Annotated in this window: 52 protein-coding genes (2 of these 52 running past the window's edge); 24 read left to right on the top strand and 28 right to left on the bottom strand. The window is 68.6% G+C overall.

Features of this window, described 5'->3' with window-relative positions:
- The 3 genes from EIK80_RS05550 to EIK80_RS05540 form a co-directional block, all read right to left on the bottom strand.
- A protein-coding gene (locus tag EIK80_RS05550) for an AraC family transcriptional regulator (protein WP_125155992.1) crosses the window boundary here: on the bottom strand, nt 1-569 show its 5' portion. Its footprint begins 163 nt before the window's first position; 569 of the gene's 732 nt are visible here — the first part of the coding sequence; the start codon lies at nt 567-569; its stop codon lies off the left edge, out of view.
- An 18-nt stretch (nt 570-587) separates the two neighbouring features.
- Nucleotides 588-1,052 carry a hypothetical protein gene (locus EIK80_RS05545; protein ID WP_125155991.1) on the bottom strand — a complete coding sequence of 155 codons (465 nt, stop codon included), beginning with the start codon at nt 1,050-1,052 and terminating at the stop codon, nt 588-590.
- 186 nt (nt 1,053-1,238) lie between these two features.
- A complete protein-coding gene (locus EIK80_RS05540; protein ID WP_125155990.1) occupies nt 1,239-2,486 on the bottom strand; it encodes an aspartate kinase in 1,248 nt (415 codons plus the stop codon).
- 168 nt (nt 2,487-2,654) lie between these two features.
- Between EIK80_RS05540 and ubiG the strand changes: the two genes are divergently transcribed.
- The 3 genes from ubiG to EIK80_RS05525 all read left to right on the top strand — a co-directional run bounded on the left by ubiG (nt 2,655) and on the right by EIK80_RS05525 (nt 5,031).
- A complete protein-coding gene (gene ubiG, locus EIK80_RS05535; RefSeq protein WP_125155989.1) occupies nt 2,655-3,413 on the top strand; it encodes a bifunctional 2-polyprenyl-6-hydroxyphenol methylase/3-demethylubiquinol 3-O-methyltransferase UbiG in 759 nt (252 codons plus the stop codon).
- Nucleotides 3,414-3,598: 185 nt separating this feature from the next.
- Nucleotides 3,599-4,612, top strand: a complete 1,014-nt coding sequence (locus tag EIK80_RS05530; protein ID WP_125155988.1) for a glycine zipper domain-containing protein — start codon at nt 3,599-3,601, stop codon at nt 4,610-4,612.
- A gap of 119 nt (nt 4,613-4,731) precedes the next feature.
- Nucleotides 4,732-5,031: a glycine zipper 2TM domain-containing protein gene (locus tag EIK80_RS05525; protein WP_125155987.1), complete on the top strand. Its 300-nt coding sequence runs from the start codon at nt 4,732-4,734 to the stop codon at nt 5,029-5,031.
- A 67-nt stretch (nt 5,032-5,098) separates the two neighbouring features.
- On the opposite strand, the gene EIK80_RS05520 is transcribed toward EIK80_RS05525, so the two are convergent.
- From EIK80_RS05520 to EIK80_RS05505, 4 genes are read right to left on the bottom strand one after another with little or no spacing between them, the layout of a single operon-like run.
- A complete protein-coding gene (locus EIK80_RS05520) occupies nt 5,099-5,533 on the bottom strand; it encodes a DUF1178 family protein (protein ID WP_125155986.1) in 435 nt (144 codons plus the stop codon).
- A 19-nt stretch (nt 5,534-5,552) separates the two neighbouring features.
- Complete coding sequence (locus EIK80_RS05515; RefSeq protein WP_125155985.1) at nt 5,553-6,386, bottom strand: carbon-nitrogen hydrolase family protein; 834 nt, start codon at nt 6,384-6,386, stop codon at nt 5,553-5,555.
- Nucleotides 6,383-6,637: a glutaredoxin 3 gene (grxC, locus tag EIK80_RS05510; protein ID WP_125155984.1), complete on the bottom strand. Its 255-nt coding sequence runs from the start codon at nt 6,635-6,637 to the stop codon at nt 6,383-6,385. Before grxC ends, EIK80_RS05515 begins: the two co-directional genes overlap by 4 nt.
- Nucleotides 6,638-6,668: 31 nt before the next feature.
- Entirely contained in the window at nt 6,669-7,451 is a 783-nt protein-coding gene (locus EIK80_RS05505; protein ID WP_125155983.1) for a ComF family protein, read from the bottom strand.
- On the opposite strand from EIK80_RS05505, the gene EIK80_RS05500 reads away from it, so the two are divergent.
- Entirely contained in the window at nt 7,451-8,365 is a 915-nt protein-coding gene (locus EIK80_RS05500; RefSeq protein ID WP_125155982.1) for a methyltransferase domain-containing protein, read from the top strand. The genes EIK80_RS05505 and EIK80_RS05500 overlap by 1 nt on opposite strands.
- Here EIK80_RS05500 and EIK80_RS26885 read toward each other — a convergent pair whose 3' ends face one another.
- A complete protein-coding gene (locus tag EIK80_RS26885) occupies nt 8,366-8,602 on the bottom strand; it encodes a Flp family type IVb pilin (protein WP_125155981.1) in 237 nt (78 codons plus the stop codon).
- Nucleotides 8,518-8,922, bottom strand: coding sequence for an 8-oxo-dGTP diphosphatase MutT (mutT, locus tag EIK80_RS05490; protein WP_125155980.1), 405 nt, complete (start codon nt 8,920-8,922; stop codon nt 8,518-8,520). The genes EIK80_RS26885 and mutT overlap by 85 nt, the downstream gene beginning before the upstream one ends.
- Nucleotides 8,923-9,257: 335 nt before the next feature.
- On the opposite strand from mutT, the gene EIK80_RS05485 reads away from it, so the two are divergent.
- Together EIK80_RS05485 and EIK80_RS05480 are read left to right on the top strand one after the other, a co-directional pair.
- Entirely contained in the window at nt 9,258-10,700 is a 1,443-nt protein-coding gene (locus EIK80_RS05485; protein ID WP_125155979.1) for a DEAD/DEAH box helicase, read from the top strand.
- A gap of 153 nt (nt 10,701-10,853) precedes the next feature.
- Nucleotides 10,854-13,118 (top strand): PAS domain-containing protein, encoded by a 2,265-nt coding sequence (locus EIK80_RS05480; protein WP_125155978.1) that lies wholly within the window; start codon nt 10,854-10,856, stop codon nt 13,116-13,118.
- A gap of 55 nt (nt 13,119-13,173) precedes the next feature.
- Here EIK80_RS05480 and EIK80_RS05475 read toward each other — a convergent pair whose 3' ends face one another.
- The 4 genes from EIK80_RS05475 to EIK80_RS05460 form a co-directional block, all read right to left on the bottom strand.
- The gene (locus EIK80_RS05475) at nt 13,174-14,724 is read right to left on the bottom strand and encodes a hypothetical protein (protein WP_125155977.1); all 1,551 of its coding nucleotides are present in this window, start codon (nt 14,722-14,724) and stop codon (nt 13,174-13,176) included.
- Nucleotides 14,721-15,476 carry an ABC transporter ATP-binding protein gene (locus tag EIK80_RS05470; protein ID WP_125155976.1) on the bottom strand — a complete coding sequence of 252 codons (756 nt, stop codon included), beginning with the start codon at nt 15,474-15,476 and terminating at the stop codon, nt 14,721-14,723. Before EIK80_RS05470 ends, EIK80_RS05475 begins: the two co-directional genes overlap by 4 nt.
- A 64-nt stretch (nt 15,477-15,540) precedes the next feature.
- On the bottom strand, nt 15,541-16,236 hold the full coding sequence (locus EIK80_RS05465) for a hypothetical protein (RefSeq protein WP_125155975.1): 696 nt from the start codon (nt 16,234-16,236) through the stop codon (nt 15,541-15,543).
- Nucleotides 16,237-16,290: 54 nt separating this feature from the next.
- Nucleotides 16,291-17,211, bottom strand: coding sequence for an AraC family transcriptional regulator (locus tag EIK80_RS05460; RefSeq protein WP_125155974.1), 921 nt, complete (start codon nt 17,209-17,211; stop codon nt 16,291-16,293).
- A 195-nt stretch (nt 17,212-17,406) separates the two neighbouring features.
- Here EIK80_RS05460 and EIK80_RS05455 point away from each other — a divergent pair, with 195 nt between their 5' ends.
- Nucleotides 17,407-18,450 (top strand): NAD(P)-dependent alcohol dehydrogenase, encoded by a 1,044-nt coding sequence (locus EIK80_RS05455; RefSeq protein WP_125155973.1) that lies wholly within the window; start codon nt 17,407-17,409, stop codon nt 18,448-18,450.
- A gap of 40 nt (nt 18,451-18,490) precedes the next feature.
- Here the strand turns inward: EIK80_RS05455 and EIK80_RS05450 are convergent, their stop codons facing one another.
- The 5 genes from EIK80_RS05450 to EIK80_RS05430 form a co-directional block, all read right to left on the bottom strand.
- Nucleotides 18,491-18,943, bottom strand: a complete 453-nt coding sequence (locus EIK80_RS05450; RefSeq protein ID WP_370450209.1) for a hypothetical protein — start codon at nt 18,941-18,943, stop codon at nt 18,491-18,493.
- A gap of 175 nt (nt 18,944-19,118) precedes the next feature.
- Entirely contained in the window at nt 19,119-20,564 is a 1,446-nt protein-coding gene (locus EIK80_RS26325) for a putative Ig domain-containing protein (protein ID WP_199743394.1), read from the bottom strand.
- A 204-nt stretch (nt 20,565-20,768) separates the two neighbouring features.
- On the bottom strand, nt 20,769-21,248 hold the full coding sequence (locus tag EIK80_RS05440; protein ID WP_125155972.1) for a hypothetical protein: 480 nt from the start codon (nt 21,246-21,248) through the stop codon (nt 20,769-20,771).
- 128 nt (nt 21,249-21,376) lie between these two features.
- On the bottom strand, nt 21,377-22,882 hold the full coding sequence (argJ, locus tag EIK80_RS05435; RefSeq protein WP_199743393.1) for a bifunctional glutamate N-acetyltransferase/amino-acid acetyltransferase ArgJ: 1,506 nt from the start codon (nt 22,880-22,882) through the stop codon (nt 21,377-21,379).
- Nucleotides 22,883-22,893: 11 nt separating this feature from the next.
- Entirely contained in the window at nt 22,894-23,835 is a 942-nt protein-coding gene (locus tag EIK80_RS05430; RefSeq protein ID WP_370450208.1) for a peptidyl-prolyl cis-trans isomerase, read from the bottom strand.
- Nucleotides 23,836-24,166: 331 nt separating this feature from the next.
- Between EIK80_RS05430 and secA the strand changes: the two genes are divergently transcribed.
- Nucleotides 24,167-26,935, top strand: coding sequence for a preprotein translocase subunit SecA (gene secA / locus EIK80_RS05425; RefSeq protein WP_125155970.1), 2,769 nt, complete (start codon nt 24,167-24,169; stop codon nt 26,933-26,935).
- A 129-nt stretch (nt 26,936-27,064) separates the two neighbouring features.
- On the opposite strand, the gene EIK80_RS05420 is transcribed toward secA, so the two are convergent.
- Complete coding sequence (locus tag EIK80_RS05420) at nt 27,065-28,423, bottom strand: MFS transporter (RefSeq protein WP_125156615.1); 1,359 nt, start codon at nt 28,421-28,423, stop codon at nt 27,065-27,067.
- Nucleotides 28,424-28,496: 73 nt separating this feature from the next.
- Here EIK80_RS05420 and EIK80_RS05415 point away from each other — a divergent pair, with 73 nt between their 5' ends.
- A complete protein-coding gene (locus tag EIK80_RS05415; protein ID WP_125155969.1) occupies nt 28,497-29,201 on the top strand; it encodes a helix-turn-helix transcriptional regulator in 705 nt (234 codons plus the stop codon).
- On the top strand, nt 29,198-29,365 hold the full coding sequence (locus EIK80_RS26620) for a hypothetical protein (RefSeq protein ID WP_233586501.1): 168 nt from the start codon (nt 29,198-29,200) through the stop codon (nt 29,363-29,365). Before EIK80_RS05415 ends, EIK80_RS26620 begins: the two co-directional genes overlap by 4 nt.
- On the opposite strand, the gene EIK80_RS05410 is transcribed toward EIK80_RS26620, so the two are convergent.
- Nucleotides 29,362-30,429, bottom strand: coding sequence for a DUF2855 family protein (locus EIK80_RS05410; protein ID WP_125155968.1), 1,068 nt, complete (start codon nt 30,427-30,429; stop codon nt 29,362-29,364). The genes EIK80_RS26620 and EIK80_RS05410 overlap by 4 nt on opposite strands.
- A 148-nt stretch (nt 30,430-30,577) precedes the next feature.
- On the opposite strand from EIK80_RS05410, the gene EIK80_RS05405 reads away from it, so the two are divergent.
- From EIK80_RS05405 to EIK80_RS05390, 4 genes are all read left to right on the top strand, one after another.
- Nucleotides 30,578-31,540 carry an EamA family transporter gene (locus tag EIK80_RS05405; protein ID WP_199743392.1) on the top strand — a complete coding sequence of 321 codons (963 nt, stop codon included), beginning with the start codon at nt 30,578-30,580 and terminating at the stop codon, nt 31,538-31,540.
- 61 nt (nt 31,541-31,601) lie between these two features.
- Nucleotides 31,602-32,738, top strand: coding sequence for an epoxide hydrolase family protein (locus tag EIK80_RS05400; RefSeq protein ID WP_125155966.1), 1,137 nt, complete (start codon nt 31,602-31,604; stop codon nt 32,736-32,738).
- 104 nt (nt 32,739-32,842) lie between these two features.
- Nucleotides 32,843-34,138: an O-acetylhomoserine aminocarboxypropyltransferase/cysteine synthase family protein gene (locus EIK80_RS05395; protein WP_125155965.1), complete on the top strand. Its 1,296-nt coding sequence runs from the start codon at nt 32,843-32,845 to the stop codon at nt 34,136-34,138.
- A gap of 60 nt (nt 34,139-34,198) precedes the next feature.
- Nucleotides 34,199-35,224: a low specificity L-threonine aldolase gene (locus EIK80_RS05390; protein ID WP_125155964.1), complete on the top strand. Its 1,026-nt coding sequence runs from the start codon at nt 34,199-34,201 to the stop codon at nt 35,222-35,224.
- A gap of 71 nt (nt 35,225-35,295) precedes the next feature.
- Here EIK80_RS05390 and EIK80_RS05385 read toward each other — a convergent pair whose 3' ends face one another.
- Together EIK80_RS05385 and EIK80_RS05380 are read right to left on the bottom strand one after the other, a co-directional pair.
- The gene (locus EIK80_RS05385) at nt 35,296-37,512 is read right to left on the bottom strand and encodes an EAL domain-containing protein (RefSeq protein WP_199743391.1); all 2,217 of its coding nucleotides are present in this window, start codon (nt 37,510-37,512) and stop codon (nt 35,296-35,298) included.
- A gap of 149 nt (nt 37,513-37,661) precedes the next feature.
- On the bottom strand, nt 37,662-38,015 hold the full coding sequence (locus tag EIK80_RS05380; protein ID WP_125155963.1) for a phage holin family protein: 354 nt from the start codon (nt 38,013-38,015) through the stop codon (nt 37,662-37,664).
- Between the two features lie 106 nt (nt 38,016-38,121).
- Here EIK80_RS05380 and EIK80_RS05375 point away from each other — a divergent pair, with 106 nt between their 5' ends.
- The 5 genes from EIK80_RS05375 (at nt 38,122) to EIK80_RS05355 (ending at nt 42,872) form a co-directional block, all read left to right on the top strand.
- Entirely contained in the window at nt 38,122-38,226 is a 105-nt protein-coding gene (locus EIK80_RS05375) for a hypothetical protein (RefSeq protein WP_125155962.1), read from the top strand.
- On the top strand, nt 38,223-39,119 hold the full coding sequence (rpoH, locus tag EIK80_RS05370) for an RNA polymerase sigma factor RpoH (protein WP_125155961.1): 897 nt from the start codon (nt 38,223-38,225) through the stop codon (nt 39,117-39,119). The genes EIK80_RS05375 and rpoH overlap by 4 nt, the downstream gene beginning before the upstream one ends.
- 184 nt (nt 39,120-39,303) lie before the next feature.
- The gene (locus tag EIK80_RS05365) at nt 39,304-39,552 is read left to right on the top strand and encodes a hypothetical protein (protein ID WP_125155960.1); all 249 of its coding nucleotides are present in this window, start codon (nt 39,304-39,306) and stop codon (nt 39,550-39,552) included.
- 171 nt (nt 39,553-39,723) lie between these two features.
- On the top strand, nt 39,724-40,449 hold the full coding sequence (locus EIK80_RS05360) for an alpha/beta fold hydrolase (protein ID WP_125155959.1): 726 nt from the start codon (nt 39,724-39,726) through the stop codon (nt 40,447-40,449).
- 131 nt (nt 40,450-40,580) lie between these two features.
- Nucleotides 40,581-42,872: a TonB-dependent siderophore receptor gene (locus EIK80_RS05355; RefSeq protein WP_233586448.1), complete on the top strand. Its 2,292-nt coding sequence runs from the start codon at nt 40,581-40,583 to the stop codon at nt 42,870-42,872.
- Between the two features lie 90 nt (nt 42,873-42,962).
- Here the strand turns inward: EIK80_RS05355 and EIK80_RS05350 are convergent, their stop codons facing one another.
- From EIK80_RS05350 to EIK80_RS05330, 5 genes are all read right to left on the bottom strand, one after another.
- On the bottom strand, nt 42,963-43,709 hold the full coding sequence (locus EIK80_RS05350) for a response regulator (RefSeq protein WP_125156613.1): 747 nt from the start codon (nt 43,707-43,709) through the stop codon (nt 42,963-42,965).
- A gap of 174 nt (nt 43,710-43,883) precedes the next feature.
- Nucleotides 43,884-44,978: a hypothetical protein gene (locus EIK80_RS05345; RefSeq protein WP_125156612.1), complete on the bottom strand. Its 1,095-nt coding sequence runs from the start codon at nt 44,976-44,978 to the stop codon at nt 43,884-43,886.
- 301 nt (nt 44,979-45,279) lie between these two features.
- Entirely contained in the window at nt 45,280-46,962 is a 1,683-nt protein-coding gene (locus EIK80_RS26995) for an ATP-binding protein (RefSeq protein WP_370450196.1), read from the bottom strand.
- 217 nt (nt 46,963-47,179) lie between these two features.
- Complete coding sequence (locus EIK80_RS05335) at nt 47,180-48,466, bottom strand: adenylosuccinate synthase (RefSeq protein WP_125155957.1); 1,287 nt, start codon at nt 48,464-48,466, stop codon at nt 47,180-47,182.
- Nucleotides 48,467-48,589: 123 nt separating this feature from the next.
- Entirely contained in the window at nt 48,590-49,213 is a 624-nt protein-coding gene (locus tag EIK80_RS05330) for an acyloxyacyl hydrolase (RefSeq protein ID WP_125155956.1), read from the bottom strand.
- Between the two features lie 146 nt (nt 49,214-49,359).
- Here EIK80_RS05330 and EIK80_RS05325 point away from each other — a divergent pair, with 146 nt between their 5' ends.
- The 5 genes from EIK80_RS05325 (at nt 49,360) to EIK80_RS05305 (ending at nt 55,822) form a co-directional block, all read left to right on the top strand.
- Entirely contained in the window at nt 49,360-50,337 is a 978-nt protein-coding gene (locus tag EIK80_RS05325; protein WP_125155955.1) for a threonine/serine dehydratase, read from the top strand.
- A 92-nt stretch (nt 50,338-50,429) separates the two neighbouring features.
- On the top strand, nt 50,430-51,623 hold the full coding sequence (locus EIK80_RS05320) for a DSD1 family PLP-dependent enzyme (RefSeq protein WP_125155954.1): 1,194 nt from the start codon (nt 50,430-50,432) through the stop codon (nt 51,621-51,623).
- 43 nt (nt 51,624-51,666) lie between these two features.
- Complete coding sequence (locus EIK80_RS05315; RefSeq protein WP_125155953.1) at nt 51,667-53,322, top strand: M28 family metallopeptidase; 1,656 nt, start codon at nt 51,667-51,669, stop codon at nt 53,320-53,322.
- A gap of 152 nt (nt 53,323-53,474) precedes the next feature.
- Complete coding sequence (locus tag EIK80_RS05310) at nt 53,475-54,863, top strand: L-serine ammonia-lyase (protein ID WP_125155952.1); 1,389 nt, start codon at nt 53,475-53,477, stop codon at nt 54,861-54,863.
- Nucleotides 54,864-55,072: 209 nt separating this feature from the next.
- Nucleotides 55,073-55,822: a DUF72 domain-containing protein gene (locus EIK80_RS05305; RefSeq protein WP_233586445.1), complete on the top strand. Its 750-nt coding sequence runs from the start codon at nt 55,073-55,075 to the stop codon at nt 55,820-55,822.
- 30 nt (nt 55,823-55,852) lie between these two features.
- Here EIK80_RS05305 and EIK80_RS05300 read toward each other — a convergent pair whose 3' ends face one another.
- Nucleotides 55,853-55,858, bottom strand: partial view of a DUF1295 domain-containing protein gene (locus tag EIK80_RS05300; RefSeq protein WP_125155950.1) — the 3' portion only. The gene runs 780 nt beyond the window's last position; only the last 6 of its 786 coding nucleotides appear in the window; its start codon lies beyond the right edge, outside the window — the gene reads right to left on this strand; it ends in the stop codon at nt 55,853-55,855.

The raw sequence follows: 55,858 nt of genomic DNA, 5'->3' as shown, positions 1-55,858 counted from the left end.
AGCGCACCGTGCGGCGTCGTCCCGTAGGCGTCGGCGAACCGCGCGAAGAACCGGCTCTGGCTCATGCCGGCCTCGGCGGCGAGGTCGCGGACGGTCAGCGGCTGATCGTAGCGGGCCTCGATCAGGGCGGCGGCGCGGGCCAGGCGAGGGTCGATATTGACCGGCGCGGCCGAGAGTCCGCGCAGCAGCAGCGGCGTCCACAGGCTGGCGACGCCCACTTCGATCACGCCGGGCGCCTCGCCGGCCAGGTAGTCGAGAAGGCCGCGCACCGCGCCGGTGACCGGAGCGAAGGGCCGCTCGCGCAGGCGCTCGAAGGGCCTCATCAGCGCCCCGCCGATGTCGGCGACCACGAACAGGTTCTCGCCCGAGGCGGCGAAGGCGTGGCGCGCGCCGGGCGGGACCACGGCCGCGCGGCCCGGATCGACCCGACCGCCCCGGCCGTCGATCTCCATCTCCAGCACGCCCCGACGCGGCAGGACGATCTGGTCAAAGGCGTGGACATGCGGCGGCGCGTCCTCGCCATAGCGGCGGAACGACAGTTCGGCGGGGGCGGTCAGGTCGTGACCCATGACCTTGGTATAGCGGGATCAGCCGTGTCCCGGGAGGGCCAGCGGCTCGTCGGCGTCGGCCACCAGCCGGCGGGCCTGGGCCAGGGCCGCGTCGATGTCGTTCTCGATGAACTCGACCTCGAGGTCGGTCAGCGGGTGCGGGGCGGCGATGACGTTGCGCAGATAGGCGCGCTTCTCGACCTCGGTCATGGTCCACCAGCCGACCGTGTGGCCTTCCTCGATGACCGCGTCACCCATGGCCAGGAGGTCGTCGGTGTCGAAGATCGGCTGGCCGGGCTTTTCCGGGAACCACTGGCCGTCGTCGGGCAGGGCCTGGTCCAGCTGGTTCAGCAACGCCGCCAGCCACGGGCTGATCAGCAGCGGCTTCTCGTAGCCGTCGCCGAACTTGGCGCGCAGCAGCAGGTCGTAGAGCAGGTCCAGGCCGGCGTCGCCGTGAAAGGTGACGGTCTTGGCGTCGGGATCGAACTTGAAGACGTCGGACATGGCGATTCTCGGAGGCTGCGGCGTCTTCTTAACGTCACAACACGACGTTTCGGCAACGGCGAATGCTGGCGAGGCCCCCTCAGTCGGCTTTGCCGACAGCTTCCCCATAAAGGGGGAGCAGGATCCGAGGCGTCCTCCCCCGCTACGGGGGAGGTGGCCCGAAGGGCCGGAGGGGGCTGCTCAGCCTTACAGCTGGTCCAGCCCGTAGACCGCGTGCAGCGCCCGCACGGCCAGTTCGGTATAGGCCGCGTCGATCAGGACCGAGATCTTGATCTCCGAGGTCGAGATGACCTGGATGTTGATGTTCTTCTCGGCCAGGGCCGCGAACATCGACTGGGCGACGCCGGCGTGGCTGCGCATGCCCACGCCGATCACCGACACCTTGGCGACGTCCTCGTTGACCGCGACGTCCTCGAAGCCGATCTCGTCGCGAGCGGCCCGGACGATCTCGACCGCGCGGGCGGCGTCACGCTTGCCGACCGTGAACTCCATGTTGGCGGTCGCGGCGCTGCGGGCGCGCGACTGCACGATCATGTCGACATTGACGTTGGCGTCGGCCAGCCGGCCGAAGATCTGCGAGGACACGCCCGGGTGATCGGGCAGGCCCAGCAGGGTGATCTTGGCTTCGTCGCGGCTGTAGGCGACGCCCGAGACGATGCGCTTTTCCATGATTTCTTCCTCGTCGCAGACGATCGTACCTTGGCCGGGAGCTTCCCCCGGTTCGACGAAACTCGACAGCACCCGCACCGGGACGCGATGGGCCATGGCCATCTCGACCGAACGGGTCTGCAGCACCTTGGCCCCCAGCGAGGCCATTTCCAGCATCTCTTCGTAGCTGATCTTGGCCAGGCGCTTGGCCTTGCTCTCGATCCGCGGGTCGGTCGTGTAGACGCCGTCGACGTCCGTATAGATGTCGCAGGCGCCCTTGACGGCGGCGGCGATGGCCACAGCGGAGGTGTCCGAGCCGCCCCGGCCCAGGGTGGTGATGCGCTGGTTCGGGGTCACGCCCTGGAAGCCGGCGATCACGGCGATCTCGCCATTGGCGAAGCAGGCTTCCAGATTGGCGGGCGGAATGTCCTCGATGCGGGCGCGGCCGTGGGCCTCGTCCGTGATGATCGGCACCTGCCAGCCCAGGAACGAGCGGGCCCTGTGGCCCATGTTGCGCAGGGTCATGGCCAGGAGACCGGCGGTCACCTGCTCGCCCGAGGCGACGACGGCGTCATACTCGTCATCCGACTCCGGAAGCCCTTGCGCGGCGCGGCCGGCGCCGTCGGTCCAGGCGACCAGCTCATTGGTCTTGCCCGACATGGCCGAGACGACCACCGCCACCTGCTTGCCCGTCGCCACCTCGGCCGCGACCAGACGCGCCACCCGACGGATGCGCTCCAGGTCGGCCACCGACGTGCCGCCGAACTTCATCACCAGACGTGACACGTCCTTGGTACCTCGACACTTGGTTATTTCTTGCGCCCGCGCGGCCGGATCGCTCCCCCTCGCGCAAGCCCGCGCCTTCTAGCGGGGCGATGGCGCAACGGCAATGTCGCGGAGGTGTCTTTTTTCCGTGATCGTGGCGAGCGCCGGCGTCCGTGCTAGACAGGCCGCATGACGCAAGCCGCCTCCTCCGCCCCCTCCTGGAGCATCGACCCCGCCGACGTGGCGCGGTTCTCGGCCATCGCCGCCGAATGGTGGGACCCCACGGGCAAGTTCGCGCCGCTGCACGTGTTCAATCCCTGCCGCCTGGCCTTCATCCGCGAGGAAGCCCTGGCGCGATTTGGCCGCGACGGAACGCTGCGCCAGCCCTTCGAGGGTCTTTCCCTGCTGGACATCGGCTGCGGCGGCGGCCTGCTGTCCGAGCCCATGTCGCGGCTGGGCTTTGACGTCACCGCCATCGACGCCTCCGAGAAGAACATCAAGACCGCCGCCACCCACGCGGCCGAGCAGGGGCTGACGATCGGCTACCGTCCCGCCACCGCCGAACAGCTGCTGGCCGAGGGCGCGGGTCCGTTCGACGTCGTCCTGACCATGGAGGTCATCGAGCACGTCGCCGATCCGGGCGAGTTCCTGCGCACCTGCGCCAAGCTGCTCAAGCCCGGCGGCATCATGATCGTCGCCACCCTGAACCGCACGCTGAAGGCCCTGGCCCTGGCCAAGATCGGCGCCGAATACGTGCTGCGCTGGGTCCCGCCGGGCACCCATGAGTGGAAGCAGTTCCTCAAGCCTGAAGAGCTGCGGGCCTTCATGGCCGGCGAACCAGTCGAGATGCAGGGCCCGTTCGGCGTCAGCTACAATCCGCTGACCGGCCGCTGGAGCCGCTCGGCCGATGTCGACATCAACTACATGATGACGGTCACCAGGGGTTGAAACGAAGCTTCTTTGCTACGCGCGCTCTTGTCGCGAAACCGGCTTCCACTTTCGCGGATCGCACGCCAACCGGGAACTTCAGCCCGAGGCGGGACTTCTCTCCGCGCAGGGACTTGAACTCGGATTGGCGACTCAACTTTCGGGGGTCGGCCGTCGATCCGTTCTAGAGGGAACGGAGACTTCTCATGACTTCCAAAACTTTGGCCGCCGTGCTGGCCGCCACCGTGGCGTGCGGCGCGATCGCCCCCGCCTTCGCGCAGGATTCGGCGTATCAGCGCAGCCTTCAGAACTACGACGCCCAGCGCTCCAGCTACTATGACAAGGTCGCCGAGTATCAGGAGCGCCAGGACGCTTACGAGCGCGATCGCGCCAACTACGTCCAGGCTCGCGAGGACTACGACCGTCGCTATGGCCGCGGCGCCTATGACCGTCGCTATCCCACCTACGCGACGCGGTACAGCACCGCCCAGTATCGCGAGAGCGCCGCCTACTATTCCGAACAGGCCGAGTTCGAACGGGCCCGCGCCAACTATGAGCGCGCCCGCTACGACTATGACCGCCGCAATGGCGGCGGCGCCTATGACCGCCGCCATCCCCGCGACGCCGCCCGCTTCCGCACCAGCGGCGTGAGCTACGCCTCGGGCTCGAACTACGATCCGGGCCGTCAGCAGTGGGAGCGTGATCGCGACCGCTACATCTCGGCCCGCGACGCCTATGACCGCCGCTATGGCGTCGGCGCCTATGACCGCCGTCATCCGGGCGAGGGCTCGCGCTTCGCCGCGTCCTATGCCGGCGCCTACAGCATCGACACCAACGCCAACGTCTCGTACCCGAACGACTGCCGTCAGGACGCCAAGCGCAACGCCACCGTTGGCGGCGTGATCGGCGCTCTGGCTGGCGCGGCTCTGGGCTCCAACGTGGCCGCCCGCAACGCCCGTCCGGAAGGCACGGTGCTGGGCGCCCTGGTCGGCGCCGGCGTCGGCGCGGCCGTGGGTAACGCCTCGGCCAAGTGCGACACGCGCGGCAACTACTGGACCTACGAAGAGACGCAGCCCTACCGCTACAGCGACGGCCGCTACGCCAGCACTGGCGAACGCTGCCGCCTGGCGCCCGCCCCGACCGAGTACAATGGCCGGGTCGAGACCCGTTATATCCGCGTCTGCCCCGACGCCGAGGGCCGCTATCGCGTCGAGGGCTGATCTCTCGAAACGTAAGACCCGGGCTGACAGTCGGCTTTCCGACAAATTGGAAACCGACCGTCAGCTTGGGCGTTTACGCACCGAGGGATCTTACAAAAACAATTATCGGAGAGCCCGCCATGCGCGCCCGCCTGAAGACCATCGTCCTGGCCACCGTTGTCGGTTTCACCGTCAGCTCCGTCGCCATCACCGCCGCCGAGGCCCAGCAACGCCGTGAACGCGTCCTGGTCTGCAACAAGTCCAAGGCCAAGAACGGCGCCATCATCGGCGGCCTGTCGGGCGCCCTGCTCGGCAACACCGTCGCCGGCCGCGGCAACAAGACCGAAGGCGCCCTGCTGGGCGCCGGCGTCGGCGCCGTCGCCGGTCACGAGATCGGCAAGAGCAAGAAGAAGTGCCACTACGAGTACCGCTACCGCTAAGGCATGACGCTTCGTAGGAAGCACAGGGGCGCCGGACGAAAGTTCGGCGCCCTTTGCCTTGGCGGCTTCAGTTCACGTCGGTCTTCTTCGGGGCGGGCGGCGGCAGCGGGGCCACGCGCACGCCGTCCTCGACCAGCGCCTTGACCTCGGTGGGCGAGGCCTCGCCGTAGATGCCGCGCTCTTCGGACTTGCCCTCGTGGATGGCGCGCGCCTCCTTGGCGAAGGCGTCGCCGACATAGTCGAAATTGTCCTCGACGTGCCGACGGACCTCGCCCATGGCCGTCATCATCATCTCGCGCATCTTCGGATCGACAGCGGGCGCCGACCTCTGGGCCTTCGTGCCCGCCACGGCCGGGGCCATGATCTGCTTGGAGACGCCGCGCGAACCGCACAGCGGACATTCGACCAGACCGCGCGCGGCCTGGCCGTCATAGTCGGCCGAAGAGCCGAACCAGCCTTCGAACTCGTGGGCCGCGTCGCACTGAAGCGCGTACTTGATCATGGGCTATAGATGGCGAGCTTTACGGCCAGACGAAAGGCCGGGCGTTCTGAAGGACCGGAATCGCCGCCCGCGCCGACAGGGCGGCGGGCAGATCGAGCTCGGCCATCAGCACGCCGGGCTCATCGTGGTCAAGCTTGGCGATCACCTCGCCCCAGGGGCCGACGACGATCGAGCGGCCCCAGGTGCCGCGGCCGTCCTCGTGGAAGCCGCCCTGGGCCGCGGCGATGACGAACGAGCCGGTCTCGATGGCCCGGGCCCGCAGCAGCACGTCCCAGTGCGCCTCGCCCGTCGGACGGGTGAAGGCGGCCGGCGCGGTGATCACCGTCGCCCCGGCCAGGGCCAGGGCGCGGTGCAGGGCCGGGAAGCGCATGTCGTAGCAGATGGTCAGGCCGAACTTGCCGATCGGCGTCTCGACCACCACGGCCTTTTCGCCGGGCGTGTAGGTCGCCGACTCCCGCGCCGTCTCGCCGGTCGGGAGATCCACGTCGAACATGTGCAGCTTGTCGTAGGTGGCGACAATCGCGCCGGTCGGATCGATGACGATCTGGCGATTGGCCGCCTTTCCGTCCTCGCGCCGGACCAGGGCCGAGCCGACGTCAATCCAGGTCCCGGTCTCGGCCGCGATCTCGCGCAGGCCGTTAACGACCGGGTCGTCGGCCAGCGCCGTCAGGGTCGGCAGCAGCTTGCTCCGGTCCTTCTGCAGGACGTTGGTGCATTCGGGCGTCAGCACGAACCGGGCGCCCTGCCCGATCGCCTCGCGCACCAGCGGCGCGACATGATCCAGGGCCGCCGCGTGGGTCGCGGGCGTCCGGGTCTGGATCAGACCGACTCGCAAGGACGCGGACGGGCTCATGCGGCGAGAAGAGCGTCCAGCTTGCCCTCGCGTTCGAGGGCCATCATGTCGTCACAGCCGCCGATGTGCCGATCGCCGACGAAGATCTGCGGGAAGGTGGTGCGGCCCGAACGGTCCATCATCTCCTGGCGCAGCTTGGGATCCATGCCGGCCTCGACCTCGGTGAAGTCGGCGCCCTTGTCGGTCAGCAGGGCGAGGGCGCGGGCGCAGTAGCCGCAGAACGGGCGGGTGTAGATGGTGACGTGAGCCATGGAACGGTCGATACCCTGGTGTTGTGCGTCCTCATATAGGACGCGCCTGCATTTCTGTAACGCGGGCGACGACGGAAAGCGTCACCGACGCCGCGCCGGCGGCCAGAAGCGCTCGCGCGCACCCTTCGGCCGTGGCGCCTGTGGTCAACACGTCATCAATCAGAACGATCCGCCGGCCGACAACCCGGTGTCGCCTCCCTTCGGGGACGGCGAAGGCGGCCGCCACGTTGCGCCGCCGGCCCGAGGCCGACTTGCCGCCCTGGCTGTCGGTGTCGCGCCTTCGGATCAGTGCGTCGGGCAGGTAGGCCAGACCGGTCATGCGGGCCAAGGGCCGCGCGATCTCGGCGGCCTGGTTGTAGCGCCGACGGAGCATCCGCGCGCGGTGGACCGGCACCGGGACCACCGCCTCGGCTTCGGCCAGCAGGTCGACGCCGGCGCGGGACAGCCAGCGCGCGAACAGGCCGGCCAGATCCGTGCGGTCGGCGTGCTTCAGCTTCAGGATCAGCTCGCGGGAGTGCTCGTCATAGACGCAGGCGGCGCGGCAGCGCTGGAACGCCTTGGGCTTGGCCTGGCAGGCGGGGCAGCGCTCCAGCGCCGCCTCGGCATAGGGCATGGCCAGGCCGCAGCCGTCACAGACCGGATCGTCCAGGAAGGTGAGTTTCGAAAAGGCGCTGGCGGTCAGCCCGCCGCTGAGCGCCGCCGCGCCGTCCAGGCTGGACGGCGGCAGCAACAGGTCGAGCACCGAGCGCCCGAGTCCAAAGATCAGAGGTCCGGCTTTCCAGAACGGTTCGGAATCGCCATGTTCCGCGCGCAATGACCGTCTCCCCCCTGCTCTTCGACCGCGCCCTGCATCGCGTCCGCCTCGACCGCGCCGCGCCGGGCTACGCGTCCGCCGACTTTCTCAAGGCCCGCGTGGCCCAGGACGTGGTCATGCGGCTGGAGACGATCCTGCGACGCTTTCCGGTCGCCGTCGACCTCGGCGCGAGAAACGGCCATTTTTTCAAAGCCTTGAGCGACAGCGACGCCCGCGCCAACATCGATACGCTGATCGAAACCGACCTCTCGGCGCGGATGCTGGACGGTCGCCAGACCCTTCGCGTCGCCGCCGACGAGGAGCGCCTGCCGTTCGGCGACGCGACGCTCGACCTGGTGGTCTCCGCCCTGTCGCTGCACTGGACCAATGATCTGGTCGGGGCGCTGATCCAGATCCGCCGCGCCCTGCGCCCCGACGGCCTGTTCCTGGGCGCGATGTTCGGCGGCGCCACCCTGACCGAGCTGCGCCAGTGCCTGCTGGCCGCCGAGGCCGAGATATCGGACGGGGCGTCGATGCGGGTCTCGCCGTTCGCCGACGCCATCGACGCGGCCGGCCTGCTGCAGCGCGCCGGCTTCGCCCTGCCCGTCGCCGATGTCGATCGCGTGAAGGTCCGCTACGCCCACCCGATCAAGCTGCTGCGGGACCTGCGGGCCATGGGCGAGACCAGCGTGCTGCTGGACCGTTCGCGCAAGCCGCTGACCCGCAAGGTGCTGTTCCGGGCGATGGAGCTCTATGTCGAACGGTTCGCCGAGGCCGACGGCCGCGTGCCGGCGACGTTCGAGATCGTCTCGGTGACGGGGTGGGCTCCGCACGAGAGCCAGCAGAAGCCGCTGCGGCCGGGCTCGGCCAAGATGCGCCTGGCCGACGCCCTGGGTGTTCAGGAACAGCCGGCGGGCGAGAAGCCCAGGCCCTGATCAGGCGCCGAGGGCGGCCTTGGCCTTGTCGAAGACCCCGTTGAGAGCCCCGCTCAGACCCGTCAGCACACCGACGAGGGCCAGGGCCAACAGTCCGACCAGCAGGGCGTATTCGATCGCGGTCGCGCCGGACTCGTCGGTCCAGAAACGCTTCAGAGCACGTCGCGCAGCCAGGCCACCAGCGGCTCGTCGGCGGGCGGCATCGGATAGTCCGCAAGCTTGTCCGGTTTCACCCATGCCAGGCCCTCATGCTCCCTGCGCGTCACCTGGCCTTCCCAGCGGCGCAGCAGATAGAGTGGCATCAGGAGGTGAAAAGACTCGTAACTGTGCGAGGCGAACACGAACGGCGCGAGGCAGGCCTGGGCGACCTTGATGCCCAACTCCTCGTCCAGCTCGCGGATCAGGCATTCCTCGGGCGTCTCGCCCGGCTCGACCTTGCCGCCCGGGAACTCCCACAGGCCGGCCAGTTGCTTGCCCTGGGGCCGCTGGCAGATCAGCACCCGCCCGTCGACATCGATCAGGGCGGCGGCGGCGACGAGGACGATCGGCTTGCTCATGGGCCGGGTTTGGCGCGGCGTTCCGACGCTGGCAAGGGGTCGGGCCCTTACCTTCCTTGACTTTTGCACTGCAACAAGCGATATCCGCTTCGCGCCCCCCTTGGCGCTATCGGTGCTCCAGCCGCGTGACGGTCCGTTTCCGGACCAGCCTGTCGAGCGCCCTGAAGAGATTCTCATTAGATCGCCCGTGCACGCGGGGCGCTCCCCCGACGAAGAGCCTTGAGGGCTCCTAAGTCTAAACCTTGAGCATTTCGCCGCTGGCGAAGGCTCAGGCCGAGGAGCCAGCCGTGCGAGGACGCATGGGCTGTCTTTCGGCGCACGAAAGACTGAATCACTTGACTCAATTCGCTGACCTTGGCCTGGCCAAGCCGCTGCTGAAGGCCCTCGCCGAGAAGGGCTACAAGGAGCCGACCCCGATCCAGGCCCAGGCCATTCCGGTGGTGCTGCAAGGCAAGGACCTGCTGGGCATCGCCCAGACCGGCACCGGCAAGACCGCCGCCTTCGCCCTGCCCATCCTGCAACGCCTGGCCGAGAACCGCATGCCGGCGCCCCGCCGCGGCTTCCGCTGCCTGGTGCTGTCGCCGACCCGCGAACTGGCCACCCAGATCGCCGAGAACTTCAAGGCCTACGCCGTCCATATGGGCCTGTCGGTCCACACCATCTATGGCGGCGTGAAATACGGCCCGCAGATGAAGGCCCTGGCCGGCGGCATCGACGTGCTGGTCGCCACCCCCGGCCGCCTGATGGACCACATGGCCGAGAAGTCGGCCAGCGTCTCGGGCGTCGAGATCTTCGTTCTGGACGAGGCCGACCAGATGCTGGACCTCGGCTTCGTGGTGCCGATCCGCAAGATCGCCGCCCAGATGTCCAAGAACCGCCAGAACCTGTTCTTCTCGGCCACCATGCCGACCGAGATCGGCAAGCTGGCCGGCGAGCTGTTGAAGGATCCGGTGCAGGTCTCGGTGGCCCCGCAGGCCACCACGGTCGAGCGCATCGACCAGCGCGTGCTGTTCATCGAGGCCCAGCGCAAGCGTCCGCTGCTGGCCGAGCTGTTCGCCGACAGCAACTTCAGCCGCACCATCGTCTTCACCCGCACCAAGCGCGGCGCCGACCGGGTCGCCAAATATCTGAACGCGGCGGGCATCGAGGCCGCCTCGATCCACGGCGACAAGACCCAGGGCCAGCGCGAGCGCGCCCTGGCGGCCTTCAAGGCCGGCGAGATGCGGGCCCTGGTGGCGACCGACATCGCCGCGCGCGGCATCGACGTCAACGACGTCAGCCACGTCATCAACTACGAGCTGCCCAACGTGCCGGAGGCCTATGTCCACCGGATCGGCCGCACCGCCCGCAAGGGCAAGGACGGCATCGCCATCAGCTTCTGCGCCGATGACGAACGCAACCTGCTGAAGGACATCCAGAAGGCCACCCGCCAGACGATCCCGTCTTTCGACCGCCGCAACGACAAGCAGCTGGCCGCCGCCGCGGCCGTCGCCGACAAGCTGGTCCCGGCCGAGAAGTACGTCGATCCGCGCAAGGCCGATCCGCGCAACGACGTGCCGTCCGAGCTGCGCCGCAAGCGTCCGCGCAACCGCAACGGCGGCCAAGGCGCCAATGGCGGCGGCGGTCGCAACGAGGGCGGACAGAAGGCCCAGGGCCGCGGTCCCGGCCAAGGCAAGGGTCCGGGCCAGGGCCGCAAGCCTGGCGGTCCCCAGAACGAGTTCCGGGGGCCCAAGCGCCAGGCCGCCCCGGCCGCCAAATCCTGGTCGCCGATCGACTGATCCTCCATTTCGAACAACCAGTTGCGCCCGGAGAACCATTCGCGTTCTCCGGGCGTTTTCGTGCGTGCGTTCACCAAGGCCCCGCTTGAATCCGGGGGGACTATGGGTTCACCTTGTTCAGGGCCGGTCGTCTGATCGGATGGGGGACCACACATGGGCGAGGGCAGGCCACGCGCCGCGCCTGTACTGAGCAGGATCGCCGGCGGCGAAATGGCCGAGCGCGTGCGGGCGTTCGACTGGTCCCAGACGCCCGTCGGCCCGCGCGACGCCTGGTCGCCCAGCCTGCGCCTGGCCGTGGACATGATCCTGGCCACCAACTTCCCGATGGCCCTGCGCTGGGGTCCGGAGCTGGTCCTGATCTACAACGACGCCTATACGCCCGCCCTGCACGAGCGACACCCCGAAGCGCTGGGCGCGCGGCTGGACCAGACCTCGCCCGACTTCCAGGCCTCGATCCGCGCCTTCCACGAGGACATCCTGAACGGAACCAGCGGCGGCTTCGCGTTCGAGAAGCTGCCCCTGAAGGTGACCCGCGGCGGAGCCCAGGAGACCGGCTACTTCACCATCAGCTACAGCCCCGTCCCGGACGCCAGCGCGCCGAACGGCGTCGGCGGGGTGCTGGTCACCGCGGTCGAGGTCTCGCAGTCGGTGGCCGACCAGAAGACCCTGAAGACCACCCAGGAGCGCTACGAGATGGCGCGCGACGCGTCCGGGGTGGTCGGAGCCTGGGAGTGGGACATCAAGGCCAACAAGGTCTATGCCGACGCCCGCTACGCCGAGCTGCACAACGTCTCGCCCGAATTCGCCGCGGCCGGCCTGCCGGTGCAGAGCTATACGCCCGCCGTTCATCCCGACGACCGCGAACGCGTCCGCGACAGCGCCTTGAAAGCGACCCAGGAGGGCGGCGACTTCTCGCACGAGTATCGCCTGGTGCAGGCCGACGGCTCGATCCGCTGGGTCTATACGCGCGGCCGGGCCTATCTGGACGAGGATGGGCAGCCGGCCCGCAACACCGGCGTCGTCGTCGACATCACCGAACGCAAGCAGGTCGAGGCCGAACTGGCGGCGGCGCGCATCGACCTCGACCTCGCCGCCCAGGCCGCCGGCATGGGTCGCTGGGACCACAAGCCCCATATCGGCCAGCGCTTCTGGGACGCCCGCGCCCGCTCGATCTTCGGCCTGTCGCCCGACGAGAAGCCCACGCAGGAGGCCTTCGAGCGCCTGCTGCATCCGGACGATCTGTCCCGAGTGCGCGCGGCCGTGGCCGCCGCCATGGATCCCTCCGGCGACGGCGCGATCAATCTCGAATATCGCATCCGCCGCGGCGGCGACGGCGCCCTGCGCTGGGTCGAGGTCTTCGGCCGGGCCTTCTTCGACGGCGGCCAGTGCGTGCGCTTCGTCGGCGTCGCGTCGGACGTCACCGAGCGCCGGGAAGCGGTCGACCGCCTGCTGCGTCAGGAACAGACCCTGCGCCTGGCCATGGACGCCGCCGATGTCGGCACCTGGCAGCTGGACCTCGACACCGGCGACCTGACCTGGTCGGATCGCTGCTATCAGCTGTTCGGCCTCCAGCCGGGCGAGCCGGTCGACCTCGAGACGGCCTACGCCCTGATCCATCCGGCCGATGAGCCCCAGGTGCGAGAGGCGACGGAGCGGGCTATCGACCCGAATGTCCGCGCGGACTACGCCATCGAGTATCGCGCGATCGGGCGCGACGACCATGTCGAGCGATGGCTGAGCGTCAAGGGCAAGGTGTTCTTCGGCGACGACGGCAAGTCCCGCCGTTTCGTCGGGGCCGTGGTCAATGTCACCGACCGCAAGCGCGCGGAGCTGCACCTGCGCCTGCTGGTCAACGAGCTGAACCACCGGGTGAAGAACAGCCTGGCCACCATCCAGGCCATCGCCACCCAGAGCTTCAACGGCCAGCGCCCGCTGGACCAGGCGCAGGAGGCCTTCTCCAGCCGCATCGTGGCCCTGGCCGAGGCCCACGACCTGCTGACCCGCGAGAACTGGGAGGGGGCCGAACTGCACGACGTCACCGCCCGGGTGGCGGCGTTGCACGGCGGCCCCGGCCGGTTCGACCTCAGTGGGCCATCGATCCGCCTTTCGCCCAAGAGCGCCCTATCGCTGTCGATGGCCCTGCACGAACTGGCCACGAACGCGATGAAGTACGGGGCGCTGTCGACGCCGGTGGGCCGGGTCCATGTCTCATGGGCGCTGGCTCCCGATCCCGGCGCGGCGCGGGTGGACCTGACCTGGACCGAAACAGGCGGCCCGCCTGTCGCCCCGCCCACCGAGCGGGGCTTCGGCTCACGTCTGATCGAGCGCGGCCTGGCGGCGGAACTGTCGGGTTCGGCGGCGATCGACTTTCACCCGGACGGGGTGGTGTGCCGGATCCGAGCCCTCACGGAGGCTTGAGGCTCTAATTCATGGACTTGGAGCGCGCTCGAGCGGTTTAACTTAACCTAACGCGCTAGGCCGACGCCGCGCGCAACGCCGCCGAGATCTGCTCGTCCGTCCTTCGCAGCGCCATCATCAGCGCCCCGGCCACGATCAGCGGCAGAACCGCCCAGACCAGCCAGCCCGCCACCGCCAGCGCCGTGGCCACCCCGATCAGGGCGGCGATGAACAGCTCGGCGAAGGTCGCCAGCACCGAACCGCCGCGCCGGCGCCGGAAGTCGGCGCGCTTGCCGGGCTTCTGATACCAGACGCCGATCAGGCCCGCGGTCCAGGCCGACAGCCCCGCGCCGATCGCGGTCCACAGCCCGGCCAGCGGCGCGTACCAGGCCAGGACGGCGATCGGGATGGCCAGCAGCACGGCCACCGGCAGCAGGGCGGCGGTCAGCTTGGCCTGGCGCAGAACGCCCATCGGGGCCGGGGCGATGGCCAGCAGATCGGGCGTGTCCTCGGCCGAGACGGTGATCCAGACGAGACTCCCGGCCACCTGTCCGGCCAGGAAGGTGACGGCGGCGGCCGGTCCGGCCAGGGCCCAGACCGGCATGTGCGCGGCGCCGCGGGCCAGCACCAGGGCGAGCGGCAGCATGTACAGCACCCGCAGCAGCACCTGGGACAGAAGGGCGGCGTCGCGGCTGATCAGGCGCAGCTCCTTGCGCACCGTGGCCTGGAACGGCCCGGCGGCGAACGGGCGGGTCGGCCCCCTCGCGCCCTTGCGGGTCTCGGCGCCCTGGGTGGCGGCGGCCGCGTCGGCGAAGCGCCGCCCCAGGGTCTGGGCGGCGAACAGGAAGATCCCCGCGCCCAGCGCGACCAGGATCAGCAGCGGGATCGGCTCGCCCAGGGCCGCGCGCAGCGGCAGGTCGGCGAAGGGCGGCGGCTGGATACGGCCCTCGCGCGCGTCCATGGCGATACGGGCGAACAGGCTCTCGCTGGCCTTCTGGCCCATCAGGTTGCGGTACTGGCTGGCCAGGAAGAAGGCCGCGCCGATCAGGGCCGCCATCACCTGGGCCACGGTGCGCGTGCGGCGCGGACCGATCACGGCGAACAGCGCCATGGCCAGCAGCAGGCCAATCCCGGATGCTCCCAGGGCGGCGGCGGCCAGCACCACGAACACGCCCAGCCAGGCCGGATGGCCCAGCACGATCGAGGGCGTCAGCAGCAGCACCGCCGGGACCATGAACCAGAGCCCGGCATTGACCGCCAGGCCCAGGGCCCGGACGAACAGCACCTTGCGCGGGGCCAGCGGCGAGGAGAACAGCAGATCGAGATCGCCGCGCTCATAGAGGGCGTCCGCCGAGGCCGCCAGGGTGCTGGACAGCATCAGGGTCAGGATCACCGCCAGCGCCAGGTCGACGATGACCACCGCCAGCGGAACCACCGGAACCTGCTGGCCGCGCAGGGCCAGGCCCATGGCCACGCCGCCGAACACGATCAGGCCGCCCAGGATCACGAAGGCGATCAGCGCCCCGGGTCCCCGCCCCTTGCGCCCCGCCAGAAAGCCGCGCCAGGCCAGGCGCAGCTCGTGGGCCAGCAGCCACGCCGTGCTGGCCGGCTTGAACGGCAGGCTCACGCGACGACGCCTTGAGGGACGGCCTCTGAGGTCAACTGCAGGAACACGTCCTCCAGCGTCCGGCCGCTGGCCTCGCCGGCCTTGCCGCGCAGCTCGTCCAGCGTGCCCTCGGCCAGCAGGCGGCCGCCGGCGATGATGCCGATGCGGTCGGCCATGCGTTCGGCGACTTCGAGAATGTGGGTGGTCAGGATCACCGTGGCGCCGGCGTCGACGCGCGCCCGCAGCATGTCCTTGACCAGGCGCGCGGCGGCCGCGTCCAGGCCGGTCAGCGGTTCGTCCAGGATCAGCAGCTTCGGATCGTGGATCAGCGCCCCGGCCAGGGCGACCTTCTGCTTCATGCCGCGCGAGAAGCCCTCGCACCGCCGCCGCGCCTCGCTGGTCAGGCCCAGGGTTTCGAGCAGGTTCTCGGCCCTGGCCTTGGCCGCGCGCGGCTCGATGTTCCAGAGGCCGGCGACGAACTCCAGATATTCAAGCGGGCTGAGCTTGTCGTAGATCATCGCCTCGTCGGGGGCCCAGGCCAGCAGGGCCTTGGCTGCGGCCGGATCCTTGCGGGCGTCGACCCCGAAGATCGCCACGTCGCCGCTGTCGGGCTGGGTCAGGCCCGCCACCATCCGCAAGGTGGTGGTCTTGCCGGCCCCGTTGGGACCCAGCAGCGCATAGAGCTCGCCAGCGTGGACCGTCAGGTCGAGGTCGGACACGGCGGGCTTGGCGAACGTCTTGTTCAAGCCGCGAACGATCAAGGCTTCCGTCAAAACCCGCCCCCAAAATCACACGCGGGCATGTGAGCGCGAAGTCGGGCCGGAAGCAAGGCGGCGACTAGAACCTACTCATAGCCTCGGTTCGACGGCGCGCCAGCAAGGCCAGAATCATGTTCCCCTCCCGCTGCAACGCGTCCAGCCGCTGCAGATGCTGCGAGAAGGTTTGCAAATCTAGCTCGGAGCTGAAGGCGTACTGGCCGCCTTGAATGTCCCACTCGGCCGTCCCTAGCAGACGTGAGCACTGCTCTATCGTGTCGAACGTCTCCAGCGAGATGGCGCTCAGCCGCGCCCGCTTGGGTCGCAGCTCGGCCACCGTCCTCTCGAAGACTGCGCGATAGTGCGCCTTGAGCTTGGGGGACATCCCGCTCCTGGCCACCCCGTCGAGGCCCTCGGCATCGTGCTGGGCGCGCAGGCGCTCACCGCGCTGGACCAGCGCTCGGCCCTGGTCCAGGCGCGCGCGCGTTAGGGCGCCGTCCCTGTCGCGCTTGCGGAAAGCGGGCGTCAGCAGCTCCGAGAGATTCAGCGCGAGCATCTCGCGCCCGACAGCCGCTTCCTCCGCCATGATCCTCATGACGAGCGGCTTGCTTTGCTCGGCGTAGAGCTGGGCCTGGCGTTTCTCGGCCGGCGTCAGGGCCGTGTAGTATGCATCGTTGAGCGTTTCCTGGATCTCATAGGGGATAGGGACCTGCCGCGCGACGCCGAGTGTCGGCCAAGCCAGCGCGCAGAGCGCCAGCGCCTTGATCATCGACCGCATGAAGCCCCCTCCATCCCGACCTAAGGTTGAGGTATCGACGGTCCGCGTCAAGCCCTACTCCGCCGCGATCGGCGCGCGCAGGGCCTCGACGTCACGCGCCGGCGGCAGGCCGTAGAGACGGCGGTATTCGCGGCTGAACTGCGAGGGGCTCTGGTAGCCGACCGAGAAGCCGGCCGCGCCGACGTCCAGGCCCTCGACCAGCATCAGGCGGCGAGCCTCGTAGAGCCGCAGCTGCTTCTGGTACTGCATCGGCGTCATGTTGGTGACGGCCTTGAAGTGATGGTGCAACGAGCTCTCGCTCATGCCCACGTGCTCGGCCAGGAGTTCGATCCGCAAGGTCTCGGCGAAATGCTCGCGCAGCCAGGCGACGGCGCGGGCGACCCGCTGGCCCTGGCCCTCGGCCATGGCGATGTGCATCAGGCGCGCCCCCTGCGGACCGCTCAGCAGGCGGTAGAGGATCTCCTGCTCGATCAGCGGGGCCATAGCCGCCACGTCCCCCGGACGCTCCAGCAGCCTCAGCAGCCGCAGGGTGGCGTCCAGCAGCTCCGGCGAGGCGGGGTTCACCGCCACGCCGCGCACGCCGCTGGGGGTGGCCGAGGCCTGCTCGGGCAGGCGGCCGATCAGCTCGGCCAGGCGGGCCGGATTGATCGCCACGCCGACGCACAGGTGCGGCTCGGCGTCGCTGGCCTGGAGGATCCGCGCGGTGGCGGGCAGGTCCAGAGCCACCAGCAGGCAGTCGCCGACGCCGTAGTGCAGGTCCTGGTCGCCGACGGTCAGGCACTTGCGCCCGCCGGCCACTAGCCAGAACGACGGCCGCTGGTCGACGTGCAGCCGGCCGCTGGGGGAGCAGCGACGCGTCAGATAGAGGCCGTCGATCGCCGATTCCGGGCCGTCGTCCTTGGCGTAACGGGCGACCAGGCTGGCGATCTCGGCATAGACGGCCGCGCTGTCGGGGGCGTTGTCGGACGCGCTCAAGGGCTTGGTTTCCTGGGGTTTCGGACCATCGAACCTCTACGCCGCCGCGCGCGAGGCGAAAACCGCTCTCACAGCATTTTGCGGGATCGTGCATGAGCTTTGCAGGATCGGCATAACGCCGCCGTCCCGGCGCGTGGCAAACCTCCCGTCGTTCGATCCTCCCCGATCGGTCCCCAAACTCAAGGACACATTCCTATGGCCACCGCTAAAGGCTATGCGGCGCCCGCCGCCGGCGCGCCCCTGGCGCCGTTCAGCTTCGAACGTCGCGCGCCCAACGCCGACGACGTCGTCATCTCGATCAAGTACTGCGGCGTCTGCCACTCCGACATCCACATGGTCGACAACGGCTGGGGCCAGAGCGTCTATCCGATCGTACCCGGCCACGAGGTCGCCGGCGTGGTCACCGCCGTCGGCGCCAATGTCACGCGGTTCAAGGAAGGCGACCATGTCGGCGTCGGCTGCTTCGTCGACAGCTGCGTCACCTGCAAGGAGGCCCGCGACCTGGACCGCGAGCAGTACCAGCCGGGCCTCGTCCTGACCTACAGCGCCTTCGAGCCGGGGTCGGACACCCCGACCTATGGCGGCTATTCCGACCACATGGTGGTCAAGGAAGACTACGTCCTGTCGATCCCGGAGAACCTGCCGCTGGACGCCGCCGCCCCGCTGCTGTGCGCCGGGATCACGCTCTATTCGCCCCTGCGCCACTGGAACGCCGGTCCCGGCAAGAAGGTCGCGATCCTGGGCATGGGCGGCCTTGGCCACATGGGCGTCAAGCTGGCCCACGCCATGGGCGCCGAAGTCACGGTGCTGAGCCAGACCCTGTCCAAGCAGGCCGACGGCCTGAGGATGGGCGCGTCGCACTACTACGCGACCAACGATCCCAAGACCTTCGAGACCCTGGCCGGGACCTTCGACCTGCTGATCTGCACGGTCTCGGCCGGCATCGACTGGGGGGCGTACCTGAACCTCCTGAAGGTCGACGGCGCCATGGTGCTGGTCGGCGCGCCGGAAGAGCCCGTGCCGCTGAACGCCTTCGCCCTGATCCCCGGCCGCCGCACCCTGGCCGGCTCGATGATCGGCTCGATCAAGGAAACCCAGGAGATGCTCGACTTCTGCGGCGAAAAGAACATCGTCGCCGACATCGAGGTCATCGCGATCGACCAGATCAACGAGGCCTACAAGCGCATGGCCAGGAGCGACGTGCGCTACCGCTTCGTGATCGACATGAGCACGCTGTAGCCGAAGGTCCCCTTCTCCCGCCAAGGGAGAAGGGGAATTCCTAGAACCGCGTCTTGCAGCCCTGCCTCAGGTGCACGCCGCGCAGGAAGCCGCGCCGGGCGAGGCCCGCGTCGACCACCGCGTTCATGTGGCGGTCGGCCGGAGCCGCGCCGGTCATTTCGCGGACCAGGCCGCGGAACGGGATGATGCTGTTGATGATCGTCTTGCCGCCGGCCTCGGCCAGCTTGCCGGCGCGGTTCTCGGTATATTCGTTGCCCACCGAATAGTCGGGACCCAGCACCGCGTTCAGCTGGGTGATCTCGCCGGCGATCGCCTTGCAGGTCTTCAGGCCCTGCAGGCTGTAGGGATTGTCGAACGCCTTCTCCAGGATCGGCGGAATCTCGCGCTTGGACATGCCGACGTCACGGGCCGGCTGCGACCCGATGTCCACGGCCTTCTTCTTGGCCTCGCCCCAACGGCCGCCCGGCTCGTCCGGCGTCGTGGGCGGCTTCATCTGGGCGTGGGCCGGCCCCTGGACAGCGACCGTCAAGGCCAGCGCCGCCAACAGAGCCCCCCGATAAGTCTTGCGCGTCATCCCAAAGCCCTCCGCCTACATACTGAACGCCGATCAGGAACGGGAAGCGCCAAGGCCGGTTCCCGTTCCCGGACGGCTGTCCGGCCGTCGCGGATCAGCCGTAAGCATACTCCGGCTTGCCGTAGGTTCCGACTAGATTGACGCCGAAATTCGCGCCGTCGGAAAGATCGAACAGGAAGTTGTCGTTCGACCGGGCCATCATGCCGACGTCCTCGGTGGCCGCGGCCGCCAACAGGAAGCCGACCATGGCCGCCTTGGTGCCGATCCCGTCCGGGCCATCCCCGCCATAATAGGCCAGATAGTCGACGCGCGTGTCGATCAGGGCGTGCGCCTTGGCGTCGGTGGGTTCGCGACCGAAGATGGTCTCATAGGCCTCCTTGGTGGCCTCCAGCAGGGTCAGATTTCCATAGGCCTGCTTGAACGACTCCTTGGCCTCGCCGTTCTTGCCCAGGTTCACCGCGAAGTTGATGTAGCGGTTCACGATGTCGAACGTGGCGTAATAGTCGCTGTTCAGGTTGGTCGTGTTGGGTCCCGTCGGCGAGATCAGGAAGTCGTAGCCGGCCTGGGTCGGGATCTTCCCAGTGAAGAACTGGTAGTTCAGCGTGGCGACCGAGGTGGTCGAAGCCGCCACCGCGCTCAACACGCCGATGGCGTTGTTCACCGTCAACTTGCCATCGACCACCGCGGTCACCAGGCCGTTGAAGGCCTCGTGATCCGCCGCCGGGGCATAGCGCATGATATGGGTGAAGGCCGTGGTCAGCACCGTCTTCGGCGAGGTGTCGACCGGCGCGCCGGCGGGCGTCGTCACCTTCAGCGGCGCGCCGACATTGTTCAGCTCCTGCTCGTCCTTGGCGAAGATCAGCAGCTCCAGATCCGCCGTCCCCGCGGGAGCGACGCCCGAGAACACGCCGGTCGCGCTGTCCAGCTTCATCCACGACGGCAGGTCCGAACCGTCCTTCAGGGTGGCGTAGTAGGTCAGCGTTCCGCCCTCGGGATCGCTGAAGCTGGTCGCCGGCAAGGTATAGCTGAAGGCCTCGCCCTCCTTCCACTCCAGGGCGTTCGGAACGTCCCGGGCGATGGGCGCGTACGTCTTTGTCGTCGACGTGCGGGAAAAGACGTCCAGCAGGACGAGCGAAGCGTCGCCATAACCCTGGCGCCAACCGGTCTCGACGTAATAGACGCCGCTGTAGGTCGCGAGCACGCCGTAGGCGGCGTCGGCCTTGTAGGCGGCGCCGGCGTAGACGAAACTGTTCGGGTCGTTGCCCTCGTCGTTCACGCCGATAACGTTCCCGAACTGGTCGTAGATCGTCATCTCCTTGGGATCGGAGAACGAGGCCGAGATGAAGTCGTACCGCACGCCCGCCGTGAGCGTGACCTTGTAGAGCGTGCGAGTCCCTATCGCGTCGGTCGTGGCCAGCTCGGCTACTTTGTCGACGCCGGCCGGCATGTTCGAATAGGCTCGGAAGAATATCTCGGTCGCGCTGCTCTTCGCCGCGGCCGAGAGCTTCGGCTGCGTCGTATCGGTCGTATAAGGAAGCACCTAAATCCCCCGCAAATCAGACTTACCTGAGCGTGCAAGCCTTTCGGGGACACAACCATGCTATTTTTGGCTTGGCAATACGGCGGAAACCAACCTCGCGAACAACGCGCGCGGAATCGCTAGATCCGTCGAGAAGCCGACAATAATCAACGGGTTGGAAGCCGGATCGCGGATCATCCACGGCCTGGCGCGCGAAGAATCGCCTCAGTTCGGCGGCGTCGCCGCTTCCAGGTCGAAGGCGGCGTCGAAGGCGTCGTCGTTGGGCACGGCCCCTTCGAGCGCGCTCTCGAACAGGTCCTCCAGCGCGTCCCAGATGAAGGTCAGCTGTTCCAGCACGGCCGGGACCTTGGCCGGATCGAAGCCCGGATAGAGGTCCTCGACCAGCCACAGGCCGGTCTCGGCGTCGTAGCCGAAGCGGCAGCCGATCAGCCGGAACTGGGCCTTGGCCACCGTCTCGAACAGGGCCGTCAGGTCGCGGGCGTCCGCCAGGTCCTCGGGATCCAGGACGAGGCAGCGCGCCTGCAGCCAGCCATGGTCGGGCAGCAGGTAGAACGCGCCCTCCTCCTCGCCGCCGGACACCTCGAGGCCGCGATCGATCGCCTCGACCACATAGCCGGCCTCGCGGCAGGCCTTGGTCAGGTCGGCCAGCAGGGCGGCTTCCTGGTCGGGAGTGAGGTCGGTCATGGGAGGAGGCTCCTTACGCGATTGGCGTCGGGATTTCACGATAGCAGAAAAGCGCCGACCGCTTGTCGCCCCGACCCTCCGCTTCGCTGCGGCCGGGATGACAAGGGTCTGGAATTTGGGCGTGAGCCCTAGCTCCGGTAATCGCCGTTGATCGCGACGTATTGCTTGGTCAGGTCGCAGGTCCAGACCGTGGACGAGCCCTTGCCGACGCCGACGTCGACGCTGACCTCGAATTCCTGGTTCTTGACGTAGGCGCTCATCTTGGCCTCGTCGTATTCGGCCGACACCAGGCCGTCGCGAGCGGCGTAGAGGTCGCCGAACTTGACGCTGATCTTCTCGCGGGCGACCGGCTCGTCGGCGCGGCCGACGGCCATGACGATGCGGCCCCAGTTGGCGTCCTCGCCGGCGAAGGCGGTCTTGACCAGCGGGCTCTCGGCGATGGTGCGGGCGATCTTGCGGGCGCTGGCCGGGCTCTCGGCGCCGTTGACGGTGATCTTGACGAACTTGGTGGCGCCCTCGCCGTCCTTGACCAGCTGCAGGGCCAGATCCAGCAGCACGCCTTCCAGCTTCTCGCGGAAGTCGGCCAGGCGCTTGTCGCCCGGACGGCTGATCTTGGGCGCGCCCGACTGGCCGGTGGCGAACAGCAGCAGGGTGTCGTTGGTCGAGCGGTCGCCGTCCACCGTCACGCAGTTGAAGGTCGTGCGGGTATAGAGGCTGACCAGGGTCTGCAGCGCCGCCGGCGCGATGGCCGCGTCGGTGGCCACGAAGGCCAGCATGGTGGCCATGTCGGGCGCGATCATGCCCGAGCCCTTGGCGATGCCGGCGATCTTCACTTCCACGCCGTCGATCAGCGCCGTGGCGTAGGCGCCTTTCGGGAAGGTGTCGGTGGTCATGATCGCCCGGCCGGCCTCGGCCCAGGCGTCGGCCTTCAGGCGGGCTTCGACCTCCGGCAGGCGGGCGGTGATCTTGCTGTCGTCGAGGATGACGCCGATGACGCCGGTCGAGGCCATCATCACGTCGCGCTGGCGGCAGTCCAGGCGCTTGCCGACGGCCGTGGCCACGCGGCGCACCGCGTCGGCGCCGGGACGGCCGGTGAAGCTGTTGGCGCAGCCGGCGTTGACCACCAGGGCGCGGACGTCCGCGCCGCCCGTGGCGGCCAGCTGGCGCTTGCACCAGTCGACCGGGGCCGAGCCGACGCCGTGGCGCGTGAACACCCCCGCCGCCGAGGTGCCCTCGGCGAAGCGCATCAGAAGCAGGTCCTCGCGCTCGTGCTTGTAGAAGCCGGCGCGGCCGGTGGCGATCTCGACGCCGGGGATCGGCGGGATGACCGGGAACGGCACGGCCAGGGGCGAGATCGCCAGGCCGGGCTTGCCCGCGCCCCCGGAGACGGGCTTGGCGGGCGCGGTCTTGGCGGGGACCGGGGCGGTCGGGCTGGCGAGATCCTCGCCGGCCGACTTCTGGGCGCGGCGCAGGCCGGCGCGCTTCAGGGCCGAGGTCAGCGGATCGACCAGGGCGCGCTCGATCGCAGCGCCGGCGGCGGCCACCGGATTGGCCGAACCCGACGCGGCCTCGGGGGCCTTCGCGGCGGTGGTCTTGCCCGAAGTCTTGCCGGCCTTCTGAGGGGTCTTGGTCATGTGGGCCGCTCTTACTTCTTGGCGGGTTGGACAGGTTGGGCGGGCGGCGGGGCCGAGGCCGGGGCCCCGCCCTGCAGCTCCGCCGGCGCCGAGGCCGGCTCCTGGGCGCCGGTCGCGCCGGAGACGTCCTGGGGCTTGCCGATCAGCATCTCGACCTTGGCCGAGCCGCGCAGCTTCTCGAGAATGTCGCGCACCTGGTCATAGGTCAGGAAGCGCACGATCTGCGGACGGGCGGCCTCCAGCGTGATCGGCTCCTCGGTGCGCTTGTCCTCGACCTTGACGATGACCCAGCCGCCCTCGGCCGCGAACGGACCGACCAGCGCGCCCTTCTGGGCGTCCTTCAGGGCCACGCCATAGGGCTCGGGCATCACGTCCAGGGTGAAGTAGCCCAGGTCGCCGCCGTTGAAACGGGTCGCCTGGTCGGTGGAGCGCTCCATGGCCAAGGCGTCGAACGAAGCGCCGGAGGCCAGCAGCTTCTTGATGCTGTCGGCTTCGGCCTGGCTGCCGACGATGATCTGGCGGGCGCGGATCTCTTCCGAGCGTTTCGAAAGCTTCTGCTGCTCGGCGTAGAGCTTGCGGATGGCGTCCTCGGTGACGGCCTTTTCCACCACGCCCTCGACCAGCATGTCGCCCAGGATTCGCTCGCGGGCGGCGGCCAGGCGGCGCTGGGCCACCGGATCCTTGTCGATCTTGCGCTTGGAGGCCTCGGCGGCCAGCAGCTTCTGGTCGATCACCTCGTCGAGGCGCTGGCGGAAGACCTCGCTGGAGATGTCCAGCGGCTCGCCCTCGCTGATCAGTCCCTGGGCCACGGCCTCGCGCTTGACGTCGGACGCCCAGATCACCTGGCCGTTGACGCGCGCCACCGCGGTGTCGCCAGGCTCCGGCGGCTTGTCGGCGACCTTGTTCTGGCCGCAGGCGGCCAGCAGCAAGGCGCAGGCGATGGCGCTGATCATACCGACGCGGCGTAGAGTGCTGTTCAAGGCCAAGATCTCCGGCTTTGCTGAAGCCGCTCTAGCGCGGTTTTTCGCCAAGAGGAAACGGCTTCGGCGTGGAAAGCGTTCGAGCCCCCGAAAACCGAGGCGGGACGGCCACTAAGGGGCCCGGAAGCCTTACTTGCGACAGGGTCTTCGCGTTGACACCAAGATGACCGGTGCTTAAGTCTCCGGCCGCACCGGAATAGCGGATTTTATCCGTTGCTCCAGCGCGACTTCATCTTCCGTAGTCGAGGCCGCACAGCCTTAGCGCCGGCCTCCTCGTCAAACCGTCCCACCGGATTCCCCCCGCATGCTTGGTCTCGCCAAAAAGCTCTTCGGCTCTTCCAACGAACGCAAGGTCAAGACGCTGACCGCGCGCGTGGCGAAGATCAACGCCTACGAGGCCGAATACGCCGCCCTGTCCGACGAGGCCCTGAAGGCCAAGACGGCCGAGTTCAAGGCGCGCCTCGAGAAGGGCCAGACCCTCGACGACATCCTGAACGAGGCCTTCGCGGTCGTTCGCGAGGCGTCCAAGCGCGTGCTGGGCATGCGCCACTTCGACGTGCAGCTGGTCGGCGGCATGGTGCTGCACTTCTCGGGCATCTCGGAAATGCGCACGGGCGAGGGCAAGACCCTGGTCGCCACCCTGCCGACCTATCTGAACGCCCTGGAAGGCAAGGGCGTCCACGTCATCACCGTCAACGACTACCTGGCCCGCCGCGACGCCGACTGGATGGGCCAGATCTACAATTTCCTGGGCCTCAGCTACGGCGTGATCGTCAACGGCCTCTCCCAGGGCGAGCGCCAGCGCGCCTATCGCAGCGACATCACCTACGGCACCAACAACGAATTCGGCTTCGACTACCTGCGCGACAACCTCGTCTACAGCGTCGAGGAAATGGTCCAGCGCGGCCACAACTTCGTCATCGTCGACGAAGTGGACTCGATCCTGATCGACGAAGCCCGCACGCCGCTGATCATCTCGGGCCCGACCGAGGACCGCAGCGAGTTCTACAAGACGATCGACGTGCTGGTGAAGCAGCTGATCCTGGACAAGGGTACGTACGACCACGACGAGAAGCAGAAGCAGGTCATCCTGACCGAGGACGGCCAGGAGAAGATCGAGGAGATGCTGATGTCGGGCGGCCACCTGGCCGAGGACTCGGCGGGCCTCTACGACGCGGCCAACGTCTCGGTGGTGCACCACGTCAACCAGGCCCTGCGCGCCAACGTGCTGTACACGCGTGACAAGGACTACATCGTCAAGGGCGGCGAGGTGATCCTGATCGACGAGTTCACCGGCCGCATGATGACCGGCCGCCGCCTGTCGGAAGGCCTGCACCAGGCCATCGAGGCCAAGGAAGGCGCCGACATCCAGCCCGAGAACCAGACCCTGGCCTCGGTGACCATCCAGAACTACTTCCGCCTCTACAAGAAGCTGTCGGGCATGACCGGCACGGCCTCGACCGAGGCCCAGGAGTTCGACGACATCTACAAGATGGGCGTCAGCGAAATCCCGACCAACCGGCCGGTCCAGCGCATCGACGACGATGACGAGGTCTATCGCACCGAGCGCGAGAAGAACGAGGCCATCCTCAAGCAGATCGCCGACTGCCACGTGCGCGGCCAGCCGATCCTGGTCGGCACCGTCTCGATCGAGAAGTCGGAAGAGCTGTCCAAGCTGCTGTCCAGCTTCTCGTTCGAGAACAACGGCAAGAAGCAGAAGGGCATCCCGCACCAGGTGCTGAACGCCCGCTTCCACGAGCAGGAAGCCGTGATCGTCGCCGACGCGGGCGTGCCCGGCGCGGTGACCATCGCCACCAACATGGCCGGCCGCGGCACCGACATCCAGCTGGGCGGCAACATCGACATGCGCCTGTTCAACTGGCGCCAGCAGCAGAAGGGCATGGGCCTGGAGATCACCCACGAGGACGAGGTCGCCGAGCGCGCCCGCCTCGAGGCCGAGATCGCCGACGCAAAGGCCAAGGCGCTGGCCGCCGGCGGCCTGTTCGTGCTGGGCACCGAGCGCCACGAAAGCCGCCGCATCGACAACCAGCTGCGCGGCCGCACCGGCCGTCAGGGCGACCCGGGCCGGTCGAAGTTCTTCCTGTCCTGCGAGGACGACCTGCTGCGCATCTTCGCCGGCGAGCGTCTGGACGCGATCATGCGCACCTTCGGCGTCCAGGAAGGCGAGGCCATCACCCACAAGTGGCTGAACAACGCCATCGCCACGGCGCAAAAGCGCGTCGAGCAGCGCAACTACGAGATCCGCAAGAACCTCCTGAAGTACGACGACGTCGTCAACGACCAGCGCAAGGCCGTGTTCGAGCAGCGCCAGGAGTTCATGGAGAGCGACGACCTCTCGGACATCATCGTCGAGATGCGTCACGACACGATCGACGACCTGGTGGCCCGTCACCTGCCGCCCAAGGCCTATGCCGAACAGTGGGACATCGAGGGCCTGAAGGAACGGGTCCAGTCGATCCTGGGCCTGGACCTGCCGATCGAGGCGTGGGCCGCCGAGGAAGGCATCGCCGACGAGGAGATCAAGCAACGCCTCGTCAAGGCCGCCGACGACTACGCCGCCCAGCGCGAGGTGATCATCACGCCCGAGCAGATGCGCTCGGTCGAGAAGAACTTCCTGCTGCAGATGATCGATCTGCAGTGGCGCGAGCACCTGATGCACCTGGACCACCTGCGCAACGTCATCGGCCTGCGCGGCTATGGCCAGCGCGATCCGCTGAACGAATACAAGACCGAGGCCTTCTCGCTGTTCGAGAAGCTGCTGGGCGATCTGCGCACCAACACCACCCGCTGGCTGATGACGGTCGAGATTGCCTATGCCGAGCCGGAAGTCCCGCAGTCGTCGCTGGAAAACCTGGTCGAGGTCCACCTGGACCCGCTGACCGGCGAGAACGCCGCCGTCGCCGGCGCGATCCCCGACGGCCTGTCGCCGCAACAGCGCCAGGCCCTGCCGATCTCGTCCCTGCCGGAAGAGTGGGAGCGCACCAACCGCAACGCCCCCTGCCCCTGCGGCTCGGGCAAGAAGTTCAAGCAGTGCCACGGCTCGCTGGTGTAAGACGAGACGAAGCCTGAGCCTTGAAACGCCCGCCCTGGGAGACCGGGGCGGGCGTTTTGCTTGGCGCTAGATAGCTGATTTTAGAGCCTGTTTATCCCGTTTAGATGGTTCCATCTAACGGGACAGGCTCTAGGCCCTTCGCGCGGGCAGAAGGATCACCGCCGCCGCCCCGACCAGGATCACCGCCGCGCTGACGCCCGACATCCGCAGCCCCGCCGCCACGTCCGTCCCGGCCAGCGCCCCGAAGATCGCCACCCCGGCCGCGCCGCCGACCTGGCGGCAGGCGTTGAGCGTTCCCGAGGCCGCGCCGGCGTCGTGTCGGTCGACGCTGGCCAGCAGGCCGCTGGTCAGGGCCGGGATCGCCAGGCCCATGCCGCCGGGGATCAGGGCGAAGCCGGGCATCATCTCCAACAGGCCGCTATCGGGTCCCAGCCGGGCGGTCAGGGCGTAGCCGCACGCGGCGATCAGCACGCCGCCTGCGGTCACCGTCCTGGCGCCCAGCCGCGCCACGAGCCCGCCGCTGACCAGATTCGACAGCACGAAGGTCGCCGTCAGCGGCAGGAAGGCGATCCCGGCCTTGCCCGGCGCCCAGTGCAGGGCGCGCAGCATGTAGAGGCCCAGCACGAAGATCAGCCCGTAATAGGTGAAGTTCAGGGCCGAGCCGACCACCACCGCCGTCCAGGCCGGGCGCTTGCGGAACGCCGCCAGCGGCATGGCCGGGTGCGAGGCATGGCGCTCGACCCACACGAAGGCGGCGGCCAGCAGCAGGCCGGAGACCAGGGCGAGCAGCGGCCAGCCGTTCCATCCTCGATGTCCGCCCTCGATCAGCCCGCCGACCAGCAGGGTGACGGCGGCGACGGCCAGGGCCTGGCCGGGGATGTCGAACGGGACCTTCGGCCTGGGCGGCGTCGTGGGGGCGACGAGCAGGGTCAGCATCGCCCCGGCCGCGCAGAGCGGCAGGTTGACGAAGAACACCCAGCGCCAGCCGACCGCCTCGACCAGCAGGCCGCCCAGCACCGGGCCGGCGGCGATCGACACCCCGCCGGCGGCGGTCCACCAGCCAACGGCCGTAACGCGCGCCCGATCGTCGCCATGCGCGGCGTGGGCGATCAGGGCCAGGGACGGCGGGATCAGCAGCGCCCCGGCCGCGCCTTGCGCCACCCGGGCCAGGATCAGCGCCAGCGGGCTCCCCGCGACGCCGCAGGCGGCCGAGGCGAGGCCGAACAGCGCCAGCCCCGCCATGAACGCCCGCTTGGGTCCGACCCGGTCGCCGATCGCGCCAGCCGACAGCAGCATCGCCGCCAGGGCCAGCACATAGGCGTCGACCACCCATTGCAGCTGCGCGGTCGGGGCGTCGAAGGCCTTGCCGATGGCGTCCAGCGCGACATTGACGATGGTCACGTCCAGCTGGGTGACCAGGAAGCCGAAGCTGGCGGCGGCGGTGATCCAGCCGAGGCGGGAAGGCTTGGTGCTCATGGCCTGCGTCATGCCCTGGTCCGGCGCGCGATTGCTACACGCGTCGATGAACCATTCCGGCGGCGATCGGTCTAGGATGCCGGTCATGGACGCCAATATCGCTTCCCCCGCCGCCCTGATCGGCGACCCGACCCGTGCGGCCATGCTGCAGGCCTTGCAGGACGGTCGCGCCCAGCCCGCCAGCGCCCTGGCCTGGGCCGCCGGGGTCACCGCCCAGGCGGCCAGCAACCACCTCGCCAAGCTGGTCGACGGCGGCCTGCTGGCGGTCGAGCGCGAGGGGCGTCATCGCTACTACCGCCTGGCCAGCGCGGAGGTGGCCCACGCGATCGAGGCGCTGTCGGCGCTGGCCGCGCCCGTTCGCTCCCTGGAGATCCCGCGCTCGCCGAAGGCTAGGGCGCTGCGCGACGCGCGGTGCTGCTACGGCCATCTGGCCGGACGGCTGGGGGTGAGGGTGTGCGAAGCGCTGGTCGACCGCGACCTGATCCGACCGGCGGATGGGAAACTCTACGACGTCACGGCCGAAGGGCGACGCTGGTTCGAGGACCTGGGCGTCGCGGTCGAGACCCTGCGCTCGCCGCGCGGCGTCGCCCGCCAATGCCTGGACTGGACCGAGCGGCGGCATCACCTGGCCGGGCCGCTCGGGGTCAAACTGCTGGAGACGATGACGGCGCACGGCTGGCTGGCGCTGGAGGCCAAGGGACGGGCGGTGCGGGTGACGGCCGAAGGCGCGCTGGCGTTGCGGGCGCGGCTGGGCGTGAGCCTGGAGGATGAGGGACGGGTCGCGGCCTGAAAGTCACTTTCCTCCCCCTCTTGGGGGAGGGGGACCGCCGAATGGCGGTGGAGGGGGCAGCCGCGGCGAGCGCGCCACCGCTTCGCGGACCCCCTCCGTCTCGATGCGTATTCGCATCGATCCACCTCCCCCTAATGGGGAGGAGAGACCCACGCGCCTCCTAGGGCCGCAGCACCACGCCCACGTCCGCCGGCGTCCCGCCGTCCACCTGCGCCAGGTACGCGGCCTGAACGGCCTCGGGGCCCTGCCCGGTCTCCACTTTCAACCATCGCGGCGCGTCGGCCACGAAGCCGCTCCACGCCGCGCCGTAGCGTCGCTCGAACTCGCCCGGCGCCCAGTCCTGGCGCCGCTTGGCGATGCGGCTCGGCGCGAAGAAGAACGCCGGCGCCGGGCCAGGCAGGGCGCTTCCGCCGCTGTTCTCGGACTTGGGCGCCTCCCAGTGGGTGCCGCCGACCAGGATCGAGGCCTTCAGGTCGTCGGCGAACCGGTTGTGAACGCTCGCCAGCACCGCCGCGTCGCCCGCGAAGTCGACGAACGCCGCCGGTCCGTCGATCGCCGCCGTCGCCATGTCGTCGTACAGCACGACCTGATCGTAGAACCCCAGCCCCTCGACGAAGGCCTTGTTGCGGGGCGAGGTCAGGCCCACGACCTTCACCCCGCCGCGCCGCTTCAGCAGCGCCGCCAGGCCAATCGCCGTCTTGGACGAGGCGCTGGAGAGGATCACGCTCGTCGCGCCGTAGAAGTCATTCTCGTCGAGCTGGTCGTCGATCAGGAACGCGGTGATGAACAACGGCTGCAGCAACGCCTTGTGCGCCTCCAGGCCGTCGTCTTCTCCGACCGCCTGGTACTGGTTGTAGACCACCGCCAGATGCGCGCGATGCGGCGCGACGTCGGTGAAGCCGGTCTTGCCCGGCTTGGCCAGCACGGTCAGGTGCGTCGACATCGGCCAATAGCCGTAGAACCGCTGGCCGACCGCGATGTCCGGGTGGTTCGAGGCCTCGGCCCGGGCGTGGCCCCAGACCGGCACGCGGCCGAAACCCTCCGGCGCCGGGAAGAAGTCCCAGTATTTCATCGCCTCGCCGAACACGGCGTAGGTGATGTTGTTGGCCGTCAGGGCGAAGCTCTCGATCGCCAGGCGGACCTCGCCGTCGTTCAGCGGCGCGGGCGCGGCGTCGCGGACCTCGGCGCGGCGCAGGTTGTCTTTGGCGACCAGCAGGTCCCAGCCCATGGCGTTCTCTCCCTCGGTTTCCGATCGAGGCTAGGCGGCGGCGGAGAAGGCGTCAAACGAGCGTTTGTCTCTCCGTGCATAGTCCCGCGCGGTGAAACCGAGCCCAGGACCTAGGGGCGAAGGCGCGCCGCGCATTGTCACCAGAACAATGTTTCCGTTGCCCCGACGGCGGCCAGGGGGCAATCCAAGCCATCCCTCGCCCGATGGAACCGCCATGACCACGACGCCCCTGCCCTTGCGCCACTTCCTGCTGGCCCTGGCCGTGGTGGCGGTGTGGGGCACCAATTTCGTGGTCATCCGCATCGGCCTGAACCACCTGCCGCCGCTGCTGTTCGCGACCTTGCGCTTCTGCATGGTGCTGGTTCCGATGGTGTTCATCGTCAAGCGGCCGGCGGTGTCCTGGGCGAATCTGGCGGCCTATGGCCTGCTGATCGGCGCGGGCCAGTTCGGCCTGCTGTTCGTGGCCATGAAGGGCCACATCTCGCCGGGCCTGGCCTCGCTGATCCTGCAGACCCAGGTGTTCTTCACCATCGGCATGGCCATGTGGATCAGCAAGGAGCGGATCCAGGGCTTCCAGGTCGCGGCCCTGGCGCTGGCCATCGCCGGCATCGTGGTGATCGCCGCCCACGGCGGCGGGGCGGCCACGCCGCTGGGCGTGATGCTGGGCCTCTTGGCCGCGCTCAGCTGGTCGGGCGGCAACATCGTCGCGCGCCAGGCCGGGCCGGTGAACATGCTGGGCTATGTCGTCTGGGCCAGCCTGTTCTCGATCCCGCCGCTGTTTCTCATGTCGCTGTGGCTGGAAGGCTGGCCGGCCATCGTCAAGGGCGTGACCGGCGCGGGCCTGTCGACCTGGCTCGCCGTGGCCTGGCAGGCCGTGGGCAACACCATGTTCGGCTACGCCGCCTGGGGCTGGCTGCTGGCGCGGCACCCGGCCGCCACCGTGACCCCGATGGCCCTGCTGGTCCCGGTGTTCGGCATGAGCGCCTCCGCCCTGGTGCTGGGCGAGGGCCTGCCGGCCTGGAAGCTGATCGCCGCGGCGCTGGTGCTGACGGGCCTGGCGGTGAACATGCTGTGGCCGAAGGTGCGGATGAAGTTCCTGGCGCCCGCCTAAAACGGACATTGACCTCCCCCGCGTCACCCGCCTGACCCTGCCTTAAAACAGGGAGGCCGCCATGACGCCGTTCGAGGTGAACTGGACCCCGGCGCAGATCGACAAGGTCCTCGCCCAGGTTCGCGCCTATGAGTTTCCGCCGGCGCCGGAGGGCGGCGGCTGGGGCTATGGCTGCGACGCCGATTTCCTGCGAGACCTTTGCGCCTACTGGACCGAGGGCTTCGACGTCGCGGCGGCCCTGGCCAATCTCAACCGCTTCCCGCAGTTCACCGCGACGATCGAGGATCTCGACATCCACTTCGTCCATGTGGTCGGGGAGGCGAAGGGCAAGCGGCCGCTGCTGATCAGCCACGGCTGGCCGGGGTCGCACTTCGAGTTCTGGGACGCCATCGCGCTCCTGGCCTTCCCCTCGCGCCACGGCGGCGACCCGGCCGATGCGTTCGACCTGGTGATCCCGTCGCTGCCGGGCTTCGGCTTCTCCGGAAAGCCCAAGCGGCCGCTGGGCCAGCGGGCGACGGCGCGGATCTTCGACACGCTGATGACCGATGTCCTCGGCTATCCGACCTATCTGGCCCAGGGCGGCGACTGGGGCGGCCTCGTCACCTCGTGGCTGGGTCTGGACCACGCCGCGCATGTGAAGGCCATCCACCTGAACATGATCGGCCTGCGCCCAGCCGGCCCGCCCACGACCCCCGAGGAGATCGCCTGGATCACCGGCTTCGGCGCCCAGATGGATCTCTGGGGCGCCTATTTCCGCCTGCAGGCCAGCAAGCCGCAGTCCGTCGCCTGGCTCGGCGCCAGCAACCCCGTCGGCCAGGCGGCCTGGATCCTCGAGCGTTTCCACGACTGGGCCGACCTGTCGCAGAAGCCTTTCGAGCGGGTGTTCACGCGCGACCAGCTGCTGACCAACCTGATGATCTATGTGATGACCGGCAGCTTCACGACCGGCGCCTGGTACTACCGGGCCATGCTGGAGGAAGGCGGCCCCGTCCTGGCCGAAGGGCAGCGCTGCGAGACCCCAACCGCCTTCGCCAACTTCCCTGGCGAGAGCATCTACAAGCCCCCGCCCCGCTCGTGGGCCGACCGGGCCTACAACATCGTCCGCTGGACCGAACAGCCGCGCGGCGGCCACTTCGCGGCGATGGAGGAGCCTGAGCTGTTCGTCGACGATGTGCGCGCCTGGGCGCGCGCGACCTGAAGATTTTCTGACCCGTCGGCGAGAATATTGGACCTTATCGCCCGTTCCCGCGCGGCTAAGGTCGCGCCCGTCGTCGCCTGGATTACAAGTACGAGGAAACGCCGATGTCCGACCGCAAGCTCCACCCCGAGACCCTGGCCCTGCACGCCGGCTGGCGCGCCGATCCCGCCACGGGGGCCGTGGCGCCGCCGATCTACCAGACAACCTCGTACCAGTTCGAAAGCGCCGAGCACGCGGCCGACCTGTTCGCCCTGCGCAAGCTGGGCAACATCTACACCCGCCTGGGCAACCCCACGACCGACATCCTGGAGCAGCGGCTGGCGGCTCTTGAAGGCGGCGCCGCGGCCCTGGCCGTCGCTTCGGGCCAGGCGGCCTCGGCCCTGGCGATCCAGAACCTGGCCCGGACCGGCGACAATATTGTCAGCTCGACGGACCTCTATGGCGGCACCTGGAACCTGTTCGCCAACACCCTGCGCGACCAGGGGATCGAGGTTCGCTTCGTCGATCCGCAGGACCCGCAAGCCTTCGCCCGCGCCACCGACGAACGCACCCGCGCCTACTACGCCGAGACCCTGCCCAATCCGAAACTGACCGTCTTCCCGATCGCCGAGGTGGCGCAGATCGGCCGCGAGCTGGGCGTCCCCCTGATCGTCGACAACACCGCCGCCCCGCTGCTGGCCCGACCGCTGGAGCATGGCGCGGCGATCGTCGTCTATTCGACCACCAAATATATCGGCGGCCACGGCACCTCGATCGGCGGCGTCATCATCGACGGCGGCAATTTCGACTGGACGGCCCATCCCGAGCGCAGCCCGACCCTGAACACGCCCGACCCCAGCTATCACGGCGCGGTGTGGTCGGAGGCCGCCAAGCCGCTGGGTCCGATCGCCTATGTCCTGCGCGCCCGCACGGTGCTGCTGCGCGACCTGGGCGCGGCGCTTTCGCCGTTCAACGCCTTCCAGATCCTGCAAGGGCTGGAGACCCTGCCGCTGCGCATCGCCCGCCATAGCCAGAACGCCGCCGCCGTGGCCCAGGCGCTTTCCCAGACGCCGGGCGTGACGCGCGTGATCCACCCCAGCGTCCAGACCGGCCTCCAGCGCGAGCGCGCCGACCGCTATCTGTCGGGCGGCCACGGCGGCCTGGTCGGCTTCGAGCTGGCGGGGGGCCGCGAGGCGGGCCGCAAGTTCATCGACGCGCTGAAACTGTTCTACCACGTGGCCAATATCGGCGACGCGCGCAGCCTGGCGATCCACCCGGCCTCGACCACCCACTCGCAGCTCAGCGCCGAGGAGCAGGCCGCGACGGGGGTGTCCGACGGCTATGTGCGCCTGTCGATCGGCCTGGAGCATATCGACGACATCCTGGCCGACCTGAACCAGGCCTTGGCGGCGGCCCAGTAGGTCGATCGCCCGCGCGGGTTCCGCTTGCCCGGAACCCGCGCGCGCCTCTATCCAGAGGGCATGACAAGCCCCCGCTACGATTTCGCCTCTGACAACGTCGCCGGCGCCATGCCCGAGGTCATGGAGGCCCTGATCGCCGCCAACGCCGGAACGGCCTCGGGCTATGGGACAGACCATGTCAGCAAGGCCGCAGGCGACCGCATCCGCGCCCTGCTGGACGCCGACGCCGAGGTCCGGTTCACGGCCTCGGGCACAGCGGCCAACGCCTTCGCCCTGACCCTGCTGGCCGCCCCGCACGAAGCGGTGCTGGCCCACCAGCACGCTCACATCTGCACCGACGAGACCGGCGCGCCGGGCTTCTTCAGCCAGGGCGGCGGGCTGATCGGCCTGCCCGGCGCCTCGGGCAAGATCGCGCTGGCGGGTCTCGAGGCGGCCCTGGCGCGGCCCGAGGTCTCGTACAACCAGCCCGCCAACGCCCTGTCCCTGACCACCGCCACCGAATACGGCACGGTCTATTCCGAAGACCATCTGCGCGCGCTGATCGCGCCGGTGAAGGCCAAGGGCTACGGCGTCCACCTGGACGGCGCCCGCCTGGCCAACGCCGTGGCCGCCGGCTTCGACCTGAAGAGCGTGGCCAGGATGGGCGTCGATATCCTGGTGATGGGCGGCACCAAGGCCGGCTCGACCCCGACCGAGGCCGTGGTGTTCCTCAACCCCGATCACGCCCGTCGCCTGGACGCCCGCCTGAAGCACGCCGGCCAGCTGGTCTCCAAGGGCCGCTTCCTGGCCGCCCCGTGGCTGGGCCTGCTGGGCGAGGACGGGTCAACCGGTCCCTGGGCCGCGCGCGCCGCTCACGCCAACGCCATGGCCCGCAAGCTGGCCGAGTTGATGCCGTTTTCGATCAAGCACCCGGTCGAGGCCAACGGCGTCTTCGTCGAGATGGACGACCCCACCCTGGAGCGCCTGCGCGGCGAAGGCTGGTTCGTCTATCGCTTCCTGGACGGGACCGTGCGCTTCATGTGCTCGTGGGCGACGACGCCGGAGATGGTGGAAGACCTGGGCGCGGCGCTGGCGCGGGTGGCCTAAGTAGATGCTCCCCCGCGCGCGGGGGAGCTGTCGCGGAGCGACTGAGGGGGCTAATGCGGCAGGGGCTCCAGCTAGCCCCCTCCGGCCCTCCGGGCTGCCTCCCCGGCATCGCGGGGGAGGATCTTTGGCGCCGCTTCGGCCTGAGCGAAAGCCACGACCTCCGCCGCCGCCGCGCTGGCGCTCGTCTCGGTGATCCCCAGCAGCTGGGCGATCTCACTGGCCGGGGCCGGGCGGCTGATGAAATAACCTTGGATCTCGGCGCAGCCCTGGCCTCGAAGGGCGTTCAGCTGTTCCAGGGTCTCGACGCCCTCGGCCGTGGTGACGATGCCCATGGACGAGCCGAGGTCCAGCACGGCCTTGATGATGGCCATGGCGTCGCTGTCTTCCAGGATGTCGCGCACGAAGGTCTGGTCGATCTTGATCTTGTCGAACGGGAAGCTGCGCAGATAGCTGAGCGAGCTGTAGCCCGTGCCGAAGTCGTCCATCGAGATCCGCACGCCCAGGGCTTTCAGGTCGTGCAGCATCGACATGTTGGCGGCGCTGTCCTGCAGCAGCACCGACTCGGTGATCTCCAGCTCCAGGCGCTGGGCCGGCAGGCCCGAGGCCGCGATCGCCGAGACGACAGTGCGCACCAGGCCCCGGTCGCGGAACTGGGCCGGCGACAGGTTCACCGCCAGACGCACGTGATCGGGCCATCGGGCCGCTTCCGCGCAGGCCGTGCGCAGCACCCAGTCGCCCAGCGGGACGATCAGGCCGATCTCCTCGGCCAGCGGGATGAAGTCGGCCGGCGAGACCATGCCCCGCTCGGGATGGCGCCAGCGCAGCAAGGCCTCGCAGCCCGTCACCCGCTCGTCGCCCAGATTGTACAGCGGCTGGTAGTAGAGCTCGAACTCGCCGGCCGTCAGGGCCCGGCGCAGGTCCAGCTCGAGCGCGCGGCGGGCCTGCAGCTGCTCGTCCATGGCGCGCTCGAAGAAGTGGAAGGCGCCGCGACCGTCGGCCTTGGCGCGATAGAGGGCCATGTCGGCTTTCTTCAGCAGTTCGTCGGCGTCCTCGCCGTCCGAGGGCGCGGCGGCGACGCCGACGCTGGCGCCGATCACCACCTGGTGGCCCTGCAGGTCGAACGGCGCCGACATCGCCTCGACGATGCGCTCGGCCAGGCGCGTGGCGCCGGTCATGTCGGACAGGCCGGCCTGGACCACCGCGAACTCGTCGCCGCCCAGGCGGGCCACGGTGTCGCCTTCGCGCACGCAGCCGCGCAGCCGCTCGGCGGCGACGCGCAGCAGCTCGTCGCCCAGCGGGTGACCCAGGGTGTCGTTGACGGTCTTGAATCGATCCAGGTCGATGAAGTGCACGGCCAGCTGGTCGCCCTTGCGGGCGCGGCGGGCCAGGGCCTCCGACAGGTGCCGCTGAAACAGCACGCGGTTGGGCAGCTCGGTCAGCGGATCATAGTGGGCCAGGCGGGCGATCTGGGCCTCGGCCCGCTTGCGCTCGGCGATGTCCTCAGAGACGCCCAGCAGGTATTCGGCCTGCCCCTCGGCGTTGTGCAGGGCGATCTTCTTGGTGCGCAGGATGGCCATGCCGCCATCCTTGCGCGGCACGTGGTCTTCCTCGATCACGCGAACCTCGCCCGACTCCAGGACCTCGCGGTCGCGCTCGACATAGAGCGCCGCCAGTTCGGCGTCGTGGAAGTCGGCGTCGGTCTTGCCGATCACCTCGGCGCGGGGCCGGCCCAGCATCTTCTCGCCGGCGCGGTTCAGCAGGACGTAGCGGTGATCGTCGGCGCGCTTGACGAAGACCATCGAGGGCATGGCCTCAACGATGGCGGTCATGAAGGTCTGGGCGCGCTCGACATCGGCCTTGGCGGCGGCCAGCTCGGCCACGCCCCGGCGGTTGGTCTCGTTGGCCGCCTGCAGCAGGCCCAGCACCGTGCCGACGCCCAGATAGCGGCCGCCCTCGGTGACGATGAAGCCGCGCAGCAGGTCCGAGGCGCGGTAGGACAGGCTGTCGGTGGTGAACTCGGCCAGGGCCGTGTCGGCGTCGACGACCAGCGGCTCGCTGTCCATCAGCGTCGAGATCGGACGGTTGGCGTACAGGGCGCGGCCATACTCGGCGGCCATGCGCAGGAAGAAGGCGTTGCGTTCGACCAGGCCGATGGGGCGGTCGTCGGCGTCGACGACGGGCACGATCAGGGTGTCGGGCTCCTCGCGGAACCGCTCGTACAGGGCCTTGCCGAGATCGTCCTGAAGCGCGGGTTTCAGGGAAGAAACGGTATCCCGCAGGGTGAACATGGTTACGCCTCCACTCGCGGAGGGAAGGACCATTTCCTCGGCTAACGACCTGCTAATGGCCCCGCTTGAACGGGGTTATTTCGCGAAAACTTCATGGCGGCGTCACAGTGTTTGCGGGCGTGTTTACCGTGCCCGCCCACCCTGACGGCCTATTCCCTCGTGGCGTCCCCGAGCAGCACCTGGCCGACCCAGCTGACGATCCCCGTCACCACGGCGGCCTGCACCCCGGCCCACAGGCCGTTCACCGCCAGGCCGTCCAGGAACCAGGCCACCAGCCCGATCATCGCCGCGTTCACCACCAGCAGGAACAGGCCCAGGGTCAGGAGGGTCAGCGGGAAGGTCAGGACGGTGACCACCGGCCGGACCACGGCGTTGACGATCCCCAGCAGCAAGCCGGCGATCAGCAGGGTCTTCCAGCCATCGGCCGTGACGCCAGGCACGATCCGCGCGGCCAGCCACAGGCCGGCGGCGGCGATCAGGATGCGGAAGATGAAACGGAACATGCGGCGCGACTCCCCTCTCGATGGACGGAGATTGGCGCAATCGCGCGCCCGATCAAAGTGACGCCGCATTCGTACAATATCCCAGCGGGCAACTCGGACATTACAAATGCGTTACCACTCTTCCAACCGCCGCTTCGCGAACTATCTAGTCCCTCGTGTGGGGGATGATCGCGCGCGATTGGCGAGCGGATCCGCACGCAAGGGGATATGAAAACCATGGCCGTGAATTCTCTATCGGTGATGTCGCCGGACGGCGGCCTGTCGCGATACCTCACCGAAATCCGCAAGTTCCCGATGCTGCCCAAGGACGAGGAGTTCATGCTCGCCCAGCGCTGGAAAGAGCATCAGGACTCCGAAGCCGCCCACAAGATGGTCACGTCGCACCTGCGTCTCGTGGCCAAGATCGCCATGGGCTATCGCGGCTACGGCCTGCCGATCGGCGAGGTGATCTCGGAAGGCAATGTCGGCCTGATGCAGGCCGTCAAGAAGTTCGAGCCCGACAAGGGCTTCCGCCTGGCCACCTACGCCATGTGGTGGATCCGCGCCTCGATCCAGGAATACATCCTGCGCTCGTGGTCGCTGGTGAAGATGGGCACGACCGCCGCGCAGAAGAAGCTGTTCTTCAACCTGCGCAAGGCCAAGAGCCAGATCGCCGCCTTCCAGGAAGGCGATCTGCGCCCCGAGCAGGTCAGCGCCATCGCCACCAAGCTGGGCGTGCTGGACAGCGAGGTCATCTCGATGAACCGCCGCCTGTCGGGCCCCGACGCCTCGCTGAACGCGCCGTTGCGCGCGGACGGCGAAAGCGAGTGGCAGGACTGGCTGGCCGACGACGACCAGGTGTCGCAAGAGACCGTCGTCGCCGAGAACGAGGAGAAGTCGTTGCGGATGTCGCTTCTGGAAGAGGCGATGGTCGAGCTGACCGACCGCGAGCGTCACATCCTGACCGAGCGCCGGCTGAAGGACGACCCGACCACCCTGGAAGAACTGGCCGCCCAGTACGGCGTCAGCCGCGAACGGGTCCGCCAGATCGAGGTCCGGGCGTTCGAGAAGCTGCAGAAGACCATGCGCGAGGCGGCCATCGCCAAGAACATGGTGGATGCGTAAAAGCTTGAGCTCACGTCAGTGAGATGGAAAGGGGCGCTCGCTGAGCGCCCCTTTTTCGTTGCGCCACGGTCCTGAAGGTCCGGCGGCCGGCAGAGCGCCGGCGGCGAATTTCAACCCATTGCGGACTCCTAGACGCCCTTGCTGCTTGAAGCTGCTAAGGACAAGCTAGCCTCGCGGAGGCGACATGCTGCGGAATTTTATCACGCTCGGACTGGTCGGCGCATTCTTCATGGCGATCGGCATCGCCTTCACGTTCCCGCTTTCGGAGTACACCTCTCTCCGAACTTGGCTGATCGCGATCGGCTGCGTCGCCGGTGTCTTCGTCGTCTCTGGCTTGTTTTCGATGATCTGCACGCTGCTTGCGGGCCGTGATCGTTGGGGGCGCTGGCGGGAAATCGACATCGGCAATATCCAATTTCCACCCCTTCCGTAGGTTTGGTCTTCAGCGTTTGGCACCCGTGTGTTGGGACGACCGCAATCCACCCCGAACAGACGATGGGCAGGTCTGCTATCGGACGTCTGCGGCCGGCTTTGCTTGTATCGGTGCGCTCCCCCATCTCCGGACGGGAATGCCCGAGCTTTTTATGGTGCTATGAGCACGGCAATGACCGACACGACCGCTCCCCTCCCCCAGTTGATCCTGCTGCCCGGTCTGCTGAACGACTCCGAGCTGTGGCGCGACCAGATCAGCGGCCTGGCTGATGTCGCGCGGATCTGGGTTCCCGACCTGACGCCCTACGCCACGATCCGCGAGATGGCGCAGAGCGTGCTGGAGAAGGCCGAGCCGCGCTTCGCCCTGGCCGGGTTCTCGATGGGCGGCTACGTGGCCCAGGAGATCGCCCGGATCGCGCCCGAGCGCATCGAGCGGCTGGCCCTGCTGGACACCTCGATCCGCGTCGACACGCCCGAGCGCGCGGCGCAGCGCCGGGCGCTGAACAAGGCCGCCGCCAAGGGCGGGACGTTCCTGGGCGTCGGCCAGGCGATCATGAAGAGCTATGTCGACGCCTCGCGCCTCGACGACGCCGACCTGACCGGCCGCATCGTCGACATGACCCAGCGCCTGGGCCGCGAGGTGTTCCTGCGCCAGAACAGCCTGGAGCGCGAGGACGGCGAGGCGGCGCTGCGCGCCCTGCGCGTGCCGCTGGTGGTCATCGTCGGCGAGAACGACCAGATCACCCCCGCCGAGGGCCACCGCGCGATGGCGGCGGCGATCGGCTGCACGCACCTGCTAGTCATTCCCAACACCGGCCACATGGCGCCGATGGAGGCGCCGGGGCCGGTCAACGGGGCGCTGCGCCACTGGCTGGGAAGACCAGCCGGGACGCGTTAGCGCAGACGCGCCGCGCGACCTTCAAGATTCTGAGACAAAACTGTCAGGGAAACATCGCCTCCCAAAACTATGCCGACCCCGGGCTGTCCAAGCGCGCTGCTCAAGAATGCGCGACGAACAAGGGGATACTGATGAAGAAGACCATGCTCTTCGCGCTGGCGGCCTTCGGGCCGCTGGCCCTGGCGTCTGTCGCCGCCGCCGCCGCGCCCGAGGACGCGCCGATCGCCACCGCCGAAACGCCGACCCTGGCTTCGGAAGTCGTGGTCCAGGCCAAGATCGCCTATCGCAACCGCAGCGAATCGACCGCCCCGGTTCTCGACTATGGTCTCGACTACTTCCAGCGCTTCGAGCCGCTGACCGTCGGCGACGCCCTCAAGCGCGTGCCCAGCGTCTCGTTCCTGTCGGACGTGCTGGAATCGGACGGCGTGCGCCTGCGCGGCCTCGATCCGGCCTACACCCAGATCCTGATCAACGGCGAGAAGGTCCCCGGCTCGGGCTCCAGCTCGGGCGCGTTCGGCAGCGGCTCGGACCAGGCGTTCTTCGTCGACCGCATTCCGGCCGAGCTGATCGACCACATCGAGATCGTCCGCAGCAACAGCGCCAACCGCAGCGGCGACGCCGTGGCCGGCGCGCTGAATATCGTGCTGCGTGACGCCATGAAGCTGGACGGCGGCTATGTCCGCGTCGGCGCCCTGCACTTCGACGACAAGCGCGTGCGCGAGACCTATGGCGCGGTTTGGGGCGGACAGGTCGGCCCCGGCCGCTTGCTGGTCGGCGCCAACGTCCAGGGCCGCCGCAATCCGAAGGAAAAACTCAGCCTGCGCTACGACGAGCCGGGCGCGGCCCTGAACAACAACGAACTTCAGACCGACAAGCGCAACGGCACCGACAGTTCGTTCAACATCGCCTACGACGTGCCGGTCGGCGCCGGCCAGCTGTCGGTCAACGGCTTCTACGTCCACACCGACCGGTACCAGAACGAAGACTCGATCGAGTACAACACCGGCAACAACGTCAACGCCAACCTGTCGAGCATCAACGACAACGACGTCGACATTCAGCAGGACAGCTACGCGCTGAACGGCAAGTACAAGTTCCCGATGGCCGGCGGTGAGACCAGCATCAAGCTGGGCTACGCCTCGTTCGAGAACAACGAGTACGAGTTCGAGTACGAGACCGAATATCTGCGGGACTCGACCCCGTTCCCGGACGGCGACCGCTTCACCGGCGACCGCGCCAAGACCCGCATCGCCGACGACGAGGTCTCGGCCAAGCTCGAGCACAAGCGCGACCTGACCGACAGCGCCAGCCTGGAGTTCGGCGTCCAGTACGAGGGCAAGCGTCGCGACGCCCACGTTCAGGAAGTTCCGCGCAATCGCTATAACCTGCCGGCCGCTTCGCCGCCCGCCTTCCGCCCCTATGGCGTGGTCGGCAGCGCGCGCCTGGAGCAGACCCGCATCGACCCCTACATCATGGCGTCGGGCCGCTCGAACGGCGTGAAGTGGGAAGCGGGCCTGCGCTACGAGACCACCGACGTCACGATCGAGGACTACGTCCTGAGGACCAAGACGGACAAGGACTACCAGATCCTGCTGCCGTCGGCCTCGGTGCGCTACAACCTGTCGGGCGCCGACCAGATCTACGCCTCGGTCGCCCGCACGGTGCGCCGTCCCAGCTTCCAGCACCTGTCGCCGGTGCTGCTGGAGGAAGAGCTGGGCTCGAACGACTTCGTCGGCAACCCGAACCTGGATCCGGAAAAGGCCTGGGGCCTGGACGTCGGCTACGAGCGCCGCATGGGCCGCGACGGCGTGTTCGGGGTCAATGTCTTCTATCGCGACGTCAAGGACCTGATCGAGCTGACCAACACCGGCGTGCGCGGCTCGGCCGATGATCCGCCGGATGACATCGCCTGGGTCTATTCGGCCCGCAACACCGGCGACGGCAAGGTCTACGGGATCGAGTTCGACCTTTCGACGCCGCTGTCGTTCATCGGCCTGGATAACACGGGCGTATTCCTGAACTACTCGTACCTCGACTCCGAGGTCAGCGACGAGTTCGGCAAGCGCCGTTTCAACAGCCAAGCCGAGTCGGTGTTCAACGTCGGCTTCATCCAGGACATCCCGTCCTTCGGCGCCGCGTTCGGCGTGACCTATCGCAAGCAGGGCGAGGCCTACAGCCGCGTCGTCGGCGAGGAGGTCACCACCACCTACGGCGCCGACCTTGAAGCCTTCATCGAGAAGCGCATCGGCAAGAACATGGTCGTGCGCCTGACCGGCTCGAACCTGCTGGACGCCAACAAGCGCGAGACGTTCAACAAGTTCACCACCCTGGCCAGCCAGCAGACCCGCGACTTCGACGAGTACGAGCTCGAGCGCGAAAAGGCTGGTCCGGTATTCCAGCTGGTCGCCCGCATGGCGTTCTAGGGGACCGACAACCTGAAACGAAGAAGGCGGCGCCCGCGAGGACGCCGCCTTTTTTGTTGTTCCCCCTGCCCCGGAGAGGAAGGAGCCCCCCTAGGCCGCCCGACCCGTATCCTCGCCGGCCATGAAGCCCATCAGGGCGTCGATGCGCTTGACCAGTTCGACGCGGGCCGCGGGACCGGCCAGGTCCGCGCCCATGCAGGTTTCCAGCGCCGCCGCGGCCTGGACCAGGCGGCTGTCCTTGACGAACTCGCCGACCTTGCGCAGCTCCACCGCCTGGGCGACCAGCGCGCGGCGGGCCTGGGCCGGATCGCTGTCCAGCGCGGTGGCGGCGGATTTGACGATGCGCAGGGCCTGGGACAGGCGCGCCGCGGGCGTGCCGGCGCCGTCGGCCTTGCGCTTGCGCGGACCCTTGTAGTCGGCCGAGTTGAAGCGGCGGCGGTCGGGACCGACATAGGCCACGGCCTCGATCCAGTCGCGCGGCTTCAGGGTCACCGCTTCGAGACGGCGCTCCAGGTCGCCCAGATTGAACGGCTTGCGCATGAACTCGTGCACCCCGGCGTCGCGGGCGCCGAAGATCGCTTCGGCGGTGGCTTCGGCCGTGCACATGATCACCGGGGCCTCGCGGCACATCAGGTCGCTGCGACGGATCTTGCGGGTGAAGGCCAGGCCGTCGACGCCGGCCTGGTTGTGCTCGACGAAGATCAGCTGGGGGTCGGTGGCGCGGGCCATGGCGTAGCCCTTCTCCGCCGACGGCGCGGCGAAGATCTGCACCCCGCCCAGGGGGCGCAGGTGCTCGGCCAGCAGGCGCGCCGTCGCCGGATTGGGATCGACGACCATGACGCGCTGCACCTTGGCGGCGACACGCTGGATTGTGCGGACGTTACCGTCGAACACGGACGACAGCCTCCTCGAAACTAGACCCCGACGAATAGACCCAGATTGTAAAAATCCACTTATAATCGCGAGGCGATCAACCGCGTCGGTTTATCGCGCTGGTTCGGCGCCCAGCCCCTACACGCCCAAGGGAACCGACAGGCCGGCCTCGAAGTCCATCAGGATATCGATGGCCTCCTCGACGTCGACCGTCAGCGGCTCATCGTGAGGGAAGCGATAACGCCAGTAGCTGGAGATGTGCGAGATCACCCCCACCCGCTCGCCCAGCGACAGGAACATCTCCGGCGCGCGCAGCAGGAAGTCGCGGAAGGCCGTGGGCCGGCCGTTCTCGATCAGATCCTCGAACGCATCGTCATAGACCTTCAGCGTCCGCAGGATCGCCGAGCGCTCGACCAGCACCCCGCCCTGCAGGCGGCGGCGGGAGTCGTCGACGAACTTGGCGGTCTCGGCGTCCTTGTTGCCGGTGACGATCAGGCGGCCGATTTCTTGGCCCACCGTGGTCAGTTGCGGCCACAGCTTGGTCAGCATCCATTTGTAGTAGAGGAAGCCCTTCCAGCTGAAGACGCCTTCCTTGAAGCTCTCGCCCTCCATGACCAGGGTGTCGCGCAGCGGCTCCAAGCGTTCGTCGACATCGGTCGACAGCAGGGCCTCGACCAGGCGCGCGGCGTGGGCGCGGCCGACGCCGCCGGCCCCGCGATAGGCCAGCTCGATCAGCCGCGAGATTTCCAGGGTCACGAAGCCCTGCATGTTCTCGTAGTCGGCCGTCGACAGGGCGAAATAGCAGTTGGCGACCAGCACCCCGTGGCGGCGCAGGTGCTCGCGCAGCAGGAACGGATCCAGCGACGGCAGCACGTCGATCATCCGCAGGGTGGCCAGATCCCGGCTCATGTCGCCCGAGGCGTTGCAGGCCTCGATCACCAGGTCGGCCCAGCCGCGCTGGCCCACGAACACCGACTGGCCGCCCAGGCCCAGGTCCTTGCGGTCGAACGGAATGATGATCTTGGTCGCCGTCGGCCGGGCTTCGTCGAACAGGTAGATGTCGTCGTTGCGCAAGCGGTGCTTCAGCACGATGGCGGTGTTCAGGGTCCGGTTCCGGAACAGCGGCGCCTGGGCGTATTCGGGCCGGTGGGCGCTTTCGGCCTCGACGGCCAGCAGGTTCAGGACGCGGCTGGTCGAGGCCGTGCGCTCCAGGGCGCGCAGGCTGCGCATCATCCGATCGGCCTTATGGACCGGCTTCAGCCTCCGGCGACGCGCGAGTGCGGACACGAAACCCCCTGTGTAGACAGGTCGTCATAAGGCCCGGATGGCTAACAAACGCTAACCAAACAGTGTTCGCTCAGTCGCACGCAACCGAAAGTGGGGACGAGGCTGGGGTTCGTCCCCAGGTCCCGCCTGGTGGGGCCACGTGGCCGGATCGGAGATCACGCTCTGGGCGCTCTACCCGTGCTCGGCGCCCTCTGCCTTGCTGGAACACCTGAGGACAGCCTTCCCACCGGCGCGCCCGGGATAGACGCTAGCTCGCGGCCTTCAGCGCTTCGGGCGCCGTCGCCGCGCCGCGCAGCCTGGCCACCGTCATCAGCAGACCAGCCGGCTGGATCGGCTTGGGATGGGCGTCATCGAAGCCCTGGGCCATCAGACGCTCGGCGTCGCCGACCATGGCGTCGGCGGTCAGGGCCACCACCGGCAGGTCGATCCGGCCGCCCTCGCCCGCGCGGATGCGGCGCACGGCCTCGACGCCGTCCATCACCGGCATGTGGACGTCCATCAGCACGACGTCGAAGTCCTCGACCCGCAGGCGGGCCAGGGCCGTGTGGCCGCTGGCGGCGGTCGCAACCTGGACTCCCGCGGCCTCCAGGATGGCGCGGGCCACGGTCTGGTTGATGGTGTTGTCGTCGACGACCAGCACGCGCGCGCCGGTCAGGTCGGCGGCGACGTCGCCATCCAGCACGTCGTCCGGCGCCGTGGCGGCGGCCAGCGGCAGGCGGGCGGTGAAGGTCGAGCCCTGGCCCGGCGTGCTCTCGACGCCGATCTCGCCCCCCATCTGCTCGGCCAGACGCCGGCAGATGGCCAGACCCAGGCCGGTGCCGCCGAACCGGCGGGTGATCGTGCGGTCGCCCTGGACGAACGGGGTGAAGAGCTGGTCGACCTGGGCGGCGTCCATGCCCACGCCGGTGTCGGAGACGGACAGGGTGATCCCCTCGCCCGCTTCACGCCCGCACGGCGCGACGCGGATGACCACCCGGCCGGCGTCGGTGAACTTCAGGGCGTTGGAAATCAGGTTGCGCAGGATCTGGCGCACGCGGATGTCGTCGCCCGCCAGCCAGGTCGGCGTCGCCGGATCGATCTCCACCGCCAACTCGACGCCCTTCAACAGCGCGGTCTCGCGCCAGACCAGGCGGATCTGGGAGACCGACTTGCGGATATCGAACGGCGCGACGTCCAGGGCCAGCTTGCCGGCTTCGACCTTCGACAGGTCGAGGATGTCGTTGAGGATGGTCATCAGGCCGTGGCCCGACTGCTCGATCATCTCCAGATAGCCGCCTTGGCGCGCGTCCAGGTCGGTGGCGCGCAGGGCATGGGCCATGCCCAGCACGCCATTCATCGGGGTGCGCAGTTCGTGGCTCATCATCGCCAGGAAGGCCGACTTGGCGCGGCTGGCGTCCAGGGCCTCGGCCTCGGCGCGTTCCAGGGCCTGGGCGGACTTGCGCATCACGCGCACCGCGTCGATGGCGTAGCCGATCAGGCCCGCGATCGTCACGAGGACCACGGCCTTGTCCCAGACGGTGAAGCGCTTGGCCACGAGGCCCACCAGGATCAGGGCGCCGAACGGCCCGGGCAGGATGGCGAGCATGGCCGCCCAACTGACCGTGGCGTATTTCAGCCCCTCGACCACGAGCCCGAACAGAATGAGCACGGCGGCGAACTTCATCGCTATCGGACCGTGCACCGCGCTCAGGCCGGCCATGATCGACCAGGCCAGCGTGAAGCAGGCCGGCGGCCCCACCCGCAGAGCCAGCGGCGTGCGCCCGGTCTGGCGCGGTTCGAAGACCATCTGCAGATAGACGAGCCAGCCTTCAAGGACGAGATTCACCGCGCCCCAGGCCAAGGCCGGCCCGGCGCCGAAGTGAAAGGTCAGCAACCCGCCCACCAGGGCGGTGACGGCCAGGCGCGCGACGCGGCTGCGCCGACTCATCATGAGCGAAGCGCCTTCGCGTCCGTCGTCGAGAAAGTCTCTCAGCCCCACCCGCCGTCCTCTCCCGGTAGTTCTCGCGGCGGAACTTGGGCGAACAAGGTTCACAATCGTTTACGATGTGAAAGCCTGTCCGCCTTTTTCGGCGGCGGGCCCCCGCCGTGGGTAGGGCGCCCGATGGACGGTGACCCTATCCCTGGAAGGGGGCGCGCATCAGGCCCCGCTACCCCTGGAAGGGGTCGCGCATAAGGATGGTGTCGTCGCGCTCGGGGCTGGTCGACAACAGGGCGACCGGCGCGCCGATCAGTTCCTCGACCCGGCGCACATACTTGATGGCGTTGGCGTTGAGGTCCTTGAACGAGCGGGCGCCGGCGGTGCTTTCGGTCCAGCCGGCGATCTCCTCGTAGACCGGCGTGGCCGCGGCCTGGTCGCGCAGGCCGGCAGGCAGGTAGTCGACGACCTTGTCGCCGATCCTGTAGCCGACGCAGATCTTCAGGGTCTCCAGCCCATCCAGCACGTCCAGCTTGGTCAGGGCCACGCCGTGGATGCCGTTGATGGCCACCGACTGGCGCACCAGCACCGAGTCGAACCAGCCGCAGCGACGGGCGCGGCCGGTGTTGACGCCGACCTCGCGGCCCACGGTCGACAGGTGCTTGCCGACCTCGTCGAACAGCTCGGCCGGGAACGGGCCTTCGCCCACGCGGGTGGTGTAGGCCTTGACGATGCCCAGCACGAAGCCGGTCGCCGCCGGCCCCATGCCCGAGCCGGCCGAGGCCTGGCCCGCCACGGTGTTGGACGAAGTGACGAACGGATAGGTGCCGTGGTCGACGTCCAGCAGAGCGCCCTGGGCGCCCTCGAACAGAATCTTGCGGCCGGCCTTGTGGGCCTGGTCCAGCACCCGCCACGCCGGCTGGGCGTAGGGCAGGATGCGCGGGGCCAGCGCCATCAGGGCGTCGAACAGCTCTTGCGCGCTCGCCTCCGGCAGGTTCAGGCCGCGACGCAGGGCGCCGTGGTGGCTGAGCAGGCGCTCGATCTTCGGCTTCAGGGCTTCCGGATCGGCCAGGTCGGCGACGCGGATGGCGCGGCGGCCGACCTTGTCCTCATAGGCCGGACCGATGCCGCGGCCGGTGGTGCCGATCTTCTGGGTCGAGGCGGCCTCGCGCGCCTGGTCCAGGTCCTTGTGCAGCGGCAGGATCAGGCAGGCGTTGTCGGCCAGGATCAGCAGGTCGGGGGTGATCGCTACGCCCTGGTCGGCGATCTTGTCGATCTCCGAGAGCAGGTGCCAGGGATCGACCACGACGCCTGTGCCGATCACCGACAGCTTGCCTTGGACGACGCCCGAGGGCAGCAGGGCCAGCTTGTAGACCTTGCCGTCCACCACCAGCGTGTGGCCGGCGTTGTGGCCGCCCTGGAAGCGCACGACGACATCGGCTCGGTTGCTGAGCCAGTCGACGATCTTGCCCTTGCCTTCGTCGCCCCACTGGGCGCCGACAACGGTCACGTTTGCCATGGTGGAGATATGCCTTGTCGCCTGCCGGGTGACGTCGCGGGGTCCTTCGACAGGACTCGACCCCGGACGTTCAATCAGTTTTGGGCGGCGCCGCGCGATCGGTCAAATCGACCCCGCGCGAAGTCAGAAGGCGTAAACCAGCCGAACCCCCGCGTCGTCAAGCCCCTGGTTCTTCCCTTGGTGGAAGATCTGGCCGTTCGACAGGTGGGTGTAGGACAGCTCGACCGACAGCTTGTCGCTGACCTGGTAGCCCAGGGCCAGCTCCGGCTCGAAGAGCACGTGCGAGCCGAATTCGATGCGGTGATAATAGAGATAGGTGCGGCGCGCCCGCTCCTCGTCGCTGAGGCCTGGCGCGTTGGCCGGCGGCAGCTTGGCCTTGCCGTCGGTATAGGCCAGGCCCATGCCGGGGCGCAGGTAGAAGCCGCCCGGCTGGCCGAAATCCACCTTCCAGTCGAAGCCGGCGGCCACGAAATTCGAGGTGTTTTTGGTGTTGATCGACACCATCGTGTGGACCTGCGGCTTGCCGAGCCAGCGCAGGTTTTCCAGCTTGTCGGTGCGGTAGCCAAGGTGGATGTCGGCGCCGCCCTCGCGCCCGGCGGCGCCCAGGCCCACGGCCTTACCGATGAAGGTCACGTCGTGCTTGTAGACCCCGACGAAGGCCTCTCCGGCCATCGCTGGAGCGGCGAACCCCAGCCCCGCGCCCCCAAGCGCGAGGGAGCCCAAGGCGGCGAACATGGCGGTCTTCATCGAGTTGTCCTGAACAGATTGCCCAGCCCTATATGGAGCGAACGGTCATTGTCGCAAAGTGTTTCAGGCGCGGCCTTTCGAATGGCTGCGCCAGGATGCGGCGGCGGCGCTTCAAAAGCGCGGCCGCAACCCCTAGACCAGGGGGCATGACCATCGCGCTCACCGACATCCAAGCCGCCGCCGGACGCCTGAAGGGCCTGGCCGTCGAGACCCCGCTGATCGAGAGCCCCGCGCTGAACGAACGCCTGGGCGGGCGGATCTTCCTGAAGCCCGAGACCCTGCAGCGGGCCGGGGCCTTCAAGTTCCGGGGCGCCTATAACCGGCTCAGTCAGTTGAACGACGCGGAGAAGGCGCGGGGCGTCGTGGCCTTCTCGTCCGGCAACCACGCCCAGGGCGTGGCCCTGGCGGCCAAGCTGCTGGAGATCCCGGCCCTGATCGTCATGCCGTCGGACTCGCCGGCCGTGAAGGTCGAGGGCACCCGGGGCTTCGGGGCCGAGATCCGCTTCTACGACCGCTTCACCGAGGACCGTGTCGCCATCGCCGACCAGATCGCCGCCGAGCGCGGTTGCACGGTCGTGCCGTCCTACGACGATCCGCACATCATCGCCGGACAAGGCACGCTGGGGATCGAGATCGTCGAGCAGGCCCGGGCCCGAGGCGCGGAACTGAACCGCGTGCTGTCGCCGGTCGGCGGCGGCGGCCTGATCGCCGGGACCAGCACGGCCGTGAAGGCGCTTTCTCCGTCCACGGAGGTCTGGGGCGCCGAACCCGCCGGCTTCGACGAGACCCGCCGCTCGCTGGAGAGCGGCCGGCGCGAGACCATCGACAACGACGCCCGCTCGTTCTGTGACGCCCTGCTGACCCCGATCCCGGGCGAGCTGACCTGGGCGATCAACAGCAAGACGCTGAGCGGGATCGCCGCGGTCACCGACGCCGAGGTGGCCGAGGCGATGCGTTACGCCTTCTCGGTGCTGAAACTGGTCGTCGAACCCGGCGGCTGCGTGGCCCTGACCGCGGCGCTGACCGGAAAGATCGACCTGAAGGGCAAGGCGGCGGCCATCGTGCTGTCGGGCGGAAACGTGGATCCGGGGTTGTTCGCGCAGGTGCTTCAGGGCGAACTCTAAGCAACATAATCCTTGTCTTCCCGGACGCCTCACGGAGGCTCTCCGCTTCGCTGCGGCCGGGATGAGATGACAAGAGGAGGATTGGGGACGACATGAAACTTCCAAGCGCCGAGCACCTCCCCCAGACGCCTCTCCTGGTCGTCGACCGCGCGGCGCTGACCCGCAACCTCGCCCGCATGCAGGCCCTGTGCGACGCCGCCGGCGTGCGCCTGCGGGCCCATGGCAAGACCCACAAGTGCTCGACCCTGGGCCGCCTGATCATCGAGGGCGGCGCCGTCGGCCTGTGCTGCCAGACGGTGGGAGAGGCCGAGGCCTATGTGACCGGCGGGATCACCGACGTCCTGGTCACCGCCCCCGTCCCGCCCTGGGGACCGCCGCGCCTGGCGGCCCTGGCCAAGACCGGCGCGACCGTCGGCGCTGTCGCCGACGACGAGGGCCAGATCGACCGCCTGTCCGACGCGGCCGTCGCGGCCGGCGTCACGCTGGATCTGGTGGTCGATCTCGACCTTGGCACCCACCGCGCCGGCGCCTATCCCAAGGACGCCCTGAAACTGGCCCGCGCCGCCGACGCCGCGCCGGGTCTGCGGTTCGCGGGGATCCAGGCCTATCTCGGCCATCTGCAGCACATGGACGACCTGACCTTGCGCAAGACCGCCGCCGAGGCCGCCTTCGCCACGCTGAAAGCCCTGGTCGCCGAACTGACCGCCGCCGGCCTGCCGCCGCCGGTGGTGACGGGCGGCGGCACCGGAACCCACGTCTTCGACCTGGCCTCGGGCGTCTATACCGAGTTGCAGGCCGGGTCCTACGCGGTCATGGACGTCGAGTACGACGCCTGCGGCGCGCCGGACGGCCAAGCCTGGGCGTTCGAGCCGGCGCTGTTCATCGCCTCCACCGTGGTCTCGGCCAACCACAAGAGCCACGTCACCGTCGACGCCGGCTTCAAGGCCGTGTCGATGGACGGCCCGCCGGCCCGGGTGGTGGCCGGCGCCGCGCCGGGCTCCCTCTGGCGGCCGATGGGCGACGAGCACGGCATGATCGCCCACCCGGCCCTGATCGACGTGCTGAAGGCCGGCGGCCGCGATCCGCTGGGCTTCGACCGCGCCGTGGCCGACGCCGACGCCGATCCCGACCGCGCCATCCCCGCCGATGCGCCCAAGGTTGGCGACCTCGTCTGGCTGCAGCCTGGCCACTGCGATCCGACCATCAATCTCTATGACGCCCTGCATGTGTGGGACGGCGAAAAGCTGGAACGCTGGCCGGTGGACGGCCGCCGGGTCTCCCTCTAGGGTCCGCGCCCAACGACAAGATCTGCTCCTGGAGGGGCTTGAGATGAAACGCCTGCTGCTCGCCACCGCCCTGATCGCCGCGCCCATGCTGGCGCACGCGGCGGACGCGCCCAAGATCGACCCCGCCAGGCTTTCGGCTCACATCAAGGTGCTGTCGTCCGACGCGTTCGAGGGCCGAGGCCCCGCCACCGAGGGCGAGAAGAAGGCCGTCGGCTACATCGTCGACCAGATGAAGGCCATCGGCCTCTCCCCCGCCGGCGACCTGCAAAAGGACGGCAAGCGCGCCTGGACCCAGAACGTGCCGCTGGGCAAGTTCGAGATCGCCGGCCCGGTCGCGGCCAGCGTCACGGTCGGCGGCGAGAAGCAGGCCTTGACCCAGGGCGAGCAGGTCGCCATCCGCGCGGCCATGACCAATGTCGACAGCGTCTCGATCAAGGACGCCCCGCTGGTCTTCGTCGGCTATGGCGTCAAGGCGCCGGAGCGCAACTGGGACGACTTCAAGGGCATGGACCTGAAGGGCAAGGTCCTGGTCGTGCTGATCAACGATCCGGACTTCGAGACAGGTTCCGGCGATTTCGGCGGCAAGGCCATGACCTATTATGGCCGCTGGACCTACAAGTACGAAGAAGCCGCGCGCCAGGGCGCGGCCGGCGTCCTGATCGTCCACGAAACCGCTCCGGCCTCGTACGGCTGGAACACGGTCAAGAACTCCAACACCAACACGATGTTCGACATCGTCCGCAAGGAGCCGGCCAAGTCGCACCCGTCGATGGAAGCCTGGATCCAGCGCGACGTCGCCGCCGATCTCTTCAAGAAGTCGGGCCTGGATTTCGACGCCCTGAAAAAGCAGGCCCAGACCCGCGACTTCAAGCCGGTGGTGCTGAAGGGCGCGACCTTCTCGGCCGACTTCAAGGTCAAGCACGAGGTCATCACCTCGCACAACGTCGCCGGTCGCATCGTCGGGACCAAGTTCCCCAACGAGACCATCATCTATAGCGGCCACTGGGACCATCTGGGCGTCGGCGCGCCGGACGCGCGCGGCGACAGGATCTATAACGGCGCCATCGACAACGCCGACGGCATCGCCGCCCTGCTGGAACTGGCCCGCGCCTTCAAGAGCCAGCCCGCGCCCCAGCGCTCGATCCTGTTCCTGGCCGTGACCGCCGAGGAAAAGGGCCTGCTGGGCTCGGAATATTACAGCGCCAACCCGCTGTTCCCGCTGGCGACCACGGTCGGCGACATCAATATCGACGCCCTGTCGGCCGCCGGTCCGGCCAAGGACATCGGCACCTCGGGCGACGGCAAGGTCGACCTGCAGGACATGCTGGTCGCCAAGGCCAAGCTGCACGGCCGCTATTTCACGCCGGATCCCGTGCCGCAGGCCGGCCACTTCTACCGCTCGGACCACTTCCCGTTCGCCAAGCGCGGCGTGCCGGCCATCTCGATCGGCTCGGGCAACGACCTGGTGAAGGGCGGCAAGGAAGCCGGCGAGAAGGCCGAGGCCGACTACACCGAAAAGCGCTACCACCAGCCGGCGGACGAATGGTCGGCCGACTGGGACCTGTCGGGTCAGGCCATGGACCTGGGCCTCGTCTACGAGATCGGCCACGACCTGGCCAACAGCCGCGTCTGGCCGCAGTGGCAGGCGGGCTCGGAGTTCAAGGCCCTGCGCGACAAGACCGCCGCGCAGCGGAAGTAGAGCTCGTTCAAACGCTCCAGCCTTGTCATCCCGGCCGGAGCGCAACGTAGAGCCGGGACCCAGGGGCCGCCGCACTGCCGCCCGCCCCTGAGTCCCGGACAGCCTCTTCGAGGCTTCCGGGATGACAAGCTGTATCCGCGAAGTTTTCTGACATGACCGCCTCCGTCTTCGACCTCTTCAAACTCGGCGTCGGCCCGTCGAGCAGCCACACCATGGGGCCGATGACGGCCGCCGGGTTGTTCGTCGGGCGGCTGCGCGAGGCGGGTAAGCTGCCCGACGTGGCCCGGGTCGAGGTCCGGCTCTATGCCTCCCTGGCCCTGACCGGCCGAGGCCACGCCACGGACCGCGCCGTGATCCTGGGCCTGATGGGGTTCGTCCCTGCCACGCTCGACCCCGACGCTGGCGAGGCGGCTTTGCTGGAGACAAAGGCGACGCAATCGCTGTTCCTGGACAGCGAGATCGACATCCAGTTCGACGAGGCCCGCGACATCGTCTGGCTGGGCCATGAGCGCCTACCTCAACACCCCAACGGCTTGACCTTCACAGCCTTCGATCGTTCGGGCTTTCCGATCGCCGAGCGCACCTATTTCTCGATCGGCGGCGGCTTCGTGCGCGACGAGCGCGAGATGGGCAGCAACGCGCCGCCGGAGGAAGGCCCCGCCGTCCCCTTCCCGTTCGAGAGCGGCGCCGACCTGCTGGACCGCGCCGCGCAGGCCGGCCTGACCATCGCCCAGGTCATGGCCGCCAACGAACTAGCCCGGATGGACGAGGGGGCGATGAACGCCGGCCTCGACCGCATCTTCGGGGCCATGGAGGCCTGCATCGATCGCGGCATGCGCCAGGACGGCGTCCTGCCCGGCGGCCTGGCCGTCAAGCGCCGCGCCCACCAGATCCACCAGACGATCCTCGGCCGGATGGAGCGCCAGATGAGCGACCCGCTGGCGGCCATGGACTTCGTCAATCTGTGGGCCATGGCGGTCAACGAGGAGAACGCCGCCGGCGGCCGCGTCGTCACCGCCCCGACCAATGGCGCGGCGGGCCTGATCCCGGCCGTGCTGCGGTTCTTCGTGCGCTTCCACAAGGGCGGCCCCGAGCAGATCCGGGTGTTCCTGCTGACCGCCGCGGCGATCGGCGCGCTCTACAAGCGCAACGCCTCGATCAGCGGCGCCGAGGTCGGCTGCCAGGGCGAGGTGGGCGTGGCCTGCTCGATGGCCGCCGCCGGCCTCGCGGCGGCCCTGGGCGGCACCAACGCCCAGATCGAGAACGCCGCCGAGATCGGCATGGAGCACAACCTTGGCCTGACCTGCGACCCGATCGGCGGCCTGGTGCAGATCCCCTGCATCGAGCGCAACGCCATGGGCGCCATCAAGGCCATCGACGCCGCGCGCCTGGCCCTGCTCGGCGACGGCCAGCATTCCGTGTCGCTCGACAAGGTCATCGCCACCATGAAGCGCACCGGCGAGGACATGAACGAGATCTACAAGGAGACCTCGATGGGCGGTCTGGCGGTGGGGCTGTCGGTGAACAGAGTGGAGTGCTGAGGGGCTGATCTCTCCTCCCCATTAGGGGGAGGTGGATCGATGCGAATACGCATCGAGACGGAGGGGGCGAACTCCGCTTACGCCGCGTTAGCCCCCTCAGTCGCTCCGCGACAGCTCCCCCGCACCGCGGGGGAGCATCTGCTCAGCGCTTGCCGTCCGCGCTCCTTTTGCTAGGGTGCGCTACCAGAACATCAAGGGAACATCCTCGCATGGGCAAGATCCGAACCGGCATCGGCGGCTGGACGTTCGAGCCCTGGCGCGGGACCTTCTACCCGGACGATCTCAAGCAGAAGGACGAGCTGAAATACGCGTCGTCGAAGCTGACCAGCATCGAGATCAACGGCACCTACTATTCGACCTTCAAGCTCAACAGCTGGCAGAAGTGGCGCGACGAGACGCCGGACGACTTCGTGTTCGCGGTCAAGGCCAGCCGCTTCTGCACCAACCGCAAGGTGCTGTCCGAAAACAACGATTCCCTCGAAAAATTCCTGTCCCAGGGGCTTGAGGAACTGGGCCCCAAACTGGGTCCCATCAACTGGCAGTTCATGGCGACCAAGAAGTTCGACGCGGCGGATTTCGAGGGATTCTTGAAATTACTGCCGAAGGAGCGGAAGGGCGTCCAGCTCCGTCACGCCCTGGAGGTCCGCAGCCCGACCTTCGCCTGCCAGGAATTCTACGACCTGGCCGCCCAGTACGGCGCGGCCATCGTCTACGCCGTCGACGACGAGGAGCCGACCTGGCCCTGCATCGACCAGCCGACGGCGGATTTCACCTACGCCCGCCTGATGTCCAGCAAGCCGGACGAGCCGACCGGGATGACGTCGGAGGAGCTGGACGGGGTGGTGAAGCAGGCCCGGAAATGGGCCGAACGGGGCGACGTGTTCGCCTACTTCATCGCCGGGGCCAAGGTGCGGAACCCCGCCGCGGCGATGGCGCTGATCGAGAAGCTGGGGGCCTGACTCCCTCTCCCATAGGGAGAGCGGGTTTCCTCATGA

The organism is Caulobacter sp. 602-1 (assembly GCF_003931565.1).
In the GTDB taxonomy this organism is placed as follows: domain Bacteria; phylum Pseudomonadota; class Alphaproteobacteria; order Caulobacterales; family Caulobacteraceae; genus Caulobacter.
This window is presented reverse-complemented; position numbering and strand designations above follow the sequence as displayed.

Coding starts and splice junctions, on each gene's coding strand:
- EIK80_RS05545 (WP_125155991.1), bottom strand. CDS start 1,052: ATGTCCGACGTCTTCAAGTTCGATCCCGACGCCAAGACCGTCACCTTT.
- ubiG (WP_125155989.1), top strand. CDS start 2,655: ATGACGCAAGCCGCCTCCTCCGCCCCCTCCTGGAGCATCGACCCCGCC.
- EIK80_RS05530 (WP_125155988.1), top strand. CDS start 3,599: ATGACTTCCAAAACTTTGGCCGCCGTGCTGGCCGCCACCGTGGCGTGC.
- EIK80_RS05525 (WP_125155987.1), top strand. CDS start 4,732: ATGCGCGCCCGCCTGAAGACCATCGTCCTGGCCACCGTTGTCGGTTTC.
- EIK80_RS05520 (WP_125155986.1), bottom strand. CDS start 5,533: ATGATCAAGTACGCGCTTCAGTGCGACGCGGCCCACGAGTTCGAAGGC.
- EIK80_RS05515 (WP_125155985.1), bottom strand. CDS start 6,386: ATGAGCCCGTCCGCGTCCTTGCGAGTCGGTCTGATCCAGACCCGGACG.
- grxC (WP_125155984.1), bottom strand. CDS start 6,637: ATGGCTCACGTCACCATCTACACCCGCCCGTTCTGCGGCTACTGCGCC.
- EIK80_RS05500 (WP_125155982.1), top strand. CDS start 7,451: ATGACCGTCTCCCCCCTGCTCTTCGACCGCGCCCTGCATCGCGTCCGC.
- EIK80_RS26885 (WP_125155981.1), bottom strand. CDS start 8,602: ATGGGTGAAACCGGACAAGCTTGCGGACTATCCGATGCCGCCCGCCGA.
- mutT (WP_125155980.1), bottom strand. CDS start 8,922: ATGAGCAAGCCGATCGTCCTCGTCGCCGCCGCCGCCCTGATCGATGTC.
- EIK80_RS05480 (WP_125155978.1), top strand. CDS start 10,854: ATGGGCGAGGGCAGGCCACGCGCCGCGCCTGTACTGAGCAGGATCGCC.
- EIK80_RS05465 (WP_125155975.1), bottom strand. CDS start 16,236: ATGCGGTCGATGATCAAGGCGCTGGCGCTCTGCGCGCTGGCTTGGCCG.
- EIK80_RS05455 (WP_125155973.1), top strand. CDS start 17,407: ATGGCCACCGCTAAAGGCTATGCGGCGCCCGCCGCCGGCGCGCCCCTG.
- EIK80_RS05450 (WP_370450209.1), bottom strand. CDS start 18,943: ATGAAGCCGCCCACGACGCCGGACGAGCCGGGCGGCCGTTGGGGCGAG.
- EIK80_RS05440 (WP_125155972.1), bottom strand. CDS start 21,248: ATGACCGACCTCACTCCCGACCAGGAAGCCGCCCTGCTGGCCGACCTG.
- argJ (WP_199743393.1), bottom strand. CDS start 22,882: ATGACCAAGACCCCTCAGAAGGCCGGCAAGACTTCGGGCAAGACCACC.
- EIK80_RS05430 (WP_370450208.1), bottom strand. CDS start 23,835: ATGATCAGCGCCATCGCCTGCGCCTTGCTGCTGGCCGCCTGCGGCCAG.
- secA (WP_125155970.1), top strand. CDS start 24,167: ATGCTTGGTCTCGCCAAAAAGCTCTTCGGCTCTTCCAACGAACGCAAG.
- EIK80_RS05420 (WP_125156615.1), bottom strand. CDS start 28,423: ATGACGCAGGCCATGAGCACCAAGCCTTCCCGCCTCGGCTGGATCACC.
- EIK80_RS05415 (WP_125155969.1), top strand. CDS start 28,497: ATGGACGCCAATATCGCTTCCCCCGCCGCCCTGATCGGCGACCCGACC.
- EIK80_RS05410 (WP_125155968.1), bottom strand. CDS start 30,429: ATGGGCTGGGACCTGCTGGTCGCCAAAGACAACCTGCGCCGCGCCGAG.
- EIK80_RS05405 (WP_199743392.1), top strand. CDS start 30,578: ATGTTTCCGTTGCCCCGACGGCGGCCAGGGGGCAATCCAAGCCATCCC.
- EIK80_RS05400 (WP_125155966.1), top strand. CDS start 31,602: ATGACGCCGTTCGAGGTGAACTGGACCCCGGCGCAGATCGACAAGGTC.
- EIK80_RS05395 (WP_125155965.1), top strand. CDS start 32,843: ATGTCCGACCGCAAGCTCCACCCCGAGACCCTGGCCCTGCACGCCGGC.
- EIK80_RS05390 (WP_125155964.1), top strand. CDS start 34,199: ATGACAAGCCCCCGCTACGATTTCGCCTCTGACAACGTCGCCGGCGCC.
- EIK80_RS05385 (WP_199743391.1), bottom strand. CDS start 37,512: ATGTTCACCCTGCGGGATACCGTTTCTTCCCTGAAACCCGCGCTTCAG.
- EIK80_RS05380 (WP_125155963.1), bottom strand. CDS start 38,015: ATGTTCCGTTTCATCTTCCGCATCCTGATCGCCGCCGCCGGCCTGTGG.
- EIK80_RS05375 (WP_125155962.1), top strand. CDS start 38,122: ATGCGTTACCACTCTTCCAACCGCCGCTTCGCGAACTATCTAGTCCCT.
- rpoH (WP_125155961.1), top strand. CDS start 38,223: ATGAAAACCATGGCCGTGAATTCTCTATCGGTGATGTCGCCGGACGGC.
- EIK80_RS05365 (WP_125155960.1), top strand. CDS start 39,304: ATGCTGCGGAATTTTATCACGCTCGGACTGGTCGGCGCATTCTTCATG.
- EIK80_RS05360 (WP_125155959.1), top strand. CDS start 39,724: ATGACCGACACGACCGCTCCCCTCCCCCAGTTGATCCTGCTGCCCGGT.
- EIK80_RS05355 (WP_233586448.1), top strand. CDS start 40,581: ATGAAGAAGACCATGCTCTTCGCGCTGGCGGCCTTCGGGCCGCTGGCC.
- EIK80_RS05350 (WP_125156613.1), bottom strand. CDS start 43,709: ATGGTCGTCGATCCCAATCCGGCGACGGCGCGCCTGCTGGCCGAGCAC.
- EIK80_RS05345 (WP_125156612.1), bottom strand. CDS start 44,978: ATGATGCGCAGCCTGCGCGCCCTGGAGCGCACGGCCTCGACCAGCCGC.
- EIK80_RS26995 (WP_370450196.1), bottom strand. CDS start 46,962: ATGATGAGTCGGCGCAGCCGCGTCGCGCGCCTGGCCGTCACCGCCCTG.
- EIK80_RS05335 (WP_125155957.1), bottom strand. CDS start 48,466: ATGGCAAACGTGACCGTTGTCGGCGCCCAGTGGGGCGACGAAGGCAAG.
- EIK80_RS05330 (WP_125155956.1), bottom strand. CDS start 49,213: ATGAAGACCGCCATGTTCGCCGCCTTGGGCTCCCTCGCGCTTGGGGGC.
- EIK80_RS05325 (WP_125155955.1), top strand. CDS start 49,360: ATGACCATCGCGCTCACCGACATCCAAGCCGCCGCCGGACGCCTGAAG.
- EIK80_RS05320 (WP_125155954.1), top strand. CDS start 50,430: ATGAAACTTCCAAGCGCCGAGCACCTCCCCCAGACGCCTCTCCTGGTC.
- EIK80_RS05315 (WP_125155953.1), top strand. CDS start 51,667: ATGAAACGCCTGCTGCTCGCCACCGCCCTGATCGCCGCGCCCATGCTG.
- EIK80_RS05310 (WP_125155952.1), top strand. CDS start 53,475: ATGACCGCCTCCGTCTTCGACCTCTTCAAACTCGGCGTCGGCCCGTCG.
- EIK80_RS05305 (WP_233586445.1), top strand. CDS start 55,073: ATGGGCAAGATCCGAACCGGCATCGGCGGCTGGACGTTCGAGCCCTGG.